General features: G+C 64.0%; 50 protein-coding genes (1 of these 50 only partly in view). 24 read left to right on the forward strand and 26 right to left on the reverse strand.

What is annotated here, in order from left to right:
- Positions 1–21 precede the first annotated feature (21 nt).
- From rsmI to gshB, 3 genes are read left to right on the forward strand one after another with little or no spacing between them, the layout of a single operon-like run.
- A complete protein-coding gene (rsmI, locus tag BRAS3843_RS12430) occupies positions 22–915 on the forward strand; it encodes a 16S rRNA (cytidine(1402)-2'-O)-methyltransferase (RefSeq protein ID WP_008969242.1) in 894 nt (297 codons plus the stop codon).
- Entirely contained in the window at positions 902–1,324 is a 423-nt protein-coding gene (locus BRAS3843_RS12435; protein WP_008969243.1) for a YraN family protein, read from the forward strand. The genes rsmI and BRAS3843_RS12435 overlap by 14 nt, the downstream gene beginning before the upstream one ends.
- Positions 1,325–1,356: 32 nt before the next feature.
- On the forward strand, positions 1,357–2,298 hold the full coding sequence (gene gshB / locus BRAS3843_RS12440; RefSeq protein WP_008969244.1) for a glutathione synthase: 942 nt from the start codon (positions 1,357–1,359) through the stop codon (positions 2,296–2,298).
- Here gshB and BRAS3843_RS12445 read toward each other — a convergent pair whose 3' ends face one another.
- Together BRAS3843_RS12445 and BRAS3843_RS12450 are read right to left on the reverse strand one after the other, a co-directional pair.
- A complete protein-coding gene (locus tag BRAS3843_RS12445) occupies positions 2,299–3,369 on the reverse strand; it encodes a DUF2336 domain-containing protein (RefSeq protein WP_008969245.1) in 1,071 nt (356 codons plus the stop codon). It lies immediately after the preceding gene.
- Positions 3,370–3,522: 153 nt separating this feature from the next.
- Entirely contained in the window at positions 3,523–5,499 is a 1,977-nt protein-coding gene (locus BRAS3843_RS12450) for an EAL domain-containing protein (RefSeq protein WP_008969246.1), read from the reverse strand.
- Between the two features lie 225 nt (positions 5,500–5,724).
- Here BRAS3843_RS12450 and BRAS3843_RS12455 point away from each other — a divergent pair, with 225 nt between their 5' ends.
- The 3 genes from BRAS3843_RS12455 to BRAS3843_RS12465 all read left to right on the forward strand — a co-directional run bounded on the left by BRAS3843_RS12455 (position 5,725) and on the right by BRAS3843_RS12465 (position 10,273).
- On the forward strand, positions 5,725–7,263 hold the full coding sequence (locus tag BRAS3843_RS12455; protein ID WP_008969247.1) for a YifB family Mg chelatase-like AAA ATPase: 1,539 nt from the start codon (positions 5,725–5,727) through the stop codon (positions 7,261–7,263).
- Between the two features lie 185 nt (positions 7,264–7,448).
- Positions 7,449–7,832: a hypothetical protein gene (locus BRAS3843_RS12460; protein WP_008969248.1), complete on the forward strand. Its 384-nt coding sequence runs from the start codon at positions 7,449–7,451 to the stop codon at positions 7,830–7,832.
- A gap of 200 nt (positions 7,833–8,032) precedes the next feature.
- Positions 8,033–10,273, forward strand: a complete 2,241-nt coding sequence (locus BRAS3843_RS12465) for a response regulator (protein WP_008969249.1) — start codon at positions 8,033–8,035, stop codon at positions 10,271–10,273.
- Positions 10,274–10,288: 15 nt separating this feature from the next.
- Here the strand turns inward: BRAS3843_RS12465 and coaA are convergent, their stop codons facing one another.
- The 7 genes from coaA to hisB form a co-directional block, all read right to left on the reverse strand.
- Positions 10,289–11,245, reverse strand: a complete 957-nt coding sequence (gene coaA / locus BRAS3843_RS12470; RefSeq protein ID WP_008969250.1) for a type I pantothenate kinase — start codon at positions 11,243–11,245, stop codon at positions 10,289–10,291.
- A 45-nt stretch (positions 11,246–11,290) separates the two neighbouring features.
- Entirely contained in the window at positions 11,291–11,614 is a 324-nt protein-coding gene (locus tag BRAS3843_RS12475) for a phosphoribosyl-ATP diphosphatase (protein ID WP_008969251.1), read from the reverse strand.
- A gap of 76 nt (positions 11,615–11,690) precedes the next feature.
- Positions 11,691–12,467 (reverse strand): imidazole glycerol phosphate synthase subunit HisF, encoded by a 777-nt coding sequence (gene hisF, locus BRAS3843_RS12480; protein WP_008969252.1) that lies wholly within the window; start codon positions 12,465–12,467, stop codon positions 11,691–11,693.
- Between the two features lie 11 nt (positions 12,468–12,478).
- Complete coding sequence (gene hisA / locus BRAS3843_RS12485; RefSeq protein ID WP_008969253.1) at positions 12,479–13,216, reverse strand: 1-(5-phosphoribosyl)-5-[(5-phosphoribosylamino)methylideneamino]imidazole-4-carboxamide isomerase; 738 nt, start codon at positions 13,214–13,216, stop codon at positions 12,479–12,481.
- A 63-nt stretch (positions 13,217–13,279) separates the two neighbouring features.
- On the reverse strand, positions 13,280–13,924 hold the full coding sequence (gene hisH / locus BRAS3843_RS12490; protein WP_008969254.1) for an imidazole glycerol phosphate synthase subunit HisH: 645 nt from the start codon (positions 13,922–13,924) through the stop codon (positions 13,280–13,282).
- Positions 13,921–14,445: a DUF2628 domain-containing protein gene (locus tag BRAS3843_RS12495; RefSeq protein ID WP_008969255.1), complete on the reverse strand. Its 525-nt coding sequence runs from the start codon at positions 14,443–14,445 to the stop codon at positions 13,921–13,923. Before BRAS3843_RS12495 ends, hisH begins: the two co-directional genes overlap by 4 nt.
- A 24-nt stretch (positions 14,446–14,469) precedes the next feature.
- The gene (hisB, locus tag BRAS3843_RS12500; RefSeq protein WP_008969256.1) at positions 14,470–15,063 is read right to left on the reverse strand and encodes an imidazoleglycerol-phosphate dehydratase HisB; all 594 of its coding nucleotides are present in this window, start codon (positions 15,061–15,063) and stop codon (positions 14,470–14,472) included.
- A 189-nt stretch (positions 15,064–15,252) separates the two neighbouring features.
- Between hisB and hslV the strand changes: the two genes are divergently transcribed.
- The 3 genes from hslV (at position 15,253) to BRAS3843_RS12515 (ending at position 18,552) form a co-directional block, all read left to right on the forward strand.
- On the forward strand, positions 15,253–15,813 hold the full coding sequence (gene hslV / locus BRAS3843_RS12505) for an ATP-dependent protease subunit HslV (RefSeq protein WP_008969257.1): 561 nt from the start codon (positions 15,253–15,255) through the stop codon (positions 15,811–15,813).
- A gap of 101 nt (positions 15,814–15,914) precedes the next feature.
- A complete protein-coding gene (gene hslU, locus BRAS3843_RS12510; protein ID WP_008969258.1) occupies positions 15,915–17,219 on the forward strand; it encodes an ATP-dependent protease ATPase subunit HslU in 1,305 nt (434 codons plus the stop codon).
- A 208-nt stretch (positions 17,220–17,427) separates the two neighbouring features.
- Positions 17,428–18,552: a hypothetical protein gene (locus BRAS3843_RS12515; RefSeq protein ID WP_008969259.1), complete on the forward strand. Its 1,125-nt coding sequence runs from the start codon at positions 17,428–17,430 to the stop codon at positions 18,550–18,552.
- 97 nt (positions 18,553–18,649) lie between these two features.
- Here BRAS3843_RS12515 and BRAS3843_RS12520 read toward each other — a convergent pair whose 3' ends face one another.
- The 3 genes from BRAS3843_RS12520 to BRAS3843_RS12530 form a co-directional block, all read right to left on the reverse strand.
- Positions 18,650–19,237, reverse strand: a complete 588-nt coding sequence (locus BRAS3843_RS12520) for a Smr/MutS family protein (protein WP_008969260.1) — start codon at positions 19,235–19,237, stop codon at positions 18,650–18,652.
- On the reverse strand, positions 19,234–20,844 hold the full coding sequence (locus tag BRAS3843_RS12525) for an MltA domain-containing protein (protein WP_008969261.1): 1,611 nt from the start codon (positions 20,842–20,844) through the stop codon (positions 19,234–19,236). The genes BRAS3843_RS12520 and BRAS3843_RS12525 overlap by 4 nt, the downstream gene beginning before the upstream one ends.
- Before the next feature lie 155 nt (positions 20,845–20,999).
- Complete coding sequence (locus BRAS3843_RS12530; RefSeq protein WP_008969262.1) at positions 21,000–21,701, reverse strand: Tim44/TimA family putative adaptor protein; 702 nt, start codon at positions 21,699–21,701, stop codon at positions 21,000–21,002.
- A gap of 369 nt (positions 21,702–22,070) precedes the next feature.
- Between BRAS3843_RS12530 and secB the strand changes: the two genes are divergently transcribed.
- Positions 22,071–22,544 carry a protein-export chaperone SecB gene (gene secB, locus BRAS3843_RS12535; RefSeq protein ID WP_008969263.1) on the forward strand — a complete coding sequence of 158 codons (474 nt, stop codon included), beginning with the start codon at positions 22,071–22,073 and terminating at the stop codon, positions 22,542–22,544.
- Between the two features lie 71 nt (positions 22,545–22,615).
- Here secB and dnaQ read toward each other — a convergent pair whose 3' ends face one another.
- The 4 genes from dnaQ to BRAS3843_RS12555 are packed head-to-tail and all read right to left on the reverse strand — an operon-like array spanning position 22,616 to position 25,448.
- Entirely contained in the window at positions 22,616–23,314 is a 699-nt protein-coding gene (gene dnaQ / locus BRAS3843_RS12540) for a DNA polymerase III subunit epsilon (RefSeq protein ID WP_008969264.1), read from the reverse strand.
- Positions 23,315–23,354: 40 nt separating this feature from the next.
- Entirely contained in the window at positions 23,355–23,954 is a 600-nt protein-coding gene (gene coaE / locus BRAS3843_RS12545) for a dephospho-CoA kinase (RefSeq protein ID WP_008969265.1), read from the reverse strand.
- Between the two features lie 35 nt (positions 23,955–23,989).
- Positions 23,990–24,598 carry a Maf family protein gene (locus BRAS3843_RS12550; protein WP_008969266.1) on the reverse strand — a complete coding sequence of 203 codons (609 nt, stop codon included), beginning with the start codon at positions 24,596–24,598 and terminating at the stop codon, positions 23,990–23,992.
- Between the two features lie 7 nt (positions 24,599–24,605).
- A complete protein-coding gene (locus BRAS3843_RS12555; RefSeq protein WP_008969267.1) occupies positions 24,606–25,448 on the reverse strand; it encodes a pyruvate, water dikinase regulatory protein in 843 nt (280 codons plus the stop codon).
- 415 nt (positions 25,449–25,863) lie between these two features.
- On the opposite strand from BRAS3843_RS12555, the gene hemJ reads away from it, so the two are divergent.
- From hemJ to BRAS3843_RS12590, 7 genes are all read left to right on the forward strand, one after another.
- Positions 25,864–26,286, forward strand: a complete 423-nt coding sequence (gene hemJ / locus BRAS3843_RS12560; RefSeq protein ID WP_008969268.1) for a protoporphyrinogen oxidase HemJ — start codon at positions 25,864–25,866, stop codon at positions 26,284–26,286.
- A 244-nt stretch (positions 26,287–26,530) separates the two neighbouring features.
- Entirely contained in the window at positions 26,531–27,796 is a 1,266-nt protein-coding gene (gene rho / locus BRAS3843_RS12565) for a transcription termination factor Rho (protein WP_008969269.1), read from the forward strand.
- Positions 27,797–27,947: 151 nt separating this feature from the next.
- Complete coding sequence (gene mnmE / locus BRAS3843_RS12570) at positions 27,948–29,276, forward strand: tRNA uridine-5-carboxymethylaminomethyl(34) synthesis GTPase MnmE (protein WP_008969270.1); 1,329 nt, start codon at positions 27,948–27,950, stop codon at positions 29,274–29,276.
- Between the two features lie 171 nt (positions 29,277–29,447).
- A complete protein-coding gene (gene mnmG, locus BRAS3843_RS12575) occupies positions 29,448–31,325 on the forward strand; it encodes a tRNA uridine-5-carboxymethylaminomethyl(34) synthesis enzyme MnmG (protein ID WP_035981562.1) in 1,878 nt (625 codons plus the stop codon).
- A 20-nt stretch (positions 31,326–31,345) separates the two neighbouring features.
- Positions 31,346–32,005, forward strand: coding sequence for a 16S rRNA (guanine(527)-N(7))-methyltransferase RsmG (rsmG, locus tag BRAS3843_RS12580; RefSeq protein WP_035981563.1), 660 nt, complete (start codon positions 31,346–31,348; stop codon positions 32,003–32,005).
- Between the two features lie 28 nt (positions 32,006–32,033).
- Complete coding sequence (locus tag BRAS3843_RS12585; protein WP_008969273.1) at positions 32,034–32,885, forward strand: ParA family protein; 852 nt, start codon at positions 32,034–32,036, stop codon at positions 32,883–32,885.
- 151 nt (positions 32,886–33,036) lie between these two features.
- Positions 33,037–33,927 (forward strand): ParB/RepB/Spo0J family partition protein, encoded by an 891-nt coding sequence (locus BRAS3843_RS12590; protein ID WP_008969274.1) that lies wholly within the window; start codon positions 33,037–33,039, stop codon positions 33,925–33,927.
- A 207-nt stretch (positions 33,928–34,134) separates the two neighbouring features.
- Here the strand turns inward: BRAS3843_RS12590 and holA are convergent, their stop codons facing one another.
- Genes holA through leuS form a run of 3 tightly spaced genes read right to left on the reverse strand, consistent with a single transcriptional unit; the run spans position 34,135 to position 38,344 of the window.
- A complete protein-coding gene (gene holA, locus BRAS3843_RS12595) occupies positions 34,135–35,163 on the reverse strand; it encodes a DNA polymerase III subunit delta (protein WP_008969275.1) in 1,029 nt (342 codons plus the stop codon).
- An 18-nt stretch (positions 35,164–35,181) separates the two neighbouring features.
- Positions 35,182–35,733, reverse strand: a complete 552-nt coding sequence (gene lptE / locus BRAS3843_RS12600; protein WP_035981564.1) for an LPS assembly lipoprotein LptE — start codon at positions 35,731–35,733, stop codon at positions 35,182–35,184.
- A complete protein-coding gene (gene leuS / locus BRAS3843_RS12605; protein ID WP_008969277.1) occupies positions 35,720–38,344 on the reverse strand; it encodes a leucine--tRNA ligase in 2,625 nt (874 codons plus the stop codon). The genes lptE and leuS overlap by 14 nt, the downstream gene beginning before the upstream one ends.
- Positions 38,345–38,669: 325 nt before the next feature.
- Between leuS and BRAS3843_RS12610 the strand changes: the two genes are divergently transcribed.
- A complete protein-coding gene (locus tag BRAS3843_RS12610) occupies positions 38,670–39,656 on the forward strand; it encodes a GGDEF domain-containing protein (RefSeq protein WP_008969278.1) in 987 nt (328 codons plus the stop codon).
- 16 nt (positions 39,657–39,672) lie between these two features.
- Here the strand turns inward: BRAS3843_RS12610 and BRAS3843_RS12615 are convergent, their stop codons facing one another.
- The gene (locus BRAS3843_RS12615) at positions 39,673–41,370 is read right to left on the reverse strand and encodes a diguanylate cyclase (RefSeq protein ID WP_008969279.1); all 1,698 of its coding nucleotides are present in this window, start codon (positions 41,368–41,370) and stop codon (positions 39,673–39,675) included.
- A gap of 108 nt (positions 41,371–41,478) precedes the next feature.
- Here BRAS3843_RS12615 and BRAS3843_RS12620 point away from each other — a divergent pair, with 108 nt between their 5' ends.
- Positions 41,479–42,168: a YggS family pyridoxal phosphate-dependent enzyme gene (locus tag BRAS3843_RS12620; RefSeq protein ID WP_035981566.1), complete on the forward strand. Its 690-nt coding sequence runs from the start codon at positions 41,479–41,481 to the stop codon at positions 42,166–42,168.
- On the opposite strand, the gene BRAS3843_RS12625 is transcribed toward BRAS3843_RS12620, so the two are convergent.
- On the reverse strand, positions 42,169–42,693 hold the full coding sequence (locus BRAS3843_RS12625) for a L,D-transpeptidase family protein (RefSeq protein ID WP_008969281.1): 525 nt from the start codon (positions 42,691–42,693) through the stop codon (positions 42,169–42,171).
- Between the two features lie 273 nt (positions 42,694–42,966).
- Between BRAS3843_RS12625 and BRAS3843_RS12630 the strand changes: the two genes are divergently transcribed.
- From BRAS3843_RS12630 to BRAS3843_RS12655, 5 genes are all read left to right on the forward strand, one after another.
- Positions 42,967–43,653, forward strand: coding sequence for a response regulator transcription factor (locus BRAS3843_RS12630; protein WP_008969282.1), 687 nt, complete (start codon positions 42,967–42,969; stop codon positions 43,651–43,653).
- A 62-nt stretch (positions 43,654–43,715) separates the two neighbouring features.
- Positions 43,716–44,159: a cyclic nucleotide-binding domain-containing protein gene (locus tag BRAS3843_RS12635; protein WP_008969283.1), complete on the forward strand. Its 444-nt coding sequence runs from the start codon at positions 43,716–43,718 to the stop codon at positions 44,157–44,159.
- A gap of 997 nt (positions 44,160–45,156) precedes the next feature.
- Positions 45,157–46,281 (forward strand): efflux RND transporter periplasmic adaptor subunit, encoded by a 1,125-nt coding sequence (locus BRAS3843_RS12645; protein ID WP_008969285.1) that lies wholly within the window; start codon positions 45,157–45,159, stop codon positions 46,279–46,281.
- Between the two features lie 2 nt (positions 46,282–46,283).
- Positions 46,284–49,361, forward strand: coding sequence for a CusA/CzcA family heavy metal efflux RND transporter (locus BRAS3843_RS12650; protein ID WP_008969286.1), 3,078 nt, complete (start codon positions 46,284–46,286; stop codon positions 49,359–49,361).
- A complete protein-coding gene (locus tag BRAS3843_RS12655; RefSeq protein ID WP_008969287.1) occupies positions 49,358–49,681 on the forward strand; it encodes a DUF3240 family protein in 324 nt (107 codons plus the stop codon). The genes BRAS3843_RS12650 and BRAS3843_RS12655 overlap by 4 nt, the downstream gene beginning before the upstream one ends.
- 45 nt (positions 49,682–49,726) lie before the next feature.
- Here BRAS3843_RS12655 and BRAS3843_RS12660 read toward each other — a convergent pair whose 3' ends face one another.
- The 5 genes from BRAS3843_RS12660 to BRAS3843_RS12680 all read right to left on the reverse strand — a co-directional run.
- Positions 49,727–50,269 (reverse strand): tetratricopeptide repeat protein, encoded by a 543-nt coding sequence (locus BRAS3843_RS12660; protein ID WP_244425266.1) that lies wholly within the window; start codon positions 50,267–50,269, stop codon positions 49,727–49,729.
- 253 nt (positions 50,270–50,522) lie between these two features.
- Positions 50,523–53,102: a cation-translocating P-type ATPase gene (locus tag BRAS3843_RS12665; protein WP_008969289.1), complete on the reverse strand. Its 2,580-nt coding sequence runs from the start codon at positions 53,100–53,102 to the stop codon at positions 50,523–50,525.
- 33 nt (positions 53,103–53,135) lie between these two features.
- Entirely contained in the window at positions 53,136–54,356 is a 1,221-nt protein-coding gene (locus tag BRAS3843_RS12670) for an HlyD family efflux transporter periplasmic adaptor subunit (protein ID WP_008969290.1), read from the reverse strand.
- Positions 54,353–56,716 (reverse strand): ABC transporter permease, encoded by a 2,364-nt coding sequence (locus BRAS3843_RS12675; RefSeq protein WP_008969291.1) that lies wholly within the window; start codon positions 56,714–56,716, stop codon positions 54,353–54,355. The genes BRAS3843_RS12670 and BRAS3843_RS12675 overlap by 4 nt, the downstream gene beginning before the upstream one ends.
- On the reverse strand, positions 56,713–57,186 hold the 3' portion of the coding sequence (locus BRAS3843_RS12680; RefSeq protein WP_175361113.1) for an ABC transporter ATP-binding protein. Its footprint extends 186 nt past the window's final position; only the last 474 of its 660 coding nucleotides appear in the window; the start codon falls outside the window, past its right edge; its stop codon occupies positions 56,713–56,715. The genes BRAS3843_RS12675 and BRAS3843_RS12680 overlap by 4 nt, the downstream gene beginning before the upstream one ends.

The raw sequence follows: 57,186 nt of genomic DNA on the forward strand, positions 1-57,186 counted from the left end.
AACACGGCCGCAGCCAGTTATATGGTCGCAGGGCACGCCGTTACAGTGTCAAAGGCCCGGCCTGGTCTTTACCTCGTGGCAACGCCGATCGGCAATCTCGGTGACATCACGCTGCGCGCGCTCGAGACTCTGGCGGGCGTCGACCTGATCGCATGCGAGGACACCAGGATCACGCGACGGCTGACCGAGCGCTACGGCATCTCGGCCGAGCTCACCCCCTATCACGAACACAATGCAGAGAGCGCGCGTCCAAAGCTGCTGCAGCGTCTGGCGGACGGCGCGGCGATCGCGCTGGTGTCCGACGCAGGCACACCGCTGATTTCCGATCCCGGCTACAAACTGGTGCGGACAGCCTGCGCTGGCGGACATGCGGTGACGGCATTGCCCGGCGCATCCTCGGTGCTCGCGGCGTTGAACCTCGCCGCACTGCCGACCGACCGCTTCTTCTTCGACGGGTTCCTGCCGTCGAAACAACAGGCGCGCCGCAGCCGGCTCGCAGAGCTCGCGCGCATCGATGCCACGCTGGTGCTGTTCGAATCCGGCAGCCGCGTGCAGGAGACGTTGGCCGAACTCGCCGAGATCCTCGGCGCACGCGAGGCCGCGATCTGCCGCGAACTGACCAAGCTCCATGAAGACGTCACGCGCGCATCGCTTGTCGAGCTGGCCGCAAATGCGGCGGCGTTGGAGACCCGCGGCGAGTTCGTCCTGGTGATCGGTCCGCCCGCGCGCGATGCCGAGGTCATGTCGTCCGACGCGCTCGATGCGCTGCTGAAGGAGCAATTGCGGACCGAGAGCGTCAAGGACGCGGTCATGCACGCGGTCGAGCTCTCGGGACGCCCGCGGCGCGAGGTCTATGCCCGTGCGTTGGCGCTCGCCAAGGACAAGCAGGCGGAAGAGGGCGATGGCCAAAGCTGACGCGGCAAGCCCCGACGGCACGCCTCCGAGACCCGCGAAGGTCGCCGCGCCCGAACGGGTCGCTGCCTTTCGCACCGGGCTTTCGGCTGAAAGCCGTGGCGCCGCTCTGCTGATCGCGAAGGGTTACCGCATCCTCGCCAGACGTTTCCGCACCCCGCATGGCGAGATCGACATCATCGCGCGCAGGCGCAACCTGCTCGCTTTTGTCGAGGTCAAAGCACGCGCCTCGCTCGACGATGCCGCCTATGCGGTGACGCCGCGCCAGCAGCAGCGCATCATCGACGCGGCCCAAGCCTGGCTGATGGCGCATCCCGAACATGCCGAATTCGAATTGCGCTTCGATGCTATTCTGATTGCGCCGAAGAGCCTGCCGCGCCATCTGGTGGCAGCGTTCGACGCCAGCCCTTGAACAAGCTTACCGCAGACACCGGAACCAGCCTCATGAAATTGAATGTCGCCGTCCAGATGGACCCCATTGCGCGCATCAACATCCGTGGCGATTCGACCTTCGCGCTGCTGCTGGAAGCCCAGCGCCGCGGGCACGCGCTGTCCTATTACACTCCGGACAAGCTGTCCTTGCGCGGCGAGGAGCTGGTCGCGCCGGTGCAGGCGCTGACGGTGCGCGACGAGGTCGGCGACCACTTTACTCTGGGTGAGCCGAAGCCGACGCTGCTGACCTCGTTCGACGTCGTGCTGCTGCGCCAGGATCCGCCATTCGATCTGGCCTACATCACCTCGACGCATTTCCTGGAGCGCATCCACCCCAAGACGCTGGTGGTGAACGACCCGGCCAGCGTGCGCAACGCGCCGGAAAAGCTGTTCGTGATGAATTTCCCGCAGCTGATGCCGCCAACCCTGATCTCGCGCGACCTCGAGGAGATCAACGCCTTCCGCGATCAGCATGGCGCGGTCGTGATGAAGCCGCTGCATGGCCATGGTGGTGCGGCTGTGTTCCGCGTCATGCCGCAGGACATGAATTTCGGCTCGCTGTTCGACATGTTCTCGGTGACCTTCAAGGAGCCCTGGGTGGTCCAGCGCTTCCTTCCCGAGGTCAAGCATGGCGACAAGCGCATCATTTTGGTGGACGGCGAATTCGCCGGGGCGGTGAACCGCGTGCCGGCGGCCGATGATCTGCGCTCCAACATGGTCCGCGGCGGCGCGGCGCAGGCTACCGATCTCAGTGCTCGCGAGCGCGAGATCTGCGAGACCTTGGGACCGGCCTTGCGCGAACGCGGACTGCTGCTGGTCGGCATCGATGTGATCGATGGCAACCTGACCGAGATCAACGTGACGTCGCCCACGGGCATTCGCGCGATTGCCCGGCTCGGAGGCCCCGACATCGCCGGCCGTGTCTGGGACGTGATCGAGAAGAAGCGCAGCTGATCAGGTCGGCTTCAAGCCGCGGACCTTCAACTGCGCCTCGGAGAGCACGAGCTTGTCGAAACGCTTGTGGCTTTCCTCGAAGTCCTCATTGGAGATCCGCGCACAGCCCGGCCGTCCCCGGAGGATCATCGAGGTCGTGGCCCAGCTCAGGCGCGAGGCTTTGCAGGCGATCAGGAGATCGCCGATCCGATCGTCGTCCATCAGGCACTCGATGGTCTCGATGCTGACATCCGACAACAGCGCCAGCGCCGCAATCACGGCCGGATAGTCGTTGGTGGCGGCGAACCGGTTCACCGCGGCGTCGCCGAGCTTGCCGGTCCGATTGAGGACCGCGATCTCGCCCTTGATCTGGGTGTAGTCCCAGGTGGCACGGATCGCGGCGTTGGCCGCGCGCGTGGGCGTCGCCTGCAGCGTGGCCTTGGTGGCCGGCGGGGCCGCCTTGATGAATCGCGCCCGCGCGACATCGCTCGCCGCCGCCACGAAGGCGCGCGACAGCTTGGCCGGGAGATCAGCGCGTTGGCCGAGCTTTTCGGCGAGATCCTCGTCGCGCTCGGCGGCCTTGAACAGGCTGCGGTAGCCATCCTCGGAGAAGCGCGCCGTCAGATTCTGCACCAGCGCCATGCGCACGGCAGGATAGCCGCGCGCAATCAGCAGTTCAGTCAAGGGCTCGCCGATTGCCTTGCGGCTGGCGACCGCGACCAATTGCGGCTGGCTGCTGGTCTTGATGAAGTCCGCGAGGTCGCGATCTGACAACACGGCCGCCTTGGCGAGCATTGGGGCAGCAACCCGCACGTCAGCATGGCTCGCCAACAGGCGCGCCGTGGCGTAAGGCGCGCGCTCGATGGTGCCGAGCGCAGCGCTCAGCTCGGCCAATGCCTCGACGGCGACCTGCGGCATCAGTCGCGCAAAAATCTGGTCGTAGAGATCGAGCTGCTCGGTGGCGTGCGGGCGCGGCCCGGACAACAGCAGCGCCGTTGTCTTGCGCAGGATCTCGGTCGACAATTCGGAGACCGTCCGGGTCTCCCCGGCGGGCTGCTTTGCCGGTTGGAGCGCCGGATGCCGTTGATTCATAGTCTTTTTACCTCTAGCGGTCGCGAGGATGCCTGCCGAACCGACGCCGCAGGCGCGATCTTGTCAGAGCATGCAAAGATCCGCCTAAAACCGCGTTAAGCCGGCCTCCCGCCATGGCTGCGCCCCGCGGGACCGGCGGGCCGCTATCCAGTGTCAGGCGGCCGAGACTGCGACCGCGACCGCCTCGCCATCGCTGCCGCGTGCCAGCCAGGCGATCGCGTCGCTCTCGGCCATCGGCCGACCGTAAAGCCAGCCCTGCCCGTAGATGCAACCGAGCGACCGCAGCGCCCGCGCCTCCTCCTCGGTCTCAACCCCCTCGGCGATAATCCTGTGCCCAAGCGGCAGCGCGACCGCGGCGATCGCCATGACCAGCTGCTGATTGCGGCAACTCGCCGGGAGGTCATGGATGAACGACCGGTCGATCTTGATGGTGTCGAGCTCGACCGCCAACAGGTTGGCAATCGAGGAGTGACCAACGCCGAAATCATCGACCGCAAGGCCGAAGCCGTAGTCGTGGATCAGCCGCAGCTCGTCGGCGCAGCGTTTGGGGTCGAACATCGTCTCCTCGGTGATCTCGATCTCGATCCGCCGCGGGTCGACCCCATATCGCTCCGCCGCGTCCTTGAGGATGCGCGCCGGCGAATGAGTAGAAAACTCGCGGGGCGAGACATTGACGGCGACCTTGACCCGCGGTGTCCGGCTTGCGTCGAGCGCCCGCACGAACGCACAGGCCCGCTCGGCGACGAAGGCCGTCAGCTTGTTCGACAGCCGCAATCGAAACGCAGCACGCACGATGTCGGGCGGCGGAATCATGCCCTCGCTCGGATGCCTCCAGCGGAGCAGGGCCTCGAAACCAATCACCTCGCGCGTTGCCATCGTGACCTGCGGTTGGAACTCGAGGTGGAGCTCACCGCGCGCCAGCGCCTGCGGCAGGTCGAGGTCGAGGCGACGCTGGAGCGCGAACTCGGTTTGCATCTGTTCGTCGAAGACGCGCGTGCGGGCTCGCCCATCCTCCTTGGCCCGGTAAAGCGCAGCATCGGCTCGGGCGCAGAGATCATCGACAGCGATGTCGCCTTCCAGGTGCACAGCAATGCCGATCGAGCAGCTGATCGACTGTGGTTGCCCCGCGATCGTCAACGGCAGCGACAGGGCTCTCGTCAGCTGTTCGGCGAAGGCCGCCGACCGCGCTGCGACGGCGGATCCCTGGAGCACCACGATGAACTCGTCGCCGCCGAGTCGGACCGGCAAGTCATCGACTTGGCAGGCGGAGCGGAGCACGTCGGCCACCTCGGCGAGGACACGGTCACCGGCGTCATGACCGAGGGTATCGTTGATCGTCTTGAAGTTATCGATGTCGAACAGGACGAACGCCACACCCTGGCCGCTACGGCACGCCGCGTCGGCGACGTCACGGAAGTGGCTCCGGTTGGCGAGGCCAGTCAGCGGATCGGTCCGCACGAGCTGCTCCAGCGCCCGGTTGGAGCTCAGCACCTCGCGGTTGGCCTCGGCAAGGGAGCCGGCGAGATCTGTCGCTTCAAACGCCGTGATCTGGCTGGCGATGAAATTGCGCTCGCCGAGGATGGCGGCGCGGAACAGCATCAAGGTCAGGAACACCACATCCGCCGCGATGATGTAGCTGACACCGCTCCCGGACATCAGCATCCGCAGCAGTGTCGCCCCCATCAGCGGCGTACCGAACGCGATTGCCGTCGACGAATAAGCGAGGCTTTGGATGATGGCGCCGGTCGTCGTGCCGGCCATAATGAAGACGACGCAGTAGAGGGCCTGCTGGGTGAGAAAGGCACCAAAGCAGAGAGGCACGACGGACCACAACAACCCGCTCGCAAACGCCATGGCGGTGAGAAATCGCAGCAGCCGGTGCGGATCGGACTCCCGCAGGCCGGAGGACTTCATCGCCAGCACCCGCCAGGCTCGAAACAGCGCGAAAGCAACCGCCGCGGCGAGCCACCAGAAGATGAGGGTTCCTCCGTCCTCGAGATAGAGCAGCAGCGCCAGCGAGACGGCGATCGCAACGTTCGACAGCAATGTCAGGGCGATATTTTGCAGCGAGTTCGTCGCCTGGGCCTTCGCCACAGCCGTCGCCTTCAGGTCGGTATCCTTGATCTGCATGTTGGCTCGGGCGGCATTTCAACTGCGGAGTGACACAACGACGGAGCGGTGGCCCGAAAGCCACGGCTCGCGCGGCACGAGCATCCAAAGCCGGGCCTAAGGCCGGGTTAATTCGCTGTAACGGCCGGGTTTCTCCAACGGCGACTCCCGCGGTCATCGTGTTCATGTATTGTTCTTGCGCGGTCGGGCGTCTTTGGCTACCTTCGGTTTCACGGAGGGGGTGGCATGGTCCAGCGCGTCACGACGGTTGCCTTTGAGGGTATCGAGGCCCGCGCGGTCGACGTGCAGGTCCAGGTTGCGCCGGGGCTACCGGCCTTTGCCATTGTCGGGCTGCCTGACAAGGCGGTGTCGGAGGCGCGCGAGCGGGTGCGCTCGGCCCTGATCGCCTCGGGTCTGGCGCTGCCGGCCCGCCGGATCACAGTCAATCTCGCGCCGGCCGACCTGCCCAAGGAGGGCAGCCACTATGACCTGCCCATCGCGCTCGGGCTGATGGCGGCCATCGGTGCGATCCCGCCGGATGCGCTTGGTGGCTTCACGGTGCTCGGCGAACTCGGCCTCGACGGGTCGATCGCGCCCGTGGCCGGCGTGCTGCCGGCCGCCATTGGCGCCAATGCGCGCGAGGAAGGCCTGATCTGCCCCGCCGGCTGCGGCGCCGAAGCGGCGTGGGCCAGTCCGGACATCCAGATCATCGCGGCGAGCTCGCTGATCCAGATCGCCAACCATTTCAAGGGCACGCAGGTGCTGTCGCGTCCGCAGCCGAAAATTCATGAAGCCCAGGCCAGCGCGCTCGATCTGCGCGACATCAAGGGTCAGGAGAGCGCCAAGCGGGCGCTCGAAATCGCTGCTGCCGGCGGCCATCATTTGCTGATGATCGGATCACCCGGCGCCGGCAAGTCGATGCTCGCGGCGCGGCTGCCGTCGATCTTGCCGCCGCTCTCGCCATCCGAGCTGCTCGAAGTGTCGATGATCGCCTCGGTTGCCGGCGAGATCGAAGGCGGCGCCTTGACCTCGCGGCGGCCGTTCCGCAGCCCGCATCACTCCGCAAGCATGGCTGCACTCACCGGAGGCGGCTTGCGCGCCAAGCCCGGCGAGATTTCGTTGGCACATCAGGGCGTGCTGTTCCTGGACGAATTGCCGGAGTTCGATCCGCGCGTGCTGGATTCGCTGCGGCAGCCGCTGGAGAACGGCGAGGTCTCGATCTCGCGAGCGAATCATCGCGTCACCTATCCGGCGCGGTTCATGCTGGTCGCCGCCATGAATCCCTGTCGCTGCGGCAACGCCTTCGAGTCCGGCTATGCCTGCAAGCGCGGCCGCATCGATCGCTGCACCGCGGACTATCAGATGCGCATCTCAGGTCCGCTGATGGACCGCATCGACCTGCGCATCGAGGTGCCGGCGGTGACCGCCGCCGACCTGATCCTGCCGCCGGCGGCGGAGGGCTCGAAGGAGGTGGCTGCCCGCGTCGCGGCCTCGCGCGAGGTGCAGCGCGCGCGCTATGCGGCCGCGGGGTTGCCGCAGATCCGCACCAATGCCGAAGCGCCGGCGGCGGTGCTCGATGAGATCGCCAGGCCGGATGCGCAGGGCCAAAAGCTGCTGCGCGAAGCGGCGGAAACGATGCGGCTGTCGGCGCGAGGCTATCATCGGGTGCTGCGTGTCGCCCGCACGCTCGCCGATCTCGATCACGCCGACAAAATCGGCCGGCTGCATCTCGCGGAAGCCTTGTCCTATCGCGCGCTTGCCGATGAGGCCCGGCACGCGGCGTGAGCGGTGCCCCGGTCCCGCCGTCAACGAATCGATAACGAGTTCTCTTTACGCTCCGACAACCATAAGGCCCGCGTTCATTCTCCAGGGGTCGATCGTGCGTATCATGTTGCGTTTCAAAGTGCTGGTCGCGATCGCGTTGACCGCGACGGGCGGCCGTCGCCGGCAAGATCGAACTGTCATCAGCCGTGCGTTCCTGTAGCGCTGTCGGCACCGATACCGTCGAAATCGGCTCGGCGCCGTTGAATTCCGACCTTCACGTCGACGTCACCGACGATCCTGCGCTCGCCACCATTCGGGTTGCGTTGGCGGACAGCCGCGAGACCGCGGATATCGTCATCGTCGACGACGGGCCGGCTGCTGGCGACAAGGGCTGCGGCGTGACAGCAGCGACCCAATTGGTCGCGATGGCTTCAGCTCCCGCGCAAGACGCGCCGCGCGTTTATCTCACGCCGGAAGGGCCTGCGGATGATCGCTTCGTCCGATCCAGCGGGTACACCGTGCAACAGGCCGCAGCGCTGATCGTCGGCGCGCACAGCGGTCGTTCGCATCTCGGCGATGCGTTGCTCTGACCGAAATTAGCATCTCGTTCACCTCGTTCGCACGGGGCAGCGCATTGTTGAAACACACTCAAGCTCTCTGCAAGATCGACACCGCATCCTGCTTGGAAGCGATGCTTAGGTTTTTGATTGAGCATGATCTTGTTCGGAAAACCGCTTCGCGCTTTTCCGGATCATGCTCCAGCACTCAAATGCGTCAGGGGTGATCAGCGATGGGACGATTCTTCCGCATCAAGCTGCGCTTGCGTCGCTTTGCGCGCCGCCATCAATTGGTGATCGCTGTTCTGCGCTCCCTGATGATCTTCTCCGCCGGTTTCGGTGGGGCCTATGGCTTCATCAAAGGGAGCCAGTCCGAGAACTCCGGCTATAATCCGCATGCCTTTGCGATCGGCGCCAGCTTCCTGTTTGCGCTCGCATGCGTCGGGCTCGCCACCTTGAGCATGCGGCTGCGCCTCGTGGCCAAGAAGCTGCACAAGCTCGCCCTTCACAATGAAGTGCTCACCGACCGCAATTGGGAGCTGCAGGAGGCCGCAGAACGCGCGCGCAGCCTGTTCGAATCGCAGGGCGATCTGATCGTAATGCGCGACGGCGACGGCCGGATCACCTTCGCCAACGACGCCTATTGCCAGATGGCCGACCGAGAGAACGACGCGCTTCTCGGCACCAGCTTCTCATTCGAGCTGCTCGAGCAGGGTGACAGTGCCCTGGAGCCGAACGGCACCAGGGTGCACGACCAGCGCATCAACACGCCGCTCGGTCCGCGCTGGATCGCCTGGCGAGAAGCGCTGGTGCGCGCGGATGCAGGACAGCCGGCCGTGCTGCAATGTGTCGGTCGCGATGTCACCGACCGCACCGAAACCGAACGCGCCTTGGCCGACGCGCGCGACCAGGCCAATGCGGCCAGCCGTGCCAAATCGCGATTCCTGGCGATGGCGAGCCACGAGATCCGCACGCCGCTGAACGGCATCATCGGCATGAGCGGCCTGCTGATGGACACCAACCTGACGCCGGAACAGACGACCTATGCCAAGGCGGTGAAGACGTCGGGCGAAGCGCTGATGTCGCTGATCGAGGAGCTGCTCGATTATTCCAAGATCGAGGCCGGCAAGCTCGACCTCGAGGCGCGACCATTCGCGCTCACGCCACTGATCGAGGGCATCACCGAGCTGCTCGCACCGCGCGCGCAGGCGAAGAATCTGGAGATCGCGGCCTATATCGACGAGCGCCTGCCCTCCTTCGTGGTCGGCGACGCCGCACGGCTGCGGCAGGTGCTGCTCAATGTCGCCGGCAATGCGATCAAGTTCACGATGACCGGCGGCGTCGCGCTGATCGTCGAGCCGGGAATCTGGCCCGGCGAGATCAGTTTCCGGGTGCGCGACACCGGCATCGGCGTCGCGCCCGAGGCGCAGGCGCGCATCTTCCGCGAATTCGAACAGGCCGATGAACGCGTCGCGCGCAGCTTCGGCGGCACTGGGCTCGGCCTTGCGATCACCGACCGGATCGTCAAGCGCATGGGCGGCCGCATCACCCTGGACAGCGCGCCGGGCGCCGGCTCGACCTTCGAAGTCGCCGTTCCCCTGCCTGCCGCGCTCGAGCGTGGCGAACAGAACAGTTTTGCCGGTCCCGATCTGAGCGCACGTTCCGTGCTGCTGGTGGCTGCAGCAGGTCTCGCCACAGAGCTGATCGAACGACGGCTGCACAATTGGGGCGCGCAGACCTGCCTCGCACCTGATGCCGGGATCGCGCAGGCGCTGCTGCCGGAGCGGTCATGGCACGCCGTGCTGATCGACGAGGCGGTCGGGCGCGAGATGGCGCTAGCGATCGGAGAGGCCGCGCGACATCATGCAACCCGGCGCATCGTGCTGGTGACCCCGTCGACGCGACATGAGCTTCAACCGAGCGCGCCGTTCACCGGCTATCTGGTCAAACCCTTGCGCGCGGCATCGCTTGCAGCCCGCCTCGCCGGCTCGCCCGACGTGACCGCGCCTCCTTTGGCCGAAGAATCCGTCATCGAGCCGGACGTGCCGACGTCGGCGAGCTCCAGCGAGGGCCTGTCGATCCTGGTTGCGGAGGACAACGAGATCAACGCCCTCTTGATGCGCTCGCTCCTGACGCGGCTCGGCCATCGCGTCGTGATCGCCACCAATGGCGAAGCGGCGTTGGAATCCTGGGAGGCCGCCAAATCCGCAGGCACGCCGTATGATCTGATCCTGATGGATATCCAGATGCCGCGGCTCGACGGCATGGAGGCCGCCAAACGCATTCGCGCCCAAGAGGCGTCAGAAACCGGGCGGCGGACGCCGATCCTGGCGCTGACGGCCAACACGCTGGTTGAAGATCGCTACGCCTGCTTCGAAGCCGGCATGGACGGCTTCCTGATCAAGCCGCTCGATCGCGACAAGCTCGACGAGGCGCTCGCCGCATTGGCGGCTGCTCGCCACGTGCCGGCCTGACCCCCCGCGGAACGATCACAGGCGCCGCAGCGCCACCGTCTCGACGCCGTGATCGGGACCCTTTTTAAGGATCAAGGTCGCCCGCGGTCGGGTCGGCAGGATGTTGTCTTCGAGGTTGGCGAGGTTGGTGCGTTCCCAGATCGCGATTGCGGTCGCGGTCGCTTCGTCGTCCGACAACAGCGCATAGCGATGGAAGTAGGAGCGCGGATCGTGGAACGCGGTATCGCGCAGGGCCAGGAAGCGCTTCACATACCAGTTGCGCAGCACCGGCTCCTCGGCGTCGATATAGACGGAGAAATCGAAGAAGTCCGACACCACCGGCACGGCCTTGCCGTCGCGCGGCAGAGGACCGGTCTGCAGCACGTTCACCCCCTCGACGATCAGGATGTCCGGCTGGTCGATCTCGGTCCATTGGTTCGGCACGATGTCGTAGGTGAGATGCGAGTAGACCGGTGCCCGCACCGGATGACGGCCGGACTTGATGTCTGAGAGGAAGCCGAGCAGCAGCGGCAGATCGTAGCTTTCAGGGAAGCCCTTCTTCTGCATCAGGCCCTGGCGCTCCAGCACGGCCGTCGGATACAGGAAGCCGTCGGTGGTGATCAGGTCGACCTTTGGCCGGGGCGACCAGCGCGCCAGCAGCGCCTGCAGCACGCGCGCGGTGGTCGACTTGCCGACTGCGACCGATCCTGCGACGCCGATGATGTAGGGCACCTTGCGATCGCGGATCCCCAGGAACTGGCGCTCCGCGTAATAGAGCCGCTGCGTGGAATCGACATAGATCGACAACAGCCGGGACAGCGGCAGATAGATGTCTTCGACCTCCTGCAGGTCGAGGCGGTCGTGCATCGAACGCAACTTAGAGAACTCGCCGGGCTCCAGCGTCATCGGCGTATCGTTGCGCAGCTCCGCCCATTGCTCGCGGGTGAAGATGCGGTAGGGATTATATTGTTGTTCTGTGGCGCGCATATCCATGACGCTGACCTCGTTTCCCCCAGCGGTCTCCTAAAGTCCGCTGCGCTATTCCACCTTGCGTGACGCTTTCTCTTCCAGTCCGGACATGCCGGTTCGCTTGGCCAGGGCCGCCTCGACCTCATCGAGACGGACGCCGCGCGACTTCAACAACACCAGCAGATGAAACAGCAGATCGGCGCTTTCGGCGATGAAATGATCGCGATCATTCCCAATCGACGCGATCACGGTTTCGACAGCCTCTTCGCCCATTTTCTTGGCGCAGTGCTGCGGACCCTTGTCCAGCAGCTTGCGGGTATAGGACGCCTCGCCGCCCGCCTCGGCGCGGGCATCGATGATGGCGGCCAGGTCATGGACCGTGAAACGGGACATCGGCGGTACTCGGTACAGGCGCCGGTGAAGGACCGGCACAGAAGTTCCTATTTAGCAGTTTTGCGACGCGAAGTCGTCAGGGATCGAGCCGCATCGGCAGGCCAGCACGGACCATATGGTCCTTGGCCTCACGGATAGTAAATTCCCCGAAATGGAAGATCGATGCCGCCAGCACCGCGGTGGCATGGCCCTCACGGATTCCCTCGACCAGGTGATCGAGGTTGCCGACGCCACCCGAGGCGATCACTGGCACGGCTACGCTGTCGGCGATCGCCCGGGTCAACGGGATGTCGAACCCCTGCCTGGTGCCGTCCCGGTCCATCGAGGTCAGCAGGATCTCGCCCGCTCCGAGCGAGACCACCTCCTCCGCATATTCCAGCGCATCGATGCCGGTCGATTTGCGGCCGCCGTGGGTGAAGATCTCCCAGCGTTCCGAGCCGCCGGCGCGCGACACCCGCTTGGCGTCGATCGCAACCACCACGCATTGCTCGCCGAATTTCTCCGCCGCTTCCTTCACGAACTCGCGGCGGGCGACCGCGGCGGAGTTGATCGAGACCTTGTCGGCACCGGAGCGCAGCAGGGTCCTGATATCGTCGATGGTGCGGACGCCGCCGCCGACGGTGACCGGCATGAAGCAGGCTTCCGCCGTTCGCCGGACCACGTCCAGCATGATGCCGCGGTTCTCATGCGTCGCGGTGATGTCGAGGAAGCAGAGCTCGTCGGCACCCGCGGCGTCATAGGCGATCGCAGCCTCGACCGGGTCACCGGCATCGCGCAGGTCGACGAAATTGACGCCCTTGACCACGCGGCCGTCCTTGACGTCGAGGCAGGGAATGACGCGAACCTTGAACATCGGAATTTCTCCTACGCGGCGCGCGCACGGCGGATCAGATCGAGCGCTTTGGCCGGATCAAGCCGCCCGTCATAGAGCGCACGGCCGGCGATCGCGCCTTCCAGCTTCCTGGCGCGCGGCGAGAGCATCGCCGTGACGTCATCGATCGACGCCAGCCCGCCGGAGGCGATCACCGGAATCGAGATCTGCTCGGCGAGCGCGATTGTTGCATCAAGGTTGAGCCCCTTCAGCAGGCCGTCGCGGGCGATATCGGTGAAGATGATGGCGGCAACGCCGGCGTCCTCGAAGCGGCAGGCGATGTCGAGCGCGGTGACCTCCGAGGTCTCCGCCCAGCCTTCCACCGCAACCTTGCCATCGCGCGCGTCGAGGCCGACGGCGACGCGCCCGGGAAAGCTCTTTGCCGCGGTCTTCACCAACTCGGGATCGCGCACCGCCGCGGTGCCGATGATGACGCGCGTGACGCCCTTGGCGAGCCACGCCTCGACCGTCTTCAGATCTCGGATGCCGCCGCCGAGCTGCACCGGCATCTTGACCGCGGCCAGCATCGCCTCGACGGCCTGCGCGTTGACCGGCTTACCGGCAAAAGCGCCATCGAGATCGACCACATGCAGGTACTCGAAACCCTGATCGGCAAAGCTCTTGGCTTGCGCAGCGGGATCGAGGTTGAACACGGTGGCACGCGTCATGTCGCCCTGCTCGAGGCGCACGCATTGCCCGTTCTTGAGGTCGATAGCGGGAAACAGGATCATCAGAACGAATCTTTCAACATGCGGCTCCTCCCCGCGCAGCAGCGGCGGAGAGGAGTGCAAAACCTACGGCTTCCACTTCAGGAAGTTGGAGATCAAGGCGAGCCCGAAACGCTGGCTCTTCTCCGGGTGGAATTGCGTGCCGATCGCGGTGTCCTTGGCGACAATCGCGGTGATCGGCCCGCCATAATCGGCGCGCGCCAGCACGTCATTCTCGTTCGCCGCGTTGAGGTGATAGGAGTGCACGAAATAGGCGTGCAACCCTTTCGGTCCCAGCGGCAGCCGCTCCAGCACCGGGTGCTCCTGCACGAGGTCGAGCGTATTCCAGCCCATATGCGGGATCTTCAGGCTTTCGTCGCGCGGCGTGATCTTCTCGACGTCGCCCGCGACCCAGTCGAAGCCCTCGGTTATGACGTGCTCCTTGCCGCGGGTCGCCATCAGCTGCATGCCGACGCAGATGCCGAAGAAGGGCCGCGCCTTGTGACGCACCGCCTCGGTCAAGGCCTCCAGCATGCCGTCGACGGCGTCGACACCATGCCGGCAGTCGGCGAAGGCGCCGACGCCGGGCAGCACGATGCGGTCGGCGCGATAGACCACGTCCGGATCGCGTGTAACGACGATCTTCTCCTCCGTGCCGCGCGCGGCACGCTCGAAGGCCTTCGCGGCGGAATGCAAATTACCAGAACCGTAATCGATGATGGCAACACTCATCGTCCACCTCCTGGTTCTGGAAACAAGCCAATGATGCTGGCATGCGGCAGCGGCGGTGGCCGCAGCCCATTGCCATTGTCACGCGTCGGCGGCGGCGCGCCGCGATCGACGGTGTGATTGTCGTAACCCGGGGCGCCGCGACGCGCGGCCCAACGCTCGAAGAAGCGCCGTTCCGCCGCGTCGAGATCGTCGCCGACCACGATGTCGAGCTGTCGCCAATTGCCGCGCGAAAAGCTCCAGCGCTTCAGGCTGGACGCCTCAAGCCCCAGCAATATCGCAAGCAGGATATCGGCCAGCACCACGGTGCCGCGTCCGATGCCGGAGCTGAGCAGGATCGCATCGACCGCAGCCACCAGAATGATCCAGCCGATCAGCGCCAGCCACAGCCTGTTCCAGGCCAGCCAGAGCACGCCGAGCACGGCCGCCCACAGATGGAAGCCGTCGCGGACGAACACGAAACGGTCGGTCGAGCGCAGATCCGCGCCTGAGGCGAGCGGCGCGTGAACCGTATAGACCGGCATCTTGATAGTCCTCCGTGACGGAGGTCAGCCGCCGAGCCGACCCTTGGTGGATGGCACTTCGCCCGCTGCGCGCGGGTCGATGCCGATCGCCGTGCGCAGCGCTCGCGCCAGACCCTTGAAGCAGGATTCGGCGATATGATGACTGTTCTCGCCGTACAAGGTTTCGACATGAAGCGTGACGCCCGCATTCATCGCGAACGCGTTGAACCATTCGCGCACCAGCTCGGTGTCGAACTCGCCGATCTTGTCGCGCGGGAAGGCGGCACGAAACACCAGCATCGGACGGCCGGACACGTCGATCACGACCCGGGTCAGCGTCTCGTCCATCGGCATGTGGATCGAGGCGTAGCGGGTAATGCCGGCCATGTCGCCGAGCGCCTGCTTTACCGCCTGACCCAGCGCGATGCCGACGTCTTCCGTGGTGTGGTGGTAGTCGATGTGGAGGTCGCCGACCGCCTTGACCGTCATATCGATGCGGGAATGGCGTGCCAGCAGATCGAGCATATGATCGAAGAAGCCGATACCGGTCGCGATCTCGGACACGCCGGTGCCGTCGAGGTTAACGGTCACCTCGATGTCGGTCTCTTTGGTCTTGCGCTTGATGGTCGCGCTGCGCATGGGGTCAGCTTTCCCTTGAAAACGCGGCCCTTTTAACAGGCGGATGTCAGCTTCGCTACTGCAGGATGACGCGACGAGAGCGTATCTCGGCCCATGGTGACCAGATTTCAAGCCTCGGCCAGCGCAAGCCGGTAATTGCATCCCTGGCCGGCAGCCCCTAGATGCAGGGCCTCGACTGAGGATTCCCTGATGCAAGCATCCCCCAATGAGCTGCCGGTCTGGCACGGCACCACGATCCTGACGGTCCGCAAGGGCGGGCGGGTCGTGGTCGGCGGCGACGGCCAGGTCTCGATCGGCCAGACCGTGATCAAGTCCAACGCCAAGAAGGTTCGCAAGCTCGGCAAGGGCGATGTGATCGGCGGCTTCGCCGGCGCGACCGCCGACGCCTTCACCCTGTTCGAGCGGCTGGAAAGCAAGCTCGAGCAGTATCCGGGACAGCTGACCCGGGCCGCCGTGGAGCTCGCCAAGGATTGGCGCACCGACCGTTACCTCCGGCGGCTGGAGGCGATGATGATCGTCGCCGACAAGGACGTCTCGCTGGTTCTGACCGGGACCGGCGACGTGCTGGAACCGGAGGCCGGGGTGATGGCGATCGGCTCGGGCGGCAATTACGCGCTCGCCGCGGCCCGCGCGCTGATCGATACCGACAAGGACGCCGAAACCATCGTCCGCCGCGCGCTCGACATTGCCGCCGACATTTGCGTCTACACCAACCGTAACATTACGATCGAGGCGCTCTCGGCCGGCTGACGAACCTTTCGCCGGCGGCAGGCCTTGGCCCGTAAGCCGCGACACAAGGTGTCTCTCGGGGCTGACTTGTTCCGATCCCAATCCGGCCTTAGCTAGGACCCATGACCGACTTTTCCCCCCGCGAAATCGTCTCAGAACTCGACCGCTACATCGTCGGCCAGGCCGACGCCAAGCGCGCGGTCTCCATCGCGCTCCGCAACCGCTGGCGGCGCCTGCAGCTCGACTCCGGCCTGCGCGAAGAGGTGCTGCCGAAGAACATCCTGATGATCGGGCCGACCGGCGTCGGCAAGACCGAGATCGCGCGACGGCTGGCCAAGCTCGCCGGCGCGCCGTTCCTGAAGGTAGAGGCCACCAAGTTCACCGAGGTCGGCTATGTCGGCCGCGACGTCGAGCAGATCGTCCGCGACTTGGTCGAGGTTGCGATCATTCAGGTGCGCGACCGCAAGCGCAAGGATGTCGCTGCGCGGGCCCAGCTTGCCGCCGAGGAGCGCGTGCTCGACGCCCTGGTCGGTGCCAACGCCAGCGCGACCACGCGGGACTCGTTCCGCCGCAAGCTGCGCGCGGGCGAGCTCAACGACAAGGAAATCGAGATCGAGACGCAGTCGTCCGGCAGCGGCTTTCCGATGTTCGAGATCCCGGGCATGCCGGGCGCCCAGATGGGCGCGATCTCGATCGGCGACCTGTTCGGCAAGATGGGTGGCCGCACCAAGACACGCCGCCTCACGGTTGCCGGCTCCCACGACATTCTGGTCAATGAGGAATCCGACAAGCTGCTCGACGATGATCAGCTGGTGCAGGAGGCAATTGCCGCGGTCGAGAACAACGGCATCGTCTTCCTGGACGAGATCGACAAGATCTGCGTCCGCGAAAATCGCCTCGGCGGCGACGTCTCGCGCGAGGGCGTGCAGCGCGATCTGCTGCCCTTGATCGAGGGCACCACGGTCTCGACCAAGCACGGCGCGGTCAAGACCGATCACATCCTGTTCATTGCCTCGGGCGCCTTCCACATCGCAAAACCGTCCGACCTGCTGCCGGAGCTGCAGGGCCGCCTGCCGATCCGGGTCGAGCTGCAGGCGCTGAGCCGCGACGACATGCGCCGGATCCTGACCGAGCCGGAGGCCTCGCTGATCAAGCAATATGTGGCGCTGATGCACACCGAGGGCGTCACCCTCGACATCACCGACGATGCGATCGACGCACTGGCCGACGTCGCGGTGGCCGTCAACTCCACGGTCGAGAATATCGGCGCACGGCGGCTGCAGACCGTGATGGAGCGGGTGCTGGATGAGATCTCCTTCACCGCGTCCGATCGCAATGGCGAGACCATCCGGGTCGACGCCGCCTATGTGCAGCAGCACATCGGCGACCTCGCCAAGAATGCCGATCTGAGCCGGTTTATCTTGTAACCTGGTCCTTCCGTCGTCCCCGCGAAAGCGGGGACCCATAACCACCGAACTTAGTAGCAGGCGTCGACGTGGCCCTTGCCTTCGCACAACATCGGCATCGGTGGTTATGGATCCCGGCTCGCGCTCGCCTCCGGACATTGCTGCGCGATGCCGGGAGCTCGCTTGGCCGGGACGACAGTTGGACTCGTGCAGTTGCGTTCAGCGCAAGATGAAGCGAACCGCGCGACAGAATCCCTGGCGCGTGATGTTGGCGGTGAACGCCACCGTCATGACGGGCCTCTTCCTGTGGAAGCTCACGCAGCGGCCCTTTATTCCCTACATCCATCTCCTGGTCGACTATCATTTCGGCTTCATCAAGCGAGCACTGATCGGCGCCGTGGTCGCGCTGTTTACGACGAAGATTCCGGTCTGGTTGGTCTTCGTCCTCGGCGGCTCGGTATGGCTGCTGACGCTCGGCTTGTTCGTGCAGTTGTTCCGCCGAACGTTCGGCTTCGACGAGAAGCAGCTGCCGCTGTTCGTCTTCCTCATCGGCTCCCCGTTCTTCCTCAAGAACTTCATGTTCGCGCTCGGCCATTTCGACATCTATGGCTGCCTAGCCGCGATCATCCTGCTGCTGGTCCCGGCGCGTTCGCTCGCCTACGTTCTGCTTGCCACGTTGCTCTCGGCGCTGCTCATCCTGATCCACCACATCCATCTCCTGATGTATGTGCCGACCATCATCGCGATCACCGTAATGCGCCATTACCTCGCGCGCGATCTGACGCCACTGACTATCGGCGTCGGCGCCTTGGCTGTGGTCGGCCTCGGCGCATTGTTCCTGGCGGCGCAATTCTTCGGGACCATGCCGATTCCGCAGGCCGACTTCGTGCTCTACCTGAAGAGCCGGATGGCCGATCCCTCGCGCACCGATCTGTTGGAGTTCGCCTATGTCTGGTACCAGCCACTGGCCAAGGAATTCCAGGACACCTGGGCCCGCATGCCCTCGAACCTGCTCGGCGTGCCGGTCTATGCGCTCTTGATCTGGCTGCATACGCCGCTGTGGCGCTACTTTGCTGCAGTCATCGGCGCGCTCGCGGACCAGCGGCACCGGCGCATCGTCATTGCCGCCTTGATCGGCGTCAGCCTCGGCTACCTGATCATCTTCCTGACCGTGTTCGACTACGCCCGCTGGATCTCGAGCTGGGCGGTCTGCATGATGCTGTTGCTGCATGCGGTGAAGACGTTGCCGGCAACCAAGGCCGTTGCGCCGATCTCGTCGGATGATCGAAAGACGACGATTCTCGGCTGGGTCATCACGCTGGTGCCCCGTGTCGGAATCATCCGGCCTTTCTGATCTTTTAGCTCTCGTCTTGAGCATGATCTCCGCGCAAACGCTTTCCACGTTTGTCGCGCCGGAAAACCGCTTCGCACTTTTCCGGATCATGCTCTGGTCAGGATCGCGGCCGCCTGATCCGCACATAGAGCGCGCCCGCCCCGCCATGTCCGATATGGGCTTCCTCGAAGCCGACGATGAAGGGCCGGAATTCCGGCAGGCTCAGCCAATGCGGCACCTGGCGTCGCAGCACCCCGCGCTCGGAGTCGTCGCCGACCGTACCCTTGCCGGTGATGACGAGCACGAAAGTGAAGCCTTCGCTGTGAGCCCGCTGCAGAAACAGATGCAGCGCCTGATGCGCGCGATGCTGGGTCATGCCGTGCAGATCGAGCCGCGCATCGATGTCGTTGCGCCCCCGCGACAAGCGCGCGCGTTCGCGGCGGCCGAGCGGGGCCAGCGGCGGCATCGCCGGCTTTGCAGGTTTCGGCACCTGCATCGGAGCGGCGGGGCGGGGCGGAGCAGAGGGCTTGGCAATGGCCGCCTCAGATGCCGACATCGGCGGATGCAGCTTTGCCGGGCGCGGCTTCTTGCGCAGCGGCTTGACCTGCTTGGCGACGGTCTCCCATAGCGCGCGATCTTCTTCGCTGAGACCGCGTCTGCGGCCGCGCGGCGTCTTCGGATCCTGCGATGCGGGTGGCGGTTTCATCGGCGATGACGGTGGCGCCTGCCATAACGAAAGTGGTCGGTCCTGTCATCGCCCGCGACCTTCGGCCTGGCCTCCGGCAGCGGCACTCTTTGGGCCAAGCTCGGATCGGACGGAGCCGACGAAGTCGTTGCGACGGCGGGAGCCGATCCGGTCGAAACATCGGGAGCGATCGCTGCCGATTTCTGGTCCTTGGCTTGGTCCTTGGTCTGTCCCTTCGCCTGATCTTTGGCCTGATCCTTCGGCGGCAGCTGCGGAAACAGCTTGGCAATCTTTTCCGAGGGCCGCGGATCGGGCAGGGGCATCTTGTGGCTGCGTCCGACCGGATCGAGCGCCTTCGGCACCAGCATCACGAACTGGATGTTCTGCTTGAGCCGGCCGGAGATCCTGCCGGCTTCTGCGCCAGCGCCGAAATACAGATCCGCGCGTGCCGGGCCGACAATCGCCGAGCCGGTGTCCTGCGCGATCATCAGCCGATGAAACGGCGTCTTCGACCGCTCGGACTCGATCGGCAGGTCGCCGGTGATGAAGAACGGCGTGCCGTAGACATGCAGCGACTTGTCGACCGCGATCGACCGCCCCGGCGTCAGCGGAATGCCCTGCGCGCCCACCGCCTCGTCTTTGTCCGATAGATTGACCTCGCGGAAAAAGATGTAGGACCGGTTCTGCCGGCGCACCTCGTCGGCGGCGTTCGGGTTCTGCTCCATCCAATCCCTGATCCGCTGCATCGACATCTCTTCGCGCGGGATGATGCCGCGCTCGATCAGGATGCGGCCGACCGGGGTATAGGGCTGACCATTATAGGCATCGTAGTTGATGCGCAGGGTCGTGCCGTCATCGAGCGCGATGCGCGCAGAGCCCTGGATTTGGGCGAAGAGCAGATCAACCTGGCTTCTGAGCCAGCAGATTTCCAGGCCGCGTCCTTCGATCGCGCCGTCCTCGATCGCCGCGCGATCATAATAAGGCACGAGCTTGCGGCGCCCGATCTTGCGGTAGACCGGTCCCTTGTTAGGCAGGTTCGGCGCATCCTGCTTGAAGCCGCGGACAAACACGTTCGAAGGCCGGCGATAGACCGGAACGTTGTAGACTTCGTTCTGGGTGCGCGATCCGTCCAGGATCGGCTCGTAATAGCCGGTGACGAAGCCGTCATTGTCGCCCAGCCGCGAGATCTTCAATGGCTGGAAATGATGTTCGAAGAAGGCTCTTGCTTTGGCCGCGTCGCTGAGGTCGAGCGTCTCCGCGGCACGACAGGGATCACGCAGCGAACCACCCAGCGCCTTGGTGTCATCAGGTGCATTCTGCTGGGCCGCGATCGGCTTGCAGCTCGCCCGGAATGTCCGATACGCCGCCAGATGGTCGTCCTCGGCCCAGCCGGGAACATCGGCCCAGCCCAGCGGAACATATTGGCTGCCGGCGATCTGCAACGGCCAGTCAAGAGGCGGGTAGGGGAGCTGGCGAACCGGCGCTGCAGCTTCGTGCCGACGCGAGCTTCGAACAGCTTCGGCGGCATAGGGCGTGAGCACGCCCGCAACCGCGATCAGACCGAGGCCGGCGACAACATAACTGAGGCGATTGCCGGAAAAAGGCGGCTTCCAAAATTCGCGCACCATCGCTGCACCGTCCAAGCACCACTCAACGCGAAGTTTGGAAAATAAGGATTAAGCAAATCTGTGTTGCGCGCGATGTCCTCCCCCTCGCGCCAGTCTCAGGCTCTTGCAATATTCCCATGAGCCATCGTCATCGCGACACTCATCACCGTCTTACGTCAATGGCTGCCGGTTCCGACCAGCTTCCAGTTCGGATCGCGTGAGGTGATGTCACGGGCAAATGTCCAGATGTCGGTGATGTCGGCGACCTTGTCCGGATTGCCGTCGACGATCGCACCGGCCTTGTCGCGCGTGACCGAAACCATCTGCGAGACGAACCGAACGGTCAGCTGCGCAGTACGGTCGCGCAGATCGGCTCCGACCAGCTCGGCCTTGTCGATCGAGACAAACCGCGTCTCGGTCTTCTGCTCGTGCCTTTCCCGATCCTTGATGACAGCTTCAAAACTGTCATAGACGTCCGACGACAACAGGTCGCGCAGCGCGCGGCGATCGCCGTTGGCGAAGGCCAGCACGATCATCTCATAGGCGCTGCGGGCACCGGAGATGAAATGGCGCGGATCGAACGACGAGTCCTGGGCGACGATCGCATCCAACCCGCGGGCGAGTGCCGTACCCGGTTCGGTCAGACCCTTCCACCGATCGGCCATAGGAGCTACGTCCACCGTCTGCGAGGGAGTTCCCGGGTCGATCAGCTTGCCCGGAACGGGCATGACATTGCTGTCCGGCACCCCCTGAACGGCGTTCCGGGCGGTGCGGTCAAACGGCGGGCGCTCGTTGCCGGTGCGTTGACCGAGCACGGCGCGCAGGCGCACGAAGATGAAAACCGCCAACGCCAGGAAGATGATGGTATAAATATCCACGTCGTTTTCGCTTTCTGACTTGTCGCGCCGGCCACGGAACCGACTGTCGGGCTCTCCGTCCTCAAAAGCCGGCACGGACTACAGGGTCGGTTGTCGCCTGGATGTAGTCATGAAATTGGGCCCGGCCAATGGCGCATTCTGGCGCGGGGATTGTAACCTCTTTCTCTAGAAAGGGGAAATCCCGCCCGGGGGAGTTAATGCATGTTCAATCGCTTAACGGCCATTTCGGCGCGCCCCCGGCCCGGCCCCGGCTACCGGCCCGCCAAAGGGTCGGCACCGCAAGATCCGCCCGCATCCTTGTGGAACAGACCGGCCCTATGTTAGCCACGCGCCGCGACGATCCGCCCTTTCTGCCAGGAGAACACCCTCATGACCAACGGTAACGGTGCCACCCCCGAGGCGGGCCCTCCCCCTCAGTTGAACGTCCTGGCGCAATACACCAAGGACCTCTCATTCGAGAATCCGAATGCCCCGCAGTCGCTGACGCCGCAGGCCCAGCCGCCGCAGATCAACATTCAGATCAATGTCGGCGCCAATAACATCGCCGAGAGCGAGTACGAAGTGACGCTTTCGATCGAGGGCAAGGCCGAAAGCGCGAGCAAGCTGATGTTCAGCTTCGAGCTGGTCTATGGCGGCGTCTTCCGCCTGGTCAACATCCCTCGCGAGAACCTGTCGCCGATGTTGCTGATCGAGTGCCCGCGGCTGCTGTTCCCGTTCGCCCGCGAGATCGTCGCCACGGCCGTGCGCGATGGCGGGTTCCCGCCGTTGATGCTGGATCCGGTCGATTTCGTCGGCCTGTACCGGCAGAACATGGAACGGCAGGGCGCTGACCAGCCGAGCTGAGCGCTGCCGACGTTCTTCTCAATTAAATGAATTGAAAGGCGCGTGATCCCTTTGGCCGATGGCCCGAGGGATCACGTGGCCGCCAGGAAATCGTTCCAGATCGGTTTCTCGCCCAGGGTCGCGACAAAGGCGCGATGCGCCTCGCGCTCGGCGTCCGTGACCCGCGGGGCCAGCGGTACCTCGCGCTGCCGTCGCGGCATGTCGGTCGACGTTCCCACGCGGATCTCCACGCTCTCCTGGGTCAGGATGAGCTGCGACTGCCGCGCTCCCACCAGATCGACATAGACTTCCGCCAGCAGCTCGGCATCGAGCAATGCGCCGTGCTTGGTACGGCGGGAATTGTCGATTGCATATCGCGAGCAGAGATCGTCCAGCCGGTTCGAGACGCCGGGATGTTTGCGGCGCGCGAGCAGCAGCGTGTCGACCAGCCGCTCCCGCGGGATTGGCACCCGGCTCACCCGGTCGAGCTCGGCGTTGATGAAGCCAATGTCGAACGATGCGTTATGGATCACCAGCGGCGCATCACCGATGAAGGTGAGAAACTCCTCCACAACCTCGTGGAAGAGCGGCTTGGTCGCGAGAAATTCGCTCGACAGCCCGTGAACCGCGAATGCCTCGGCCGGCATGTCGCGTTCGGGATTAATATAGCGATGGAACGTCTGGCCCGTCGGCATGCGGTTGAAGATCTCGATGCAGCCGATCTCGACCAGCCGGTCGCCGCGCAGGGCATCAAGGCCGGTGGTTTCGGTATCTAGAACGATCTCACGCATGGTCTTGTCAGGTCCGTTAGGTTGCTTGACGCACGGCGAATCAGATCCGCCGCCGCGGCATCTTAACAACCTGATCCAGGATGTCGCGAATGCGCGCCCGCACCGGGTCAAGTCCGTGTGACGTATCCACGACGAAATCCGCCCGCTTGCGCTTTTCCTCATCCGGCATCTGGCGGGCCAGAATGGCATCGAGTGCCTCACTCGACATGGTGCCGCGCGCCAGGATGCGCTCACGCTGAATGTCGGGTGAGGTTGTGACGACGACCACGGCATCGACACGTTTGTCGCCGCCGGTCTCGAACAGCAAGGGCACATCGACCACCGCAACCGGCACGCCGGAGCGTTCAGTGTCATCCAGAAACTTCTGGTGATACGACCGCAGCATCGGATGAACGATGGCCTCGAGGCGCCTGATCGCCTCGGCATCGCCGACGACCTTCGCGGACAGTTTGGCACGATCGACCTTGCCGTCGAGTGTCGTCCCCGGGAAGGCCGCCTCGATCGGCGGCACCGCCTCACCTTCATATACTTTATGGACGGTGGCGTCGGCATCGTAGACGGGGACCCCAGCCTCGGCGAACAGCTTTGCCGTGGTCGATTTGCCCATCCCGATCGAGCCGGTCAGACCCAGCACTCTCATTCACGCCTCTCCGCGCTCAGTCTGAAACGTAGGCTTCATAGTGCGAGCAGTCGTGCGTCCCTGAAGAAGGCGAGCAACGGCAGCAGCGGCAGACCGAGGATGGTGAAGTGATCGCCATCGATGCGGTCGAACAGATGTACGCCCAGGCCTTCGAGCTGATAGGCGCCCACGCTGGTGGTGACCGCCGCACCGGCCTCCTCGAGATAGGCCGAGACGTCTGCTTCACTCAGCGGCCGCATCGACATCCAGGCGACCGCGACATGCGAGAATACCACCTCACCATCACGGGCGACCACGACGGCCGAATGCAACGCATGGGTCCGGCCAGCGAGCGCAAGCAGCTGCTGCGCAGCCTGGTCGTGGCCGGCCGGCTTGTTGAACATGCGGTCGCCCAGCGCCAGCGTCTGGTCGGCACCGACCACGTGATGACCCCGCCGTTTGGCCGAAACCGCGAGCGCCTTGGCCTGCGCGAGATGAAGCGCGATCTCGTACGGCGCGAACAGGCCGGACTCGTTCTGGATTTCGCGCTCGTCGATATCGGCCGGCTCGGCCAGGCAGGCCAGCCCGGCATTGTCGAGCAACGCCCGTCGCGCCGGGCTTTGCGAAGCAAGCACGAGCGGCAAGTCACCACGCCAGAGTGTCATGCTGCCCTCATGACTCCGGCTGTCGCTGCCGCTGCCGGTCGGTATAGAGCTTCAGGATGGCAGCCGCCGTCTCCTCGATCGAGCGGCGCGTGACGTCGAGCATCACCCAGTTGAATTTGGCGCTGAGCTTGCGCGCATAGGCGACTTCTTCGGCCACCGACTGCTTGTCGATATATGTCTCATTGGTGGCGTCGGCGCCCATGCTGAGGAGCCGGTTCTGCCGAACCTGGATCAGCCGCTCGGGCGTCGCATGCAGGCTGACCACCAGCGGTTTCGACAACGTCTCGAGCTGATGCGGAATCGGAATGCCGGGCACCAGCGGCACGTTGGCGGTGCGGACACCGCGATTGGCAAGATAGATCGACGTCGGAGTCTTCGAGGTGCGGGACACTCCGACCAGCACCACCTCGGCCTGTTCGAGATCCTCGACCAGCTGCCCGTCATCGTGAAGCATGGTGTAATTCAGCGCGTCGATGCGCGCGAAATATTCCGCATTGAGCACATGCTGCGCGCCGACACGGCCGGCCGTCGCGGCGCCGAGATAGGCTTCGAACAGCTGCATCACCGGCCCGATGATCGACAGGCTGGGGATGTTGAGCTCCTGGCACTTGGCCTCCAGCCGGCTGACGAGATCCTTTTCGAGCAGCGTGAACAGCACGATGCCCGGGGATTCCTCGATCTCGTCGAGGACGCGATCCAGCTGCTTCTGGCTGCGGACCAGCGGATACACATGCTCAACGGGTGTGACATTGGTGTATTGCGCAGCGACCGCGCGGGCGACCGTGATCAGGGTTTCGCCGGTCGAGTCGGAAACCAAATGCAGGTGAAAGTAGTTGCCGGTGGTGGGCATCAAGTCCTTAACAATCTGTGAATCCTGGTGATGGATCGGGCGAAAATCCGAGGTCGGCCGCCGCGCTTGGGATAACCGCTTTTTTTCTACACACGCCTGCAGGTCAGGATAAGTCAGCCCGATCGTCCGATGATATCGGGAGCGGGTCCATTTGTCTCTGGATAAGCTGTCGATCGATCGGCGCAAACATCTGATGGGCATCGACTTGTACCGCTGACGAAGATTCAGTCCCGACACGCCGGGGGATGTGGATAAGCCAAGGGTAAGCTGCGAGCCGAATTGTGTGAGTCAAATCCACGTCCAACCAGACTCAAACCTTAGATTCAAAATTTATTTGGTTTGGAGGAGACCGAGCGAGCGGATATGTCTCGCTTGCAAGGCGGCTTGAGTCCGCTCAACGGGGTTGCACGTCTCCATGTACGAGTGGATCAAGGCTTTGCACGTTATTGCCGTCATCTCCTGGATGGCCGGCATGCTCTATTTGCCACGGCTGTTCGTTTATCATTGCGAAGCCGAGATCGGCTCGAAGCAGTCCGAGACCTTCAAGGTCATGGAGCGTCGGCTGCTCAAGGCGATCATCAATCCGGCGATGATCGTGACCTGGCTGGCGGGGCTTTATCTGGTGTGGGCCGGCCACTGGTACACGTCCGGCTGGTTTCACGCCAAGTTTCTGCTGGTCCTGATCATGTCCGGCGTGCACGGCTTCTTGTCGCGCTGCGTCAAGGATTTTGCGGCCGACCGCAACAAGCGGCCCCAGCGGTCTTACCGCATCATCAACGAGGTCCCGACCGTTCTGATGATCGGAATCGTTATCCTCGTGATTGTAAAGCCGTTTTAGGCAGGTAAAGCCTGCATGACGCTTTGCTGCGGGGCGCCTTGCGAAATGGGGCGCAATTTTCTATATTCAGTTTATCCCACCCCACGCAGGCGGATGTGGTTGCGTCCCGGTTCAACCGGCCGCCGCATCAGGTCTGGTGCCTTGATGGCGCCAACCTTGCTTAGACCTGCGGACCTTCATTTCCGTCCGCGCTTCCCACAACCACCTCGCATCCTTCCCTCGCCGCTCCACAGGACTCTCCCAAATGCGGGAAATCAAACTTCAGGACCTCAAATCAAAAACTCCGGCCGAGCTTGTCTCCTTCGCCGAGGAAAATGGGGTCGAGAACGCCAGCACGATGCGCAAGCAGGAGCTGATGTTCGCCATTCTCAAACAGCTCGCGATCGCCGAGACCGACATCATCGGCGAAGGCGTCGTCGAGGTTCTCTCCGACGGCTTCGGCTTCCTGCGCTCACCGGATGCCAACTACCTGCCGGGGCCCGACGACATCTATGTCTCGCCCTCGCAGATTCGCCGCTTCGGCCTGCGCACCGGCGACACGATCGAAGGCCACATTCGCAGCCCGAAAGAAGGCGAGCGTTATTTCGCGCTTCTCAAGGTCAACACGCTGAACTTCGAGGATCCCGAGAAGTCCAAGCACAAGGTCAATTTCGACAACCTCACGCCGCTGTTTCCGGATCAGCGCTTCCGGCTCGAGCTTGAGGATCCGACCCGCAAGGACCTGTCCGCGCGCGTGATCGACATCGTCGCTCCCATCGGCAAAGGCCAGCGCGCGCTGATCGTGGCCCCGCCGCGTACCGGCAAGACCGTGCTGATGCAGAACATCGCGCACTCCATCACGGCCAATCATCCGGAATGCTACCTGATCGTGCTCCTGATCGACGAACGTCCGGAGGAAGTCACGGACATGCAGCGCTCGGTGAAGGGCGAGGTCGTGTCGTCGACCTTCGACGAGCCGGCGGTGCGTCACGTCCAGGTCGCGGAGATGGTGATCGAGAAGGCCAAGCGCTTGGTCGAACATGGTCGCGACGTGGTCATTCTGCTGGACTCGATCACCCGGCTCGGCCGCGCCTACAACACGGTCGTGCCGTCATCCGGCAAGGTGCTGACCGGCGGTGTCGACGCCAACGCGCTGCAACGGCCGAAGCGGTTCTTCGGTGCGGCCCGCAACATCGAGGAAGGCGGCTCGCTGACCATCATCGCAACCGCGCTGGTTGATACCGGCAGCCGCATGGACGAAGTCATCTTCGAAGAGTTCAAGGGCACCGGCAATTCCGAGCTGATCCTCGATCGCAAGGTCGCGGACAAGCGGACTTTCCCGGCGATCGACATCGCCCGCTCCGGCACCCGCAAGGAAGAGCTCATCACCGACTCGCAGAACCTCAAGAAGATGTACGTGCTCCGGCGCATCCTCAATCCGATGGGCACGATGGATGCGATCGACTTCCTGCTCGACAAGCTCCGGAATACCAAGAGCAATGCCGAGTTCTTCGAGTCAATGAATACCTGATAGCTGGCTTCGAGCTGGCTTTTGCGAAGGGCGCCGTCACAGGCGCCCTTTTTATTTCGAGTGTACGCTGCGGCCGGGCGCGGCACCGGACGTAAAGCATCTTGCGGCAAATCGATTGTGTTTGGTGCTGTGTGGGTCCACCTGAGGACACATGCATCCCCACGACCAAACCATCTATGCCTTGTCCTCCGGACGGCTGCCGAGCGCGATTGCGATCGTCAGATTATCCGGCCGACAGGCCGGGCTGGCGCTGCAGACTCTGGCGGGGAAACTGCCGGCAGCCAGGACTGCGGTGCGTGCCTTGTTGCGCGACGCCGCGGGCGAGCCGATCGATGATGCCGTGGTGCTGTGGTTTCCGGCGCCAGCCAGCGCCACCGGCGAGGACGTCGCCGAACTTTATGTCCATGGCAGCCGAGCCGTTTTGTCGACGCTCTTCGCGGCCCTGTCGGCGCGCCCCGATTTCCGCCCCGCAGAGCCCGGTGAGTTCACCCGACGCGCGTTCGAAAACGGCAAGATTGATCTCACCGAGGCCGAGGGCCTGGACGATCTGATCCATGCTGACACCGATCGGCAGCGACGGCAGGCGCTGCGTCAACTCAGGGGTCTGCTCGGTGATCGGGCGCGCGACTGGCGCAGCCAGATCATTGAAGCCGCGGCCTTGATCGAAGCAGGGATCGACTTCGCCGACGAGGGTGATTTGCCGGACGAGCTGATCGGACCCGCGATCATCCGGATCAAGGGGCTGCTTGGCGAGATCGAAAACGTGCTCGCCGAGCGCGGCCGGGCCGAGCGATTGCGTGACGGCCTCACCGTGGTCATCGCCGGTCCTCCGAACGCAGGCAAATCGACTCTGATGAATCAACTCGCCCGCCGCGAGGTGGCGATTGTCTCGCCGTATGCCGGAACGACGCGTGACGTCATCGAGGTTCAGCTTGATCTCGACGGCTATCCGGTGACGGTCATTGACACGGCCGGGATCCGCGACACCGAGGATCCGGTCGAGCAGGAGGGCGTCCGCCGAGCGCGGACGCGCGCCGCGGAAGCTGATCTCGTGCTGTGGCTTGCCGAAACCGACGAGCCCAAGATCGATTATGCGGGCGAGGCACCGATCTGGCTGATCAGAAACAAGATCGATGAAGCAGGCAGCCGGACGTTTGATCGCTCACTCGGCGTGCCGTCCTTTGCGCTCGCGGCTAAGCATGGAGAAGGACTTCCGGAGCTGCTCGGTGCGCTGGTCATCTTTGCCCGAGACTTTTTCGGCAGCTCCGAGAGCGGGCTGATCAGTCGTGAACGGCAAAGAAAACTTCTGGAGGAAACCGCTGAGGCGCTTCGTCGGAGCCTGGACGCAGTCGGGCAAGGTGAGGAGCTCGCGGCCGAGGAGCTTCGAGTCGCCGCCTTTGCGCTCGGAAAGCTGCTCGGTCGGGTGGATGTGGAAGATGTGCTCGACGTGATCTTCCGTGAGTTCTGCATCGGGAAATGAGTGCCGAGAAATCTGCGCGTATACTTAACCAGAGCTTAAAGCGGTTCCCGCTGTTTCACGTGAAACAGGTCCGCAGCGTTGTTTCACGTGAAACGGCTCAACGAGGGTGACATCCCATGTTTCACGTGAAACGTCTTCCGACAGTCGCCTTCCAGCGCTAGATATCGGTCCATGAGCACAGATATGAAGTCGTTCGACGTCATCGTTATCGGTGGCGGCCATGCCGGCTGTGAAGCAGCGGCGGCCGCCGCTCGAATGGGCGCGCAGACCGCGCTGGTCACGCACCAGTTTGCGACCATTGGCGCGATGTCCTGCAATCCCGCGATCGGTGGACTCGGGAAGGGCCATCTGGTCCGCGAAGTCGATGCCCTCGATGGTCTGATGGGGCGTGTCGCAGATGCTGGTGGCATTCAATTCCGGGTTCTCAATCGCCGTAAGGGGCCGGCGGTGCGCGGACCTCGGGCCCAGGCCGACCGCAAGCTCTATGCGGGGGCGATGCAGGTCGCCATCTGTGAGACGGCCAATCTTGAAGTCATCGAAGGCGAGGCCGACGAGTTGATCGTCGTGGAGGGCCAAGTGACTGGTCTCAAGCTAGCCGATGGGAGATGTCTTTCGGCCGGCGCCGTGGTCATCACCACCGGGACCTTTCTTCGCGGCCTGATCCATCTCGGCGAGAAGAGCTGGCCAGCCGGTCGGGTCGGAGAGGCGCCGGCGCTAGGCTTGTCGAAATCGCTGGAAGCCGCCGGCTTCAGGCTCGGTCGGCTGAAAACCGGGACACCGCCACGGCTCGACGGGACCACGATCGACTGGAACGCGGTCGAGATGCAGCCGGGGGATGATCCGCCGGAGCCCTTCTCGGTCCTGACCGACCGGATCACGACGCCTCAGATCCAGTGCGGGATCACCCGTACGACGGCCGCGACCCACGACGTCATCCGGGCCAATGTCCATCGTTCGCCGATGTACTCCGGGCAAATCAAGAGCACCGGTCCGCGCTATTGCCCGTCGGTGGAGGACAAGATCGTCCGCTTCGGTGATCGCGATGGGCATCAGATCTTCCTCGAGCCCGAAGGTCTGGACGACAGCACGGTCTATCCGAACGGGATCTCGACCTCGCTGCCTGAGGAAGTTCAGCTCGCTCTGCTGCCGACCATTCCGGGCCTTGAACGGGTCCGAATGATCCGGCCGGGCTACGCCATCGAATATGATCATATCGACCCGCGCGAGCTCGATCCGACTCTTCAGACCAAACGTATGAAGCGGCTGTTCCTGGCCGGACAGATCAATGGCACCACGGGCTACGAGGAGGCCGCGGCGCAGGGGCTGGTCGCGGGTCTCAATGCGGCACTGGCGGCTGGCGGCTCTGATCCGATCGTGTTCGATCGCGCCGATGGCTATCTCGGAGTGATGATCGATGACCTCGTCACCCGCGGCATCACCGAGCCCTATCGGATGTTCACCTCGCGCGCGGAATATCGTCTGACCCTCCGTGCGGACAATGCCGATCAGCGTCTGACCGACAAGGGCATCGCACTGGGCTGCGTCGGCGCTCTCCGCGCTGAGCGCCACCGGAGCAAGATGGCGGCGCTCGAGGCGGCGAAGCGGCTGGCGAAATCGCTCGCGCTGACGCCGAACGAAGCAGCCAAGCATGGGCTGAACTTGAACCGAGACGGCCAGCGCCGATCAGCCTTCGAACTTCTGGCCTATCCCGAGGTGGGCTGGAGCGAAGTGCGGGGGATCTGGCCGGAGCTGGGGTCGCTCGATCCCACCATTGCCGTGCACCTAGAGATCGACGCCAAATACGATGTCTATCTGAAGCGCCAGAGCACGGATGTGGATGCCTTCCGACGGGACGAGGGCATGGTGCTTGGTGACGTCGACTACAATAATGTGCCGGGCCTCTCCAACGAGGCGCGTGCCAAATTGATCTCGGCGCGGCCTTGGACGGTCGGGCAGGCGAGCAGGATCGACGGCATGACGCCGGCTGCGCTCGGGATCCTGGCGGCCTACCTGCGCCGAGAGGCGCGGCGCGCGAAGACCTCTGCGTAAGGGCGTTTCACGTGAAACGAATGACATCGCCAACCGAAGTCGCGGACGCCGCTTCGGACAAGGCCGCCGCGCTCCGGCTCGTCGCCGTTTCACGTGAAACGGAAGCGCGACTTGATCGATACGTTGCTCTGCTCAGGGAATGGCAGGCCAAGACCAACCTGGTCGCGCCGTCGACCTTGCCGCAGCTCTGGACCCGGCACATTGTCGATTCGCTTCAGCTCCTCGAGCTCGCGCCGGACGCAAAAATCTGGATGGATCTCGGCAGCGGTGGCGGCTTTCCGGGCGTCGTGTTGGCCTGTGCTTTGGCAGAGAGGCCGGGAGCGCAAGTCCACTTGGTCGAGCGAATCGCCAAGAAGGCGGCGTTCCTGCGCGAAGCGATTCGTGTCACCGGCACACCTGGTGTCGTGCATTTGTCGGAGATCGGGGATATTGTGGAGAAGTGGAGCGGGCGAATCGATTGCGTCACCGCGCGCGCGCTGGCTCCGCTACATCAGCTGATCGGCTTTGCGGAACCCTTGGTTAACAAAGGCTCAACGGCGCTGTTTCTCAAGGGCCAAGATGTAGAAGCTGAATTGACGGAATCTACCAAATATTGGAAGATTGCGGCAAAACTTCATCCCAGCCGGACGGGCGGACAGGGCTGGATCGTCGAGATCGATCGGATCGAACGACGCAACTGAACTCCGCGATAGATGATGGCGACCGCGCATGACCGTAATTGATCAGATCTATCAAGAGGATAGGGCTCCCCATCCGGAGGGCCAGCCGCGTATCCTGGCGCTCGCCAACCAGAAGGGCGGGGTGGGCAAGACCACGACGGCAATCAACCTGGGCACGGCCCTGGCCGCGATTGGCGAACGCGTGCTGATCGTCGACCTCGATCCGCAGGGCAACGCCTCGACCGGGCTCGGCATCGATCGCCGCAACCGCAACTGCTCGACCTACGACGTCCTGATCGGGGAAGCTCCGCTGCGTGACGCGATCGTCCCGACCGCGGTGCCGCGGCTTCACATCGCCTCGTCGACGATGGACCTTTCGGGCCTCGAGCTTGAGCTCGGCTCCAGCGCCAATCGCGCCTTCCGGCTGCGCGACGCCATTGCCGGCCTCAACAACAATGTCTCGCCGGATGCCGACTACACTTATGTGCTGGTCGATTGTCCGCCGTCGCTGAACCTGCTTACCGTGAACGCGATGGCCGCCTCGGATGCGATCCTGGTGCCGCTGCAGTGTGAGTTCTTCGCGCTCGAAGGTCTGTCGCAACTCTTGCAGACCGTCGAGCAGGTGCGCGCTAATCTGAATCCGAACCTGTCGATCCACGGCATCGTGCTCACCATGTTCGACTCCCGCAACAACCTGTCGAACCAGGTTGTCGCCGACGTGCGCCAGTTCATGGGATCGAAGGTCTACAACACGATGATCCCGCGCAACGTGCGCATCTCGGAGGCGCCGTCCTACGGCAAGCCCGTGCTGGTCTATGACCTGAAATGCGTCGGCAGCGAAGCCTATCTCAAGCTGGCAACCGAAGTGATTCAGCGCGAGCGCGAGCTCAAGACACATTGATCTCCGTCGGGTTTGGACATCTTCGGGTTATCCGAACAACGACGTGGCATTGTCTCTCGCATCGATACATCTCGGGTTCGCTCCTGCACCTTGCGTCCCGGAAGCACGGCGGGATCAGGAGTAGAGTGAAGTGAATCCAAGGGAGCTGGCGATGGCCGATGAAGCGCGTTCGCGTTTGGGCCGCGGTCTTGCAAGTCTGATCGGCGACGTCGGTCGTGAAGCCGGCGCCCCGCCGGAGCGTCCGCGTGCGCAGCGCAAGGTGCCGATCGAATTCCTGAAACCCAATCCGCGCAATCCGCGCCGCACCTTCTCCGAGGCCGAGCTCGGCGAGCTGACCGATTCGATCAAGCAGCACGGCGTGATCCAGCCGATCGTGGTGCGTCCTGTGAAGGGCGCGCAGGACCGCTACGAAATCATCGCGGGCGAGCGGCGCTGGCGGGCATCGCAAGCGGCGGGTCTGCACGAGGTGCCGATCGTGCCGGTCGATGTCAGCGACAGCGACGCGCTGGAGCTTGCGATCATCGAGAACGTCCAGCGCGAAGACCTCAACGCGATGGAAGAAGCGCAGGGCTACCACGCGCTCGCCAACGAGTTTAAGCGCAGCCAGGAGGATATCGCCAAGATCGTCGGCAAGAGCCGCAGCCATGTCGCCAACATGATGCGCCTCACCAAGCTGCCGGCGGAGGTGCAGGGCTTCATCGCCACCGGCCAGATCTCGGCCGGTCATGCCCGCGCGCTGATCAATTTGCCCGACCCGCTGTCCGCTGCGAAGCGGATCGTCGCGGAGGGATTGAACGTCCGGCAGACCGAAGCGCTGGCGCATGACGAGGGCGTTCCGGAGCGCAAGCCGCAGAAGCCGCGCGCGGGCGCGGCAGCCAAGGAAAAGAAGGACGCCGATACGCTCGCGCTGGAAAAGCGGGTCGGTGACGCGCTCGGCCTCAACGTGTCCATCGCCCACCGCGATCCCGGCGGCACCGTCCAGATCAGCTATCGCAACCTCGAGCAGCTCGACGAGGTGATGCGCCGGCTCGAACACGGCTAGTTAGTTGGTAGTCAGTGTCGGCCTCGTGGTTCGAGACGCGCGGCGTTGCCGCGCCCTCACCATCGGGGTTTGATATCTTGCCGCGCAAACAGTCCTGATCCTGAGGGGCCACCGCAGCCGGTCGCCGCGAAGCATGCCCGAGCAAAAGACGGTGCGCTCGGGCTCCTTCTTTTATCGATCTAGCACGGTGGTGAAGCGGCGAGACCTTCACCCTCGGCGTCGTGCGCTCACCGCGATCGACAGCAGCGTGCGCTGGGCGATGGCCGCGGCCAGCGCCGGTTGCCGGCGGGCGTCCAACGCCGCCGTCGCGAGCTGGTCGATGATCGGCATGAGCCGCGCCGGGGAGAAATTGCGCAACGCGACTTCCGCAGCCGGCTTGCGCGAGAAATGCAGCCGCGGAAATCCGCCTTCGAGAATCGCGGAGACCGGTGTGCCTGAGGCCACCGCCAGCGCCGACTTGTGCAGCCATGCCGCATGGCGTTGCGCCGCCGAGATGATGACGCCCGGATAGGTGCCGGCGACCATCGCCTTGGCGAACTCCGTCTCGACCAGATCGGGCTTGCCGCCGAAGGCGCCATCGACGATCGGATCGAGCTTCATCTCGGAGGCGTCGGCGACCACGGCCATCACATGATCGAGCGTCACCTCGCCTTGGCCGTGCGCGAACAAGGTCAGCTTGCGCAGCTCGTTGCGCGAGGCCTGACGGTCGCCGCCGAGCAGCGCCATCAACGAGGCGCGTGCGTCGGAAGCGATCCGCAAATTCGCGGCACGCATTTCATCGTCGATCAGTTTGGCGAGGTCGCGCTCGGTGTCGGGATAGCAGCCGATCGCGACCGCGCTCTTGGCCCGCTCGCAGGCCTTGCGCAGCGGTGATTCCGGCCGGAGGTCGCCGGCCTCGATCACGATCCGGCAGTCCTTCACCGGCATCTCGGCCAGCGTGTCGACCCCGCAGGCAAAATTGCGCCCACCTGCGCGGACCCGAATGGCGCGCCGGCCGCCGAACAGCGGCACGGTCATGGCTTCGTCGATCAGGCGCGACGGCTCGGCGGCGAGCTCGTCACCGTCGAGCTTCACCACGGAGAATGGATCATCGGGATTGTCGACCGCGGAGGTGATCAGCGCATCGGCGCGTTCGCGCACCAAGCCGGCGTCCGGACCATAAAGCAGGACGATTGGCCGCGCAGCGTCCGGCTTTGCCAGGAATGCGTCGATGTCTCGTCCGCGCAGCGCGACCACGGCTAGCCGCGAGCCCGGCTAGATGCCGGCGCTGAAATACGACGCGAGCCGGGTCTTGATGTTCTCGGCGATCTGGTCGGCGGCGCGATCCTCGGCGTCGCGGAATGCGCGCAGACGCGCGAACCGCTGATACGAGCCTGGGATGTCGTAGGACGTTCGGGAGAAGGTCGTCCCGGTCAGGACCGATTTGTTGGTCGCGAGCTCAACCAGGTTGAACTGCGCGTCGATACCGACATTCTCGGTCGTGGGCAGGCCCGTGTTGGGGTCGACGATCAAGGACGAACGGGTGGTCTGGAATTTCAGCACCAGCTTGTGCGTCGGCGCCGTACCGGTGGCGTTGCCATAGAGCTTGAAGGCGAGCGCGTTGCGGATGTCGACGCCGATCCGCGCCTCCGGCGAGGCGTTCGGCTTGTCGACCGGCGGCAGCTCGATGCCCATCAGCTTGTCGCGCAGCGCCGGCGTGCCGTCGGCATGTTCGGCATACATGGGCTGGAAGCAGCCGGCGGTCAGCGCGCCCAAGGCGGCCACGGCAACGAGCCGAGCAGCGATGCGAATCCTAGCCGACGACATTCACGATCCTCTTGGGAACAATGATCACCTTGCGGACGGGCCGCCCATCCAACGCCAGCTTTACCGCATCGAGGGCCAAAACGGCAGCCTCAATTTCCGGATCCGGTGCATTGCTGGCGACTGTGACTTCGCCGCGCTTCTTGCCATTGACCTGGACCACCAGAGTCACGCTGTCCTCAACCAGCAAATCGGGCTCGATTTGTGGCCAGCCGGCTTCGGACACCAGGCCGGACTGCCCCAGCACCTGCCAGCACTCTTCGGCCAGATGCGGCATCATCGGCGAGAACAGATGCACCATGATGGTGGCTGCCTCATGGACAGCCCAGGCGAGGTCCGGGGCAGGTTGGCCGCCTTTGGCCAGCACGTCCGCCAGCGCATTGGCGAACTCGCGGATGTGAGCCAGGCAGACGTTGAAGTGCAGCCGCTCGATGCCGCCAGACACCTTGTCCAGCGCGCCATGGGCAGCCTTGCGCAGGGCGAGCGCGTCGGCGCCGAATTGGGCGGGGCGGGAGGAGGGCGCAGCCTTGCTGAATTCGACTGATTCGTTGATCAGCCGCCACAGCCGTTGCACGAAACGGGCAGCACCCTGCACCCGCTCATCGCTCCAGATCACGTCGCGGTCGGGCGGCGAGTCCGACAGCATGAACCAGCGGGCGACGTCGGCGCCGTAGCTCTCGATGATGTCGTCCGGATCGACCGTGTTCTTCTTCGACTTCGACATCTTCTCGATCGGGCCGACCGTGATGTCCTCGCCGGTGGCAGCCAGCACGACGCGGCGGCCATTGTCGCCGGTCTCGATCTTGACCTCAGCCGGGCTGACAAAGGTGCCGTCGGCCTTCTGGTAGGTCTCATGCACGACCATGCCTTGCGTGAACATGCCGGCGAACGGCTCATCCATCGCGACGTGGCCCGTCGCTTTCATCGCGCGGGTGAAGAAGCGGCTATAGAGCAGATGCAGGATCGCATGCTCGACGCCGCCGATATACTGGTCGACCGGCATCATCCGGTTGGCGACTGCGGGCGTTGTCGGCGCCTCTGCATTCCAGGGATCGGTGAAACGCGCGAAGTACCAGGACGAGTCCACGAAGGTGTCCATCGTGTCGGTTTCGCGTTGAGCCTTGCCACCGCATTTGGGGCAGGTGACGTGCTTCCAGGTTGGATGGTGGTCCAGCGCATTGCCCGGTTTGTCGAACGTCGCGTCGTCCGGCAAGGTCACCGGCAGATCGGCCGCCGGCACGGGCACCACGTCGCATGTCGGGCAGTGGATCACCGGGATCGGGCAGCCCCAATAGCGCTGGCGCGAAATGCCCCAGTCGCGCAGGCGGAAGTTCACCTGGCGCTCGCCGACCGGTGCGTTGCCGCGCAGCTCGCTTTCCAGGCGCTTGGCGACCTCTTCCTTTGCCGCGGCAATGGTCATGCCGTCGAGGAAACGCGAATTGATCATGCGCCCGTCACCGTCATAGGCGGTGTCGGTGATGACGAAAGACTTCGGGTCCTGACCTTCGGGACAAACCACCGGCATATTGCCGAGGGCGTATTTGTTGACGAAGTCGAGGTCGCGCTGGTCGTGCGCCGGGCAGCCGAAGATGGCGCCCGTGCCGTATTCCATCAGCACGAAGTTCGCGACATAGACCGGCAACTTCCAGCTGGGATCGAACGGATGCACGGCCCTGATGCCGGTATCGAAGCCCTGCTTCTCGGCGGTATCGATGATCTCCTGCGCGGTGCCGATGCGCTTGATCTCGGCGATGAACGCGGCGAGCTCAGGGTTCTTCGCGGCGGCGGCCTGCGCCAGCGGATGGTCGGCCGAGATCGCCATGAACTTGGCGCCGAACAGGGTGTCCGGGCGCGTGGTGAAAATCTTCAGCTCGGTCTCGCCCGCCGGGGTCGTGGCGGGATCCAGCGCGAAGCGGATCAGGAGGCCTTCCGAGCGACCGATCCAGTTGCGCTGCATCAGCCGCACCTTGTCCGGCCAGCGGTCCAGCCCGTCCAGCGCGTCCAGCAGCTCCTGCGAGTATCTGGTGATCTTGAACACCCACTGGTTCATTTCGCGCTGCTCGACCACCGCGCCGGAACGCCAGCCGCGCCCGTCGATCACCTGCTCATTGGCGAGCACGGTCATGTCGACCGGGTCCCAGTTCACCTTGCGCTTCTCGCGCTCGACCAGCCCCGCCGTCATGAAGTCGAGAAACAATTTCTGCTGGTGTTTGTAGTAGGATGGATCGCAGGTGGCGAATTCCCGTGACCAGTCCAGCGACAGGCCGATCGAACGCAGCTGCTTTTTCATCGCCGCGATGTTGTCGTAGGTCCAGGCCTTCGGAGCCACCTTGCGCTCGATCGCGGCGTTCTCGGCCGGCAGGCCGAACGCGTCCCAGCCCATCGGGTGCAGCACGTTGAAGCCTTTGGCGCGCATGAAGCGCGCCAGCACGTCGCCGAGCGTGTAATTCCTGACATGGCCGATATGGATGCGTCCCGATGGATAGGGAAACATCTCCAGGACGTAGTACTTTGGACGCGGATCGTCGTTCTTGGCGGCGAAGATCGCCTTTTCGTCCCATTCGCGCTGCCAGCGCGGCTCGGCTTCACGGGCGTTGTAGCGTTCGGGTGTCATGGAATCGCTTATGATTTCTTGGGATTCGCGTCGATTGAAGTGGCGGACTAGGCCACAAAATCTGCAGTTCGGTCAATGCCCCGGCCACATAATGGTACCATCCTGAGTGGGCGCTAAGCGACGGTAATTCGTAGGATTTTTACGACATTGCGGTCGAGTGTCGGAGATCGGATTGAGGCGCGGTTAAGACTTGGGTGGGACAGTCATTACCGCAGCGCGCGCCATGCTGCCCGCATTGGGATCCATCCAAATCGTGTCCAGCGCCACGTTCCACGAGCTCGACTTCGAATACGCGACGTCTGTCGCCGACAAGGCTATGCGTGCGATGGCGCAGCAGAATGTGCCACCCACACCCAACAACTTTCATCTCTGGTTCCAATATTCGCTCGGCACGTCGTCGGACCTCAAGCGCGCCATCGACATCCTGATCAGCAACAAGCGCAAGTTCGACAAGACCACCAACCAGGCGCTGTACGATACCTATATCGGATCGCAAGGCGCCGATGCGGCGGTGGTTCACAAGGTCTCGCAGCAGCTTCACGGCGTGATGGATTCCGCGAAGCAGTATCTGACCGCTGCCATCGCCGAGAACCGGACCCAGATCGAGGCGATCGACGAGGTGGCCGATCGCAGCGTCAACGGCTTCGATCCCAAGGTTCTGATTGAAAACCTGGTGAGCGAGTTGGCGAGGGCCACCGAGCGGGCGGCGAAGCTCGAGGCAAGCTTCGCGGAGAAGTCGCGCGAGCTCGATACGATCCGCGACTCCCTCAACAAGTCCGAGCAGCGGGCGCGGACCGACACGCTCACCGGTCTGCCCAATCGCCGCGCGCTCGAGGAATTCTTCCGTCAAGTGCAGATCGCGGCGATGGAGCGGGACGAGCCGCTCAGCGTGCTCCTGATCGACGTCGACCACTTCAAGAAGTTCAACGACAATTACGGCCATGGCGTCGGCGACCAGGTGCTGCGCCTGGTGGCGAAAGCGGTCCGCGAGCGCGTGCGGGAGAACGACCTGCCGGCGCGCTATGGTGGCGAAGAGCTGATCGCGGTGCTTCCTCGGGCCGACCTGGAGACCTGCACCGGGATTGCGGAACGCATCCGTCGCTCGATTTCGGAGTGCCAGTTCACTCGCCGTTCGACGGGCGAAATCCTGCCGCGCATCACGGTCTCGATCGGCGTCGGCCAATTCCAGTTCGGCGAGTCGATGACGGACCTGATCGACCGCTGCGACCGCGCGCTCTATCTTGCCAAGAAGCTCGGCCGCAATCGGGTCGTCACCGAACTCGAGCTCGATCGCAAGCTGGCAGTGGGCTGATCGGCCGGACGGACTATCAGAGAGCCCGGAGCGCGTCGGTCCCGTCCTCGACGATCTGGACGAAGCCGTGTGCGACCACCGCATTGCGGCCGCGATGTTTCGCGGCATAGAGCGCGGCATCCGCCGCTTCGATCAGGTCGACCGGAGCCAGTGACGGGTTCGGCCGCGCGCAGGCCACGCCGACGCTGACGGTCACGCATTGATGGCCCGACGTCATGTGAGGAAGCGCCAGGTCCAGCACGGCCATGCGGACGATCTCTCCGATCTCCAGTGCCCGCTCGGCGCCGGCATTGGGGATCAGCAGACAGAACTCTTCGCCGCCGTAACGTCCGGCAAAGCCCATGCTCGACGCTGCGATCTCGGAGAGTGTCTCACCGATCTGCCTCAGGCACACGTCGCCTTCGGGGTGCCCGTACGTGTCGTTGAACAGCTTGAAATGATCGACGTCAATCATCAGGAGCGACAGTTCACCGCCATGTTGCTGCGCCCTGATCCATTCGAAATCCAGGCGGCTCTGGAAGCCACGGCGATTAGCCAGCCCGGACAGCATGTCGATCGAGGCGATCACCGTCAGCTGGTCATTGGCTTCGACCAGCTCGCGCTCGCGCTGCGCCAATTTGGCCGCCATGGCGTTGAATGCCTTGGCGAGCGGCATGAATTCGGCCGGCAGGCGCGCCGTCGTTGCACGTGCCGACCAGTCGCCAAGGCCGAACCGCTTGGCGGTCGCGGCCAGCAGGTTGATCGGCTTGACGATCAGCTGCTCGGCGGCAATCAGCGCGCCCAGCAGCACGAACAGGCAGACGAAGCCGGCCTGCAGGTAAGCGGTGCGAATGTCCTGATCGATCGCCGCCGTGACCCGCGTCTCATCGATGCTGACGATCAGCCGCGATCCGGTGTCGGCGATGCGCGTGAAGGTGATGCCACGGCGCGAGCCGTCTGCGGCTGCAAAGGACATCGATCCCTCGTTGTGGTCCGAGCTCATCGCGGTCTCCGCGATGGCGGACAACAGCGGGACGCTGTCGAGCGACCGGCCGACCAGGTTTGCCTGATCGCTGGGGGCGGCCAGCACAGTTCCGGCACGGTCGACCAGCACGGCAGAGATGCCGGGGCGGCCGTCCAGATTGCTCATGATCTTGGACATCCACGCCAGATTGACCGCGGCCAGCATGACCGCGCTGGGTTCGCCGGTGATGGCAGATACCGGATAGGCCGCCATGATGATCGGCTTCTGCTCCGGTCTTGCCAGCATGAAATCGCTGAAGACGAAATTGCGCGTCTCCTGCGCCTTGCGGAAATACGACCGGCCGCTCACATCGAGACCGACGTCATTATTGTCGGTCGAGCATTGGACGCGGCCGTCCTGGCCCGCGATCATGATGTTGCGAATCCAGGGCAAATTCAGCGGCAGGCTGGCCCGCAGCATGTCGCAGCTTCGCCCGATGCCGGCGGCGGAGGCGCGGATATAGGCGGAGGATTTGAGAAGCGTCTCCACCGACATGATGACTTCGCGCTGCGTATCGGCGCTGTGCTTGACGAGGGTGGAGAATTCCTCGGACGCAAGCGCGATCTGCCGCGATCGCGCGCTTTCCAGCGAGCGAGCGCGTTCGAACATCAGCGGTGCAACCAGGATCACCGCCAGCAGAGCCAGGCGCGCGCGGATTCCCAGTATCCGCTTGAGCCTCACTCTATTGCGGTTGAAGCGGATGCTTGGCATCTTCGGTCCCCTACCCCACTGCGCAGGATAGGGGTAAGGGTTCAAAAAGCCTTTCCTGAACTCGGTAAAATTGGACCTAACACCCGCAAATCTACGAGTGCCGAACGGATGGCAGCAGAAACTCCCGCAACCTTAACCTCGTCTTCACCATCTGCGCTGGCTGCGGTGGAGCAGGAGATTTTGCGTGCGTGCAACGACGCACGCCGCCCGCGCGAGCAGGTCACCCTCATCGCGGTATCGAAGACGTTTGCCGCTGATGCCATCGAGCCGGTGATCGCGGCCGGCCAGTACGTCTTCGGCGAAAACAGGGTCCAGGAAGCCAAGGCCAAATGGCCGCCTTTGATGGCGGCTCATCCGGGTCTCGCGCTGCATCTGATCGGGCCGCTGCAGTCCAACAAGGCCAAGGAGGCGGTGGCGTTGTTCGATGCGATCCATTCGGTGGATCGGCCGAGTCTATGTCAGGCCTTGGCCAAGGAGATCGAAACGCAGAACCGACGGCCGCAGCTGTTCGTCCAGCTCAACACCGGCGAGGAGCCGCAAAAGGCCGGCATTGCTCCGGCCGAGGCCGACGCCTTCATCGCGAGCTGCCGCGACAATTATGGGCTGTCGATTTCAGGCCTGATGTGCATCCCGCCGGTGGACGAGGCACCCGCGCCGCATTTCGCGCTGACGGCCAAGATCGCCGCCCGCAACGGGCTTACGAACCTGTCGATGGGAATGAGCGCGGATTTTGCGATCGCGATCCAGTTCGGCGCCACCCATGTTCGCGTGGGATCAGCCATCTTCGGCCATCGCTGACTACTCGATGATGATCCGCGTGCGCGGGCCGATCCGCTGCAACAGCCGCAGCATTGCTGGGCGCGTCATCGCCACACAGCCCGCGGTGGGGCCAAAATTCTCCCGCGCAAGGTGAAGGAAAACGGCGCTGCCCCGACCGGCAATGCGGGGCCGTGTGTTGTGGTCGATCTCGATGATGAAGTCATAAAGGTGATCGTCACGCCGCAGCCGGTCGCCGCCTTGCGATCCGCTCAGCCGGATCGCCTGGTTGTAATGCCGGTCGGCAGGCTCCTCGCACCACGCGTCTTCCGGGCCGATGGGCCGGACCGGCAGCAGGGTGCGCGGCCGGACATGGCGGTCCGCCCGCCACCATAGGCGGCGCGGCCGAAAGGTGCCCCGCGGGGTGCCTCCGTCGCCCTCCCGTTTGTTGGCGAGGATGCCGCCCCGGCCGAGCGCCACCGGCACGACATTGCCCAGGAATCGCATCCGGCCGCGATTCGGGGTCCCGGCGGCGGTGTGGATGGTTACGGCCGCAACCTGCCGCATGATTTGGTTGCGGTTGTAACAAATTGATAAATCTTGCCTTTTCACCGACTAGCTCTGCCCGTCATTTGCCTTAATCTGGGAAAATGGTCCAGCACCTCGCGCAGTGGGACATTGGTCTCGCCGCCGGGGAAATCTGGAGTAGACTGTCAACAGCTTGTGAATCGGTAACGGACGCCTACTTCAAGACGAAATACGGCTGATGAGGCTGTATTTGCCCACCGCTCCAGGCGCCTCGCCGCGTGGTCTTCCGGCGCCCATATGAGGATTGTACCAATGGCCAATGCCCGCAAGATCCTGATCGTGGATGACGATACCGATCTGCGCGACACCTTGATGGAGCAGCTGTCGCTGCATGATGAGTTCGAAGCTTCCGCGGTCGATACGGGCGCCAAGGGTGCCAGCGCTGCCAAGGCCAATTCGCCCGATCTGGTGTTGATGGATGTCGGCCTGCCCGACACCGACGGGCGTGAAGTGGTGCGCTCCTTGCGCAAGGGTGGCTTCAAGGCACCGATCATCATGCTGACCGGGCATGACACTGACTCCGATACGATCCTTGGCCTGGAATCCGGCGCCAATGATTACGTCGCAAAGCCATTCCGTTTCGCGGTGCTGCTGGCCCGGATTCGCGCCCAGCTCCGCCAGCATGAGGCGAGCGAGGACGCGGTGTTTTCGGTCGGGCCTTACAGTTTCCGGCCGGGCTCCAAGATGCTGACGGGCGCCAACGCGCGGAAGGTTCGGTTGACCGAGAAGGAGACCGCGATCCTGCGCTTCCTTTACCGGGCCGGACAGATGCCGGTGTCGCGCGAGACCCTGCTTCAGGAAGTCTGGGGTTACAATTCGGGAGTCACCACGCACACCCTCGAAACCCATATTTACCGGCTGCGGCAGAAGATCGAAAAGGACGCGGCCAATCCGGAAATCCTGGTGACGGAGGCCGGCGGTTACAAGCTGGTGCCGTAATACGTGCCGGACGGGACGATTCGCTCTATACAGCACACGAGCGTCGTCCTCCCGGGCCCTGAATGTCGATCGAAGATGATATTGCGCTGCTGCAGCGCATCCCGACCCTGCGTTTGCTTGGTGCCGAGTCATTGCGCATGCTCGCGATCGGCGCCGAGCATCGCAACGTTCAGGGCGGGGAAACGTTGTTCCGCGCCGGCGATACCGCCGATTGCGGCTATGTGGTCGAGCGCGGCTCGCTGCGCATCCATGACACCAGCGGGGCGGAGATCGTTGCCAGCGCCGGCACCCTGATCGGCGAGCTTGCGCTTCTGGTCGAGATGCCGCGGCCGTCGACCGCGGAGGCGCTGGAGTATTCGACCGTGGTGCGGCTGTCGCGCAGCCTGTTTCAACGCGTGCTGGAGAGTGATCCGGCCGCGGCGCTCCGGCTGCGCGATGCGTTCGTCAACCGGGCGAGCCAGATCGCCAACGACGTCCTGACGGTCGGCGCCAAGCTGAGTTCATGAACGCTCGTCAACGAAGTTGCGGCGAACTGATACGAATGTCAGAGCCGGGCGGCTATTAGTTCCGTGTACCCGCCCAGTTCAGGAATCGTGAGCCGCTCCAGCGAAGCAGTGTTCGCCCTTCCCGCGAGCCGTCTTGGATTTCGATGAACGCTGCGTTCTGCTCGCTGATCAATCGGACGTCCCGAGCCCGTACCGTCAGGACCTTTCGATATCGGCCGTGATTTGCCACGTACACCTCGTGCAAACACCCTGAGGCGTTGCATACGGCTATTTTGTTGCGGCACCGAAAATCGTCAAAGTGAAGCGCGACGAACTGAGTGCCGGGAATGGTGAGATAAAGCGCAAATTGCTGGGCAGCCGCGATCGGCGCGCCGCACGCAGCCTCCCACTTCTTCACGTGCCCGCGGATGTCCGAGGGCAGATTGCTGAGGTGCGCAGGATTCCACGGATCCTGACCGACACCTCCGTGGGCGCGTGCAGTCTGCGGTAAGCCCGCCAAGGAGAGCGCGAATGCAATTGCTGGAAAAACCCACGTCCTCGATAGCATGGCGGGCCTCCCTCGCGGTCCTGCGCCGACACTTGCATCCGATCCGTGCGGCACGTTTGCAGAGTGTTGGCAGCCACAAGACCACGCGTTGATCTTATCGTTGCTAGTTTACAGGTCCGAAGCTCGCTTCGTTTCACGGCAAGCTTGTCACAGCGAACCTGCAAATGCGCGGCACAACTGTCTGGCCGCGATCGCGCCTGCGATCGTCGTTCAACTTAGCAGCTCCGAGCTTACAATCGGCTGACAGGGATCAACAGCATCCGGTCAGCATCAATCGATCATTGTTCGGATGCTCATGGACCCGCAATGACGCAAGCCCGTTGCTGTTGTCCCTTAGGACAACCGAGCGATACCGACATTGATGAATGTCAAATTCCGACCTGCAGATCGAGAATAGTTTGTCGCAGAGAGCCCAATGTCTCGTTGCGATCATCGCCCTGGGATCTTTCCATGCACCTGAGATCGACAGCTCCCGCTCGGCATAACAGCGCTTGCGTCCTGCTCGCGCTGGCCCTTCTGGCTCTGCCATTTGGAGCGGCGGCGGAAGATGCGGTGAAGCTCAGCCCCGAGCAGGCCACGAGCCTCGGGGTTCGCGTCGTTCACCCCATCGCGAGCCCGACCGACAAGACGCTGCCCTACCCCGCCCAGATCGTGATCCCGACGCCGCAATCGTGGGTCGTGAGCAGCCCCGTCGCCGGCATGGTCACCGGCCTTTCGGTGGCGCGGGGTGAGCGAGTCAAGCCCGGCCAACCGCTGGTGATGGTGGAGAGTCCGAGCTTCGTCTCGCAGCAACGCGACTACCTGCAGGCCGTTGCGCAGGAGTCTCTCGCCGCTCAGCAACTCGCGCGGAACACCCAGCTGTTTCAGGGCAACGCCACGCCGCAGCGCGTTCTCGAGGCAAGCCAGAGCGAAGCCCGTCAGGCCAGCATCGTCGTTGCGGAGCGACGGCAGATGCTGCGGCTCAGCGGGCTTTCGGATGAGGCGATCTCGAAGCTCACCAGCGAGAGCGGCATCAGTGCGACGCTGTCCGTCGTCGCGCCGCGCGCCGCGACCGTGGTCGATATCGCAGTCTCTCCCGGCCAGCGGGTCGAGCAGACCGCGTCCCTGATCAAGCTCGCACAACTGTCTCCGCTCTGGGTCGAGATCGCGATCCCGGCAGCGAACATCCGTGCCATCCGGGTCGGTGCGAAGGTGGACGTCGAGGGTTATCCGACGCCGGGGCAAGTCGTGCTGGTTTCAGAAACCGCCGATCCGGCCACCCAAACCGTGCTGGTTCGGGCGGAGGTGTCTAACAACGGCGAGCTGCGGCCCGGGCAGATGGCCCAGGCGCGGATTGGATTTACTTCGTCCACTGAAAGGGCCTGGCAGCTGCCCTATGGCGCGGTGTTTCGCCGCGGCGAACAGGCCTCGGTATTCGTTGCGACGGAGGCCGGCTTTCGGCTCGTTCCGGTGACGCTGCTCGAAGAGGACCAGGAGCATGTCGTGGTCTCCGGAGCGATCAGTGACAAGGACGATATTGCGGTCAGCGGCATCTCCGCGCTTCGCGGTGTCCTCCTCAAGCTCGGGGCCAGTTAGTCATGCTCGAGCGCCTTGTCGCGTTTGCGCTATCGCAGCGGCTGTTTGTCGCGCTCGGCGTCCTTGTCCTGATCGGTGCCGGCTTGGTCATGTTGCCCAGCCTGCCGATCGACGCCTTCCCGGATGTCTCGCCGGTGCAGGTCAAGGTGATCATGAAAGCACCGGGGCTGACGCCGGAAGAAGTCGAGCAGCGCGTCACGGTTCCGATCGAGCTTGAATTGTTGGGACTGCCGAACAAGAAGATCCTCCGCTCGACGACCAAATACGCGCTTGCCGACGTCACCGTCGACTTTGAGGACGGCACCGACATCTACTGGGCTCGGAACCAGGTGTCCGAGCGACTGGCCAATGTCAGCCGTGACCTGCCGGAGGGCGTGACCGGCGGGCTTGCCCCGATCACCAGTCCGCTTGGCGAAATGTTCATGTTCACCATCGACAGTGCGGACCTGTCGCTGGCCGAGCGACGAAGCCTGCTCGATTGGGTGATCCGTCCGGCGCTGCGGACCGTGCCTGGTGTTGCTGACGTCAACGCGCTCGGTGGCCATGTGCGCGCCTTCGAGATCGTGCCGCTCACCGACGCGCTTGCCGCCCGCGGTATTTCCTATGATCTGTTTCGGCGTGCCATCGACGCCAACAGCCGCAACGATGGTGCCGGCCGGGTCAACCAGGGCGAAGACAGTGCCCTGGTCCGGATCGAGGGTAGCATCCGCGGAATCGAGGATATCCGGCAGATCGTGGTCGATACCAAGGATGGCATTCCGATCCGGGTCAGGGATGTTGCGCGGGTCCAGGTCGGATCCTTGACCCGCTATGGCGCCGTCACGAGTGATGGTCGTGGTGAAACGGTCGAAGGACTTGTTGTCGGCCTGCGCGGGGCCAATGCCCGCCAGCTTGTCAGCGATGTACGGGCGCGCCTCGAGGAGCTGAAGCCTTCGCTGCCGCAAGGCGTCAGCATCAATGTGTTCTACGATCGGAGCCGGTTGGTCGACCGCGCGGTTGGCACCGTCATCCGCGCGCTCGGCGAAGCCACCGCCCTGGTGATCGTTCTGCTGCTTCTGTTTCTCGGCAATTGGCGCGCATCGCTGGTGATCGCCTTCAGCCTGCCGCTTGCGATCGTGATCGCCCTGATCATCATGCGCGCGGTCGGAATGTCGGCGAACCTGATGAGTCTGGGCGGGCTTGCCATCGCGATCGGAATGCTGATCGACGCGCTGGTGGTCGTGGTCGAGAACGTTGTCGGACATCTCAGCCAGGAGCGGGAGGGGACGGCTGCGCCGCTCGTCCATGTCATTTTCCGTTCGGTCTCCGAGGTGCTGCAACCGGTGGCCTCGGGCGTGCTGATCATCATCATCGTCTTCGTTCCGCTGCTGACGCTCCAGGGGCTCGAAGGAAAACTGTTCATTCCCGTTGCCCTCGCGATCATCTTTGCGCTGGCCGGTTCGCTGCTGCTCGCGCTCACCGTCATCCCGGTCGCGACCTCGCTGTTCCTCAAGAGTGCGTCCCACCACGAGCCATGGCTGGTCCGGACCGCCTCGCGGCTCTACGCACCTGCCCTCAGCTGGGCGCTGGGCAACGAGCGCAAGGTCGTCATTGCGGCATTGGTGGCTCTGGCGGCCGCCGCCTATGCCTATACTCACCTCGGCAAGACCTTCATGCCGACGATGGATGAAGGCGACACCATCATCAGCGTCGAGGCACTCCCATCCATCAATCTCGACGAAATGGTCGCGATCAACACCAGGCTCCAATCGGCGATTCTCGCTCACGTGCCTGACGTCGATGGAATCGTCGCGCGGACCGGTTCCGACGAGCTCGGCCTGGATCCGATGGGACCCAATCAGACCGATACGTTCCTGGTCCTGAAGCCGGCAGAGCAGCGGAAGACAGCCGACAAATCGGCCTTGCTCGAGCAGCTGCGGCATGTGCTGGCCAATTTTCCCGGACTGTCGCTCAGCTTCACCCAGCCGATCGACATGCGTGTGCAGGAGATGATCAGCGGCGTCCGCGGTGACGTCGCAGTGAAGATCTTCGGGCCTGATATCGCCAAGCTCAATGAGATTGCGAGCAGGCTCTCGGCCGTTCTGTCCAGCATCGACGGCGCCGACGACGTCTACACCACGCTCAACGAGGGTGCACAATACTACACGGTGGCGGTGAACCGGACAGAAGCGGGACGCCTCGGCCTGAGCGTCGATGCGATTGCCAATTCGCTGCGCACCCAGATCGAAGGTCGCACGATCGGGACGGTGCTCGAAGAAGGACGGCGCACGCCGATCCTGGTCCGCGGCAGCGAGATGACCCGGGAGACACCGACCCTGCTTGCAAGTCTGCCGCTGACGCTGGCGTCCGGCCAGCATGTCGCGCTATCGCAAGTGGCCCGAATCCGCCGGGTCGATGGTCCTGTCGTGGTCAATCGGGAGAACGGATTCCGCATGAGCGTCGTCCGCGCCAATGTGCGGGGACGCGACATGGTCGGCTTCGTCCAGGCCGCGCAGCAGAAGGTCGCGGCGGAGATCGCGCTGCCGCAGGGGTATCGGGTGAGCTGGGGTGGCCAATTCGAAAATCAGCAACGCGCCGCGGCGCGCCTGTCGATCGTGGTGCCGGTTGCGATCGGCCTGATCTTTGTCCTGCTGTTCACGACTTTCGGCTCGATCCGCCAGGCGCTGCTGGTGCTGGTCAATATCCCCTTTGCCGTGATCGGCGGCGTCTTTGCGCTGGTCCTGACGCGTGAGTATCTCTCGGTGCCGGCCTCGGTCGGTTTCATTGCGCTGCTCGGCATCGCGGTGCTTAACGGCGTCGTGCTGGTCTCTTATTTCAATCAGCTGCGCGCCCGCGGCGTACCCGAAGGGCAGATTGTCATTGAGGGCGCCAAGCGCCGACTCAGGCCGGTCCTGATGACGGCGAGCATCACGGCGCTCGGACTCATCCCCCTGCTGTTCGCGACCGGTCCGGGATCGGAGATCCAGCGGCCACTGGCTATCGTCGTCATCGGCGGGCTCGTCTCCTCGACGGCGTTGACGCTGATCCTCTTGCCGATCCTCTATCGCCGCTTCGGCGGCGTTGCGAAGGAAGCCAAATGAGCGCCGAACGCGTCTGCCTCACGCTGGTCGCCGCCCGCTCGCTTCGCAGCGAGCTGTTCGATTATCTCAGCGAGCAAGGCGATCTCGTATCCGGCTTCACCGCAAGCGATGCGGCCGGACACGGTCCAGAGGTGCAATTGCAGAGTGCGGCTGAGCGGGTGAGAGGCCACGCCGACGAGCTGATGGTGCGGACGATTCTTCCGGCGCAAGACGCCACGCAATTGCTGGCCCGGTTGAAGACGGCTTTCGCCGGATCCAGAATTATCTATTGGGTCATTCCCGTCTTGGAATTCGGCGTGATCGACGTCGGTTCTAGCTAAGCTCGTGCTGACCGGCGGTGGTCACGGTTGGCTTCCGAGTGGGAATCATCTCGGGCGCTGTTGAACCTCGCGGGAGACAAGGGCTTCGGCGCGGCGAAAATCGGCGTCGGCGCCGATCTGGTCGCCAAGTTTCGCCTTCATGGCTCCGCGCTCGCGGATCAACAGCGGATTCTTGGGATCAACCTTGATGATCACGTCGAGGTCGGCGATCGCGCGATCGAACTGGCCCTTGCGAGCATAAGCCGCGGCGCGTGCACCAAATGCCGCGAGATAGTCCGGTCTGAGCTGAATGGCGCGATCGAAATCTGCGATGGCACGATCAAACTCGCCCTTGGCCATCAGCGCCACGCCGCGATTATTGATTGCCACATGATAGTCCGGCATCAGGCGGATGGCCTGATCATAGTCCTCGATCGCGCGGTCGACCTCGCCATTCGACCTGAAGGCCAAGCCCCGATTGTTGTAGGCCGCGACGAGATGGGCGAGCATTCGCTCGCCCGCCTTGATGACAGCGGTGCAGCCCTGGATCGGACGGTCCGAAGACAGCTCTGCGGCCCGCGCGCAGGAATCCCAGTCGTCTTCGTTCACGGCCAATGCGGTCGGCGTGCAAGAAACGACAATTGCAGCCGTCACGACCGCTCTAGCCAGAGCAGACCGGAGCGGTCTTCTGCGACCCGTTCGCTCCGATGATCGCAGAGCCGGCGCCCTCCCCATTGCGGCGGGCACGACCGCAGCAGACGTGGACAAAGGAATACTCCGGAAAACACAGCTCGTTTTGAATCGGTGCGCATCATGGCAGATCGGAGCTGACAGCTGGCTGATATGGGTCAACGGCTTTCCGTCAGCGCGCCTCATCCCCAAGCTGAAAGCGGCGGCCCGTCAGCTTCGTTCGCCAGTAGGGCTTGAGCAGCTCCAACGCGAAAAGAATCAGCAGGGCCGAGGCAATCGCGATCCCCAGATCGTCGACATGCAGCGCACCGAACCGGAACAGCTCCCGCAAGGCGGGAACGCTGAGACAAAGGCCGAGGATGACGCAAACGCCAAGGAGGATCGAGAGCAGCGCCAGGTTGGGGCGAAGCAAGGCGAGCCTGAGAGACGAGCTGAACGAGCGGTTCACCAGGATCAGGCTGAAAATGCCGGCAATCAAAGCAACAAATGTGAGCGCCCGTACCTCGTCGTCGGGCATGCCGTTCCTCGATGCAAAGATGAACATGGCTCCAGCCATGCCAAACACGAGGGCGCCCTGCAGTGCTCCCCATGCCATCAACGGAAGCGGCAACAGCCGTGCGGTCGGCGAGCGCGGCGGCCGGCGCATCACATCCTCCTCCTCTGTTTCAGCTTCGAAGACCAGAGAGCAGACGGGGTCGATGACCAACTCGAGAAAGGCGATGTGGATGGGACTGAAAATGATCGGCAATCCGAGCAGCAGCGGCAGCAGAGCGAGGCCTGCGATGGGCACATGCACCGCGACGATGAAGCTCATCGCCTTGCGCAGATTGTCGTAAATGCGGCGCCCTAGTCGGATTGCCGTGACGATCGATCCGAAATCGTCGTCCAGCAGCACAATGGAGGAGGCCTCGCGGGCGACATCGGTGCCGCGTCCGCCCATGGCGATGCCGATATGGGCCGCCTTCAGCGACGGCGCATCGTTGACGCCATCGCCGGTCATGGCGACGATTTGCCCATCTGCTTTCAGCGCCTCCACGATGCGCAGCTTTTGTTCGGGCACGATCCGGGCAAATATGGTCGCGCTCCGCACGCGCGGGAGCAGCGCAGCCGCGTCCTGCCTGTCGATCATTTCACCCGTCACCGCCTCGTTCGCGGCAATGCCGGCCTGGCGCGCGATCGCAACAGCCGTTGCCGGATAGTCGCCCGTGATCATCACGATCCTGATGCCGGCGGCCTGACACTGCTGCACGGCGGCTGGAACGCTTGCACGCAGCGGGTCGGCAAAGCCGACCAGCCCGAGCAGCTTGAACGCGAAGTCGGCGGGTGTGTCGGGCAGCTCTGCTCCGGCATGCTCGGCTTGCGCGACCGCCAGGACACGCATGCCGCCTGCGGCCATGCTCTCGACTGCAGCTTCCAGGTCGGCGCTTTCGTTCTTCGAGAGCCGGCACAGCCGGCCAATAGCCTCGGGAGCACCCTTCGCGGCCACGATCAGCGGCTCGCCGTTCTTCGCCCAAATCTGCGTGACCGCCAGAAGCTCCGGTCGCAGGCCATAAGTCTTCACCAGTCTTGCGTCGGAGGGCGGCGAATGACCTTCTGGCCCGGAGAGGTCGTTTGAAAGCGAGTGGAGTGCCCTTTCCATCGGATCGAAGGCCTCCGGTGCGCTCGCCAGCACGCCATAGGCCACGAGCTGCTGAAAGCAGTGCTTGGCCGGGCCAGGATCGCCGGACCGCCATGCGCCTTGGTCCGTTCGCAGTTCGACCACGGACATTCGATTTTCAGTCAGTGTCCCGGTCTTGTCCGTGCACAGCACGGTCGCCGATCCAAGCGCTTCGATCGCCGTCGAGCGGCGGGTCAGCACCCGTGCGCGGGAAATGCGCCAGGCGCCCATCGCCATGAACACCGTGAGCACCACCGGAAACTCTTCCGGCAACATCGACATGCCGATGGTGATTCCAGCCAATAATGCTTCCAACCAGCCGCCGCGGAACAGGCCGTAAAGGACCATGACCACCAGGCTGATCGCGCCACCACCGATCGCAGCCAACCGGACGAGATTGCGGGTCTCGGTCTGCAAACGCGGTGGCTCGGGCGCGAGCCCGTGAAGGAGCTGTCCGATCCTGCCCATCTGGCTGCTGGCGCCGGTGGCCAGGATCTCGGCGGTGCCGCTGCCGCGCACCACCAGCGAGCCCGAATAGACGTAGGGCGAATCCTCGCCGCCCGGAGCGGGCATCATTCGCGCTGCGTGTGGCGACACGCGCTTGCCGACCGGAACGGACTCACCGGTCAGCAAGGATTCGTCGGTTTGCAGATCCCGCGCCTCGAGCAGCAATGCGTCCGCCGGAACCCGGTCGCCCTCGGTCAGAAGGATGAGATCGCCACGGACCACGTCGCGTCCCGCGATCCGCTTGCGCACGCCATCGCGGATCACCAATGCGCGCGGACTTGCCAGGTTGCGCAGCGCATCGAGCACCCGCTCGGTCCTGCTCTCCTGAACCACCGTGATCAGGATCGAGAGCATGGCGAAGGCAAGCAGGATCAGCGCCTCCTTGACGTCGCCGAGCAGGAGATAGATGGCGCCACCGCCGATCAGCAGCGCAAACATCGGCTCGCGCAGGACTTCGAGGACGATGCGAAGCGGCGTGCGTCTCTCGGGCTCGGGCAGCTCGTTGGCGCCTTCGGCGGCCAGCCGCGCCTGCGCTTTACTTTCGCTGAGACCGGTCAGGTGGATCGGCGAACGGTCATCATTCTTCATCTTGCTACCATTTCGGAGATCGGCCGGGCACAACTACGGTGCGGTCTGCGATCGCGGTGCCACGCGCACGCCTGAGGTGACCCGGTCGCTGGGATAGACAATGACGGTTTCGCCTTGAGTCAACCCGGAGCCGATCGCTGCAAATCGACCCGAGCGGCGAAGCACCTCGACGCTGTGGAGCTCGGCACGGTCGCCTTTGACGGCGTAGACGCTCCATTGATCGCCGCGGCGAAACAGGGCTCCGGCCGGAACGATGGTCGCGTCATCCTTCGCGAACACAACGATCTGGGTGTCGACCTGGTAGGCGTCGCCGAGTCGTGCCCACTGCTCCGCAGGTGAGATGATGTCGACCAGGACGTTGACCCGTTGTTCTTCCACGCCGAGAGTCGAGATCTTGGTGAAGGCTGCCGGCTCGACCCGGCGGACACGTCCGGACAGCGGCTCCGGCCGGCCCCAATGAATAATCGTCACATCCGCCCCGGGTCGGATCTCGACGGCGTCCGTGCTCAGGACATCCACCACGATTTCGAGATCGTGCGGATCACCGACCTCCAGGAGCGGTGTTCCCGGCTGGACGATCGTTTCGCTTTCCTGTGCCACCTTCAGCACGACTCCGGCAATCGGCGCCGTGACGCTCCAACTCTCCGGAGCCTCATTCAGATTGGTGTTGCCAGCGTAGCGGGCCAACAAGGCGCGCATCTGGCTCAGCTCGTGTTCGGCAGCATGGTCGAGAAGCTCCGCGGCGCGCAGGTCCCGGTCCGCTGTCCGCACAGTGAGCTCGGCATGCTCCAGTGCCTGAGTCGTCGCAGCACCGCGCCCTGCCAGCGTCCGCGTCCGGGCCAGGTCCGCGTTCGCCTGGTCGCTCTGGGCGCGCGCCCGCTCGACGACCGCCTTGGCACGCTCCTCATTGGCCTCCGCCGCGCCAAGCCGCTCCTCGACTTCGTGACGGGTGCGGGGATCCATCAGCGGTGCGGGCGAAGGCGTGATGGTCGCAACGGCATCATCAGACTTGATCTGGTCTCCAGCCTTGAAGTGGAGACGTCCGAGCCGGCCGGCGAGCGGCGCTGCCACCACATAGCGCTCGCGGACCCGGGTCTTGCCGTCTTCATCGACGGTGGCGATGAACCGGCCCTTGGCGACGACCGCCGTCTCGACCGGTATCGCGCCCGGCATCACCGCCCAGGCGACCAGCGCCGCCACCGCGATGAAGGTCCCGGCGATCGCGATGCGGCGGACGGCCACGTGCATGCTCATTCCCTTGTCTTGAGGGCCGCGACCAGGTCGAGCTGGTCGACGCGCCTGCGGACGATAGCTGCACTTGCCGCGGCAGCAACGAGGACGACGCCGGCCGCGATCAGATACGTCCGAGGTTCGATGACCGGGGGGATCTGGAAGCTTTCGTTGGAATGGAAGCGGGCAATCAACGCGATGATCTCATGTGACAGTGCGAGCCCGATCGGAATCGCGAGCGCGATCTCGGCGGCGAATTCGACGAACAGCATGCTTGCGACCTCGCCGCGACTGAAGCCGAGCACGCGCAGGCTCGCAAGCTCCCAGGCGCGTTCCTGCAGGCTGATCCGGGCGCTATTGTAAACCACGCCCACCGTGATGATCCCGGCGAAGACGGTGAGAATGCCGGCGCTGACGAAGACCAGTCCCGCGATCTTCTCCAGGAATGACGACAGTACGGACCCCTTCATCGATACGGATTCGATCGTGGGGAGTTGCTTCAATCTTCGCCCCAAGGCCGGCAGCGCGGTCGGCTCGACATACAGGCTCGCGGCGGACACTGTGGCCCCTTCAACGGTCAAGTGGTTAAGCGTGCCGATATCCATGTAGGATGCCATCCCGATCGATTCATCGACCGTCGCGCTGACCGGTAGGTCGCGCTTCAGGCGGCGGCCTTCCATGGTCTCGACGCTGATCACGTCACCCGGCTTCACCGCGAGTCGTTCGGCCAGCCGCCGGCTCAGGGTAATCCCATCAGGGGCAGCGGCAATCGGTCGCAGCGTCGCGTCATGCGGCCGGCGCAGCTGGTCGGCGGCCGAGAGACCGATCACCGAGGTCAGATAGCTGTGCTGCCCGGCCCGCAGCCGCACCGGGACAATGCGTTGTCCTTCGACGGCCAGAACGCCGGGCAGGCGCGCCAGATCGCGGAGGATGATCCGGTCCATGGGATGCGGAAACGTGATGCCAACATTGCCGCGTTCGATCAGGTTGAACTGAAGATCGATCATTTGGTCGATGGCGTCGCGCCAGAAGATGCCAAGCACCATCATGGGGACGGCAAAAGCAACCCCGATCACGGTCAGCAGCGATCGGAACGGCCGTCCGGCCATATTCCGCAGCATCATCATCCAACGGGCACTCATCGCTTTACCCAGCAGAAGCGCCTCGATGGGAGAGCGGCGAAATCCAAGTGGCATGGCCGGCCGCATCGCAACCGCCGGAGCCAGGCTGACGACATCGCGTAAAGCCGTCAGAACGCCCAGCGACCCTGCGGCGAGACTGATCGCGACGCCTGCAACAATTGACCAGAGCGTCAGTCTGAATGGGAGATCTGGCAGCCGGAAAAAGCCGTGGTAGCTCGCCATCATCGCTTCCCCGAAGCCCAGGCCGGCCGCGGTGCCGAGCACCGATCCGATCAGCACAATGACCAGGACGAGCTTCAGATAATGCAGCGCCAGCGTGATGGTCGGAAAGCCCAGAGCTTTCAATGCCGCGATTTGCTCGCGCTGAGCACCGACCAATCTGCCGAGCGCGCTGTTCAGAAGGAACGCAGCGACACAAAAGAAAATAAACGGGATGGTGATGGACATCACCCTCTGCTGGTTCAGTTCGTCCTGAAGGAAGCGATTGGAGGGCTGATCCCGGCGCCCGATGGCCCCGACCGAGCCGTAGGGATCAAGCAGCCGGTCCAACTCTTCGATCACCGGCTGGGGATTGACGTCGGGTGCCAGGGAAATGACCGCATCATTGAAGGCCGCCTTCATGTCAAAAGCCGCCTCGGCCGCGCGGCGATCGACCCAAAGGATCGCGTAGAGACGATCGTCCGGAATCGGCAGCCCCGGTTTGACCGCGTAGATATATTCCGGTGACAGCGCAATTCCCGAGACACGAAAGCTCTGGATCTTGCCGTTGAGCAGCGCCCGGACCTCGTCACCCGGCTTCACGCCGTTCGCCTCGGCAAAGGCCTCGTTGATGACCGCGTCCCTTGGCGAGCCTGGTTCAGGCGCCGTGCCGCTGCGAAAATATAGCCGCGCCAGCTGTTCGTCGCCGGCTTGGTTCAGAGACACCATCCGCGCCGACACGGGCTGTGATGCAGCCGGCCAGTCGATGATGACTTCGCGCATGATACGCGGCTCGACGGCAACAACGCCCGGAATGGCGCTGAGCCGCGGCACGATCGACAATGGTGCGCGCTTGAGCGTCACGAAGATCTCCGGAAATCGAGCGGACGCGTAGAACTGCTCGCAAGCAGAACGCAAGGACACGTAAGTCGAGACCGAACCGACAAAGACCGCCACGCCGGCTGCGACGAGCAGCGCGATCGTCAGCACCTGACCGCGCATGGCGCTGATGTCGCGCCACAGTTTGCGGTCCAGCAGGCTCACCAGTGCACCTCGTCGGCAGAGAGTCGGCGCGCATTGCGCTCCTCACCCACGATCCGCCCGCCGCCGAGCCGGAGCACGCGGTCGGCCATGCCGGCAATGGCGGCGTTATGGGTGATGATGATGATCGTGGTGCCGAACCTCTCATTTGCGCGTGCGATTGCTGCCAGAACTACTTTGCCCGTCTCGTAGTCCAGCGCGCCCGTAGGCTCGTCGCAGAGCAGCACGTCCGGCGATTTCACGATGGCGCGGGCGACGGCAACGCGCTGCTGCTCGCCGCCGGACAGCTGGGACGGAAAGTGGTCGATGCGGTGCTCGAGACCGACCAGCTTGATCACCTCGAGCGGATCGAGCGGCCTTTCGGCGATCTCTTTCACCAGCGCGACGTTCTCCAGCACGGTGAGGCTGGGAATCAGATTATAGAATTGAAAGACGAAGCCGACATGTTCGCGCCGATACCGCGTCAGTTCGGC

The organism is Bradyrhizobium sp. STM 3843, assembly GCF_000239815.1.
Lineage (GTDB): Bacteria > Pseudomonadota > Alphaproteobacteria > Rhizobiales > Xanthobacteraceae > Bradyrhizobium.

Bases quoted from the DNA above. Each gene is read 5' to 3' on its own strand.
- rsmI (WP_008969242.1), top strand. From the start codon at position 22: ATGGTCGCAGGGCACGCCGTTACAGTGTCAAAGGCCCGGCCTGGTCTT.
- BRAS3843_RS12435 (WP_008969243.1), top strand. From the start codon at position 902: ATGGCCAAAGCTGACGCGGCAAGCCCCGACGGCACGCCTCCGAGACCC.
- gshB (WP_008969244.1), top strand. From the start codon at position 1,357: ATGAAATTGAATGTCGCCGTCCAGATGGACCCCATTGCGCGCATCAAC.
- BRAS3843_RS12445 (WP_008969245.1), bottom strand. From the start codon at position 3,369: ATGAATCAACGGCATCCGGCGCTCCAACCGGCAAAGCAGCCCGCCGGG.
- BRAS3843_RS12450 (WP_008969246.1), bottom strand. From the start codon at position 5,499: ATGCAGATCAAGGATACCGACCTGAAGGCGACGGCTGTGGCGAAGGCC.
- BRAS3843_RS12455 (WP_008969247.1), top strand. From the start codon at position 5,725: ATGGTCCAGCGCGTCACGACGGTTGCCTTTGAGGGTATCGAGGCCCGC.
- BRAS3843_RS12465 (WP_008969249.1), top strand. From the start codon at position 8,033: ATGGGACGATTCTTCCGCATCAAGCTGCGCTTGCGTCGCTTTGCGCGC.
- coaA (WP_008969250.1), bottom strand. From the start codon at position 11,245: ATGGATATGCGCGCCACAGAACAACAATATAATCCCTACCGCATCTTC.
- BRAS3843_RS12475 (WP_008969251.1), bottom strand. From the start codon at position 11,614: ATGTCCCGTTTCACGGTCCATGACCTGGCCGCCATCATCGATGCCCGC.
- hisF (WP_008969252.1), bottom strand. From the start codon at position 12,467: ATGTTCAAGGTTCGCGTCATTCCCTGCCTCGACGTCAAGGACGGCCGC.
- hisA (WP_008969253.1), bottom strand. From the start codon at position 13,216: ATGATCCTGTTTCCCGCTATCGACCTCAAGAACGGGCAATGCGTGCGC.
- hisH (WP_008969254.1), bottom strand. From the start codon at position 13,924: ATGAGTGTTGCCATCATCGATTACGGTTCTGGTAATTTGCATTCCGCC.
- BRAS3843_RS12495 (WP_008969255.1), bottom strand. From the start codon at position 14,445: ATGCCGGTCTATACGGTTCACGCGCCGCTCGCCTCAGGCGCGGATCTG.
- hisB (WP_008969256.1), bottom strand. From the start codon at position 15,063: ATGCGCAGCGCGACCATCAAGCGCAAGACCAAAGAGACCGACATCGAG.
- hslV (WP_008969257.1), top strand. From the start codon at position 15,253: ATGCAAGCATCCCCCAATGAGCTGCCGGTCTGGCACGGCACCACGATC.
- hslU (WP_008969258.1), top strand. From the start codon at position 15,915: ATGACCGACTTTTCCCCCCGCGAAATCGTCTCAGAACTCGACCGCTAC.
- BRAS3843_RS12515 (WP_008969259.1), top strand. From the start codon at position 17,428: ATGAAGCGAACCGCGCGACAGAATCCCTGGCGCGTGATGTTGGCGGTG.
- BRAS3843_RS12520 (WP_008969260.1), bottom strand. From the start codon at position 19,237: ATGAAACCGCCACCCGCATCGCAGGATCCGAAGACGCCGCGCGGCCGC.
- BRAS3843_RS12525 (WP_008969261.1), bottom strand. From the start codon at position 20,844: ATGGTGCGCGAATTTTGGAAGCCGCCTTTTTCCGGCAATCGCCTCAGT.
- secB (WP_008969263.1), top strand. From the start codon at position 22,071: ATGACCAACGGTAACGGTGCCACCCCCGAGGCGGGCCCTCCCCCTCAG.
- dnaQ (WP_008969264.1), bottom strand. From the start codon at position 23,314: ATGCGTGAGATCGTTCTAGATACCGAAACCACCGGCCTTGATGCCCTG.
- coaE (WP_008969265.1), bottom strand. From the start codon at position 23,954: ATGAGAGTGCTGGGTCTGACCGGCTCGATCGGGATGGGCAAATCGACC.
- BRAS3843_RS12550 (WP_008969266.1), bottom strand. From the start codon at position 24,598: ATGACACTCTGGCGTGGTGACTTGCCGCTCGTGCTTGCTTCGCAAAGC.
- BRAS3843_RS12555 (WP_008969267.1), bottom strand. From the start codon at position 25,448: ATGCCCACCACCGGCAACTACTTTCACCTGCATTTGGTTTCCGACTCG.
- hemJ (WP_008969268.1), top strand. From the start codon at position 25,864: ATGTACGAGTGGATCAAGGCTTTGCACGTTATTGCCGTCATCTCCTGG.
- rho (WP_008969269.1), top strand. From the start codon at position 26,531: ATGCGGGAAATCAAACTTCAGGACCTCAAATCAAAAACTCCGGCCGAG.
- mnmE (WP_008969270.1), top strand. From the start codon at position 27,948: ATGCATCCCCACGACCAAACCATCTATGCCTTGTCCTCCGGACGGCTG.
- mnmG (WP_035981562.1), top strand. From the start codon at position 29,448: ATGAGCACAGATATGAAGTCGTTCGACGTCATCGTTATCGGTGGCGGC.
- rsmG (WP_035981563.1), top strand. From the start codon at position 31,346: ATGACATCGCCAACCGAAGTCGCGGACGCCGCTTCGGACAAGGCCGCC.
- BRAS3843_RS12585 (WP_008969273.1), top strand. From the start codon at position 32,034: ATGACCGTAATTGATCAGATCTATCAAGAGGATAGGGCTCCCCATCCG.
- BRAS3843_RS12590 (WP_008969274.1), top strand. From the start codon at position 33,037: ATGGCCGATGAAGCGCGTTCGCGTTTGGGCCGCGGTCTTGCAAGTCTG.
- lptE (WP_035981564.1), bottom strand. From the start codon at position 35,733: ATGTCGTCGGCTAGGATTCGCATCGCTGCTCGGCTCGTTGCCGTGGCC.
- leuS (WP_008969277.1), bottom strand. From the start codon at position 38,344: ATGACACCCGAACGCTACAACGCCCGTGAAGCCGAGCCGCGCTGGCAG.
- BRAS3843_RS12610 (WP_008969278.1), top strand. From the start codon at position 38,670: ATGGCGCAGCAGAATGTGCCACCCACACCCAACAACTTTCATCTCTGG.
- BRAS3843_RS12615 (WP_008969279.1), bottom strand. From the start codon at position 41,370: ATGCCAAGCATCCGCTTCAACCGCAATAGAGTGAGGCTCAAGCGGATA.
- BRAS3843_RS12620 (WP_035981566.1), top strand. From the start codon at position 41,479: ATGGCAGCAGAAACTCCCGCAACCTTAACCTCGTCTTCACCATCTGCG.
- BRAS3843_RS12625 (WP_008969281.1), bottom strand. From the start codon at position 42,693: ATGCGGCAGGTTGCGGCCGTAACCATCCACACCGCCGCCGGGACCCCG.
- BRAS3843_RS12630 (WP_008969282.1), top strand. From the start codon at position 42,967: ATGGCCAATGCCCGCAAGATCCTGATCGTGGATGACGATACCGATCTG.
- BRAS3843_RS12635 (WP_008969283.1), top strand. From the start codon at position 43,716: ATGTCGATCGAAGATGATATTGCGCTGCTGCAGCGCATCCCGACCCTG.
- BRAS3843_RS12645 (WP_008969285.1), top strand. From the start codon at position 45,157: ATGCACCTGAGATCGACAGCTCCCGCTCGGCATAACAGCGCTTGCGTC.
- BRAS3843_RS12650 (WP_008969286.1), top strand. From the start codon at position 46,284: ATGCTCGAGCGCCTTGTCGCGTTTGCGCTATCGCAGCGGCTGTTTGTC.
- BRAS3843_RS12655 (WP_008969287.1), top strand. From the start codon at position 49,358: ATGAGCGCCGAACGCGTCTGCCTCACGCTGGTCGCCGCCCGCTCGCTT.
- BRAS3843_RS12665 (WP_008969289.1), bottom strand. From the start codon at position 53,102: ATGAAGAATGATGACCGTTCGCCGATCCACCTGACCGGTCTCAGCGAA.
- BRAS3843_RS12670 (WP_008969290.1), bottom strand. From the start codon at position 54,356: ATGAGCATGCACGTGGCCGTCCGCCGCATCGCGATCGCCGGGACCTTC.